The 57,671-nt window shown below is 36.1% G+C and carries 57 protein-coding genes, 3 pseudogenes, 1 riboswitch and 1 other annotated feature (2 of these 62 only partly in view); of the genes and pseudogenes, 45 read left to right on the top strand and 15 right to left on the bottom strand.

The window, feature by feature from the left end; all coding sequences use genetic code 11:
- Positions 1 to 104 carry the end of a 6-carboxytetrahydropterin synthase QueD gene (gene queD / locus ACIQLB_RS10090; protein ID WP_400724602.1) on the top strand. It extends 370 nt beyond the left edge of the window, so the window shows 104 of its 474 coding nt (coding positions 371-474); the start codon falls outside the window, past its left edge; the stop codon is at positions 102 to 104.
- Positions 97 to 825 carry a 7-carboxy-7-deazaguanine synthase QueE gene (gene queE, locus ACIQLB_RS10085; RefSeq protein ID WP_400724599.1) on the top strand — a complete coding sequence of 243 codons (729 nt, stop codon included), beginning with the start codon at positions 97 to 99 and terminating at the stop codon, positions 823 to 825. Before queD ends, queE begins: the two co-directional genes overlap by 8 nt.
- Positions 826 to 944: 119 nt before the next feature.
- Here the strand turns inward: queE and ACIQLB_RS10080 are convergent, their stop codons facing one another.
- The 3 genes from ACIQLB_RS10080 to ACIQLB_RS10070 form a co-directional block, all read right to left on the bottom strand.
- The gene (locus ACIQLB_RS10080) at positions 945 to 1,799 is read right to left on the bottom strand and encodes a transglutaminase family protein (protein WP_400724596.1); all 855 of its coding nucleotides are present in this window, start codon (positions 1,797 to 1,799) and stop codon (positions 945 to 947) included.
- A 61-nt stretch (positions 1,800 to 1,860) separates the two neighbouring features.
- Positions 1,861 to 2,826 (bottom strand): alpha-E domain-containing protein, encoded by a 966-nt coding sequence (locus tag ACIQLB_RS10075; protein ID WP_400724593.1) that lies wholly within the window; start codon positions 2,824 to 2,826, stop codon positions 1,861 to 1,863.
- Positions 2,780 to 4,270, bottom strand: a complete 1,491-nt coding sequence (locus tag ACIQLB_RS10070) for a circularly permuted type 2 ATP-grasp protein (protein ID WP_400724590.1) — start codon at positions 4,268 to 4,270, stop codon at positions 2,780 to 2,782. The genes ACIQLB_RS10075 and ACIQLB_RS10070 overlap by 47 nt, the downstream gene beginning before the upstream one ends.
- 76 nt (positions 4,271 to 4,346) lie before the next feature.
- Here ACIQLB_RS10070 and ACIQLB_RS10065 point away from each other — a divergent pair, with 76 nt between their 5' ends.
- The gene (locus ACIQLB_RS10065; protein WP_400724587.1) at positions 4,347 to 4,760 is read left to right on the top strand and encodes a hypothetical protein; all 414 of its coding nucleotides are present in this window, start codon (positions 4,347 to 4,349) and stop codon (positions 4,758 to 4,760) included.
- Here ACIQLB_RS10065 and ACIQLB_RS10060 read toward each other — a convergent pair.
- On the bottom strand, positions 4,753 to 4,896 hold the full coding sequence (locus ACIQLB_RS10060; RefSeq protein WP_400724585.1) for a hypothetical protein: 144 nt from the start codon (positions 4,894 to 4,896) through the stop codon (positions 4,753 to 4,755). The genes ACIQLB_RS10065 and ACIQLB_RS10060 overlap by 8 nt on opposite strands.
- Positions 4,897 to 5,157: 261 nt before the next feature.
- Between ACIQLB_RS10060 and ACIQLB_RS10055 the strand changes: the two genes are divergently transcribed.
- On the top strand, positions 5,158 to 6,135 hold the full coding sequence (locus ACIQLB_RS10055; protein ID WP_400724582.1) for a tyrosine recombinase XerC: 978 nt from the start codon (positions 5,158 to 5,160) through the stop codon (positions 6,133 to 6,135).
- Between the two features lie 62 nt (positions 6,136 to 6,197).
- On the opposite strand, the gene ACIQLB_RS10050 is transcribed toward ACIQLB_RS10055, so the two are convergent.
- Positions 6,198 to 7,064, bottom strand: coding sequence for a LysR family transcriptional regulator (locus ACIQLB_RS10050; RefSeq protein WP_400724579.1), 867 nt, complete (start codon positions 7,062 to 7,064; stop codon positions 6,198 to 6,200).
- A gap of 122 nt (positions 7,065 to 7,186) precedes the next feature.
- On the opposite strand from ACIQLB_RS10050, the gene ACIQLB_RS10045 reads away from it, so the two are divergent.
- From ACIQLB_RS10045 to ACIQLB_RS10030, 4 genes are all read left to right on the top strand, one after another.
- On the top strand, positions 7,187 to 8,290 hold the full coding sequence (locus tag ACIQLB_RS10045) for a Gfo/Idh/MocA family protein (RefSeq protein ID WP_400724577.1): 1,104 nt from the start codon (positions 7,187 to 7,189) through the stop codon (positions 8,288 to 8,290).
- A gap of 81 nt (positions 8,291 to 8,371) precedes the next feature.
- Positions 8,372 to 8,884 carry a DinB family protein gene (locus ACIQLB_RS10040; protein WP_400724574.1) on the top strand — a complete coding sequence of 171 codons (513 nt, stop codon included), beginning with the start codon at positions 8,372 to 8,374 and terminating at the stop codon, positions 8,882 to 8,884.
- A gap of 320 nt (positions 8,885 to 9,204) precedes the next feature.
- Positions 9,205 to 9,603 carry a YxiJ family protein gene (locus tag ACIQLB_RS10035; protein WP_400724571.1) on the top strand — a complete coding sequence of 133 codons (399 nt, stop codon included), beginning with the start codon at positions 9,205 to 9,207 and terminating at the stop codon, positions 9,601 to 9,603.
- Positions 9,604 to 9,713: 110 nt separating this feature from the next.
- Positions 9,714 to 10,247, top strand: coding sequence for a hypothetical protein (locus tag ACIQLB_RS10030; RefSeq protein WP_400724569.1), 534 nt, complete (start codon positions 9,714 to 9,716; stop codon positions 10,245 to 10,247).
- A gap of 84 nt (positions 10,248 to 10,331) precedes the next feature.
- Here the strand turns inward: ACIQLB_RS10030 and ACIQLB_RS10025 are convergent.
- Positions 10,332 to 11,439: pseudogene (locus tag ACIQLB_RS10025) on the bottom strand (transposase); the annotation flags it as partial.
- On the opposite strand from ACIQLB_RS10025, the pseudogene ACIQLB_RS10020 reads away from it, so the two are divergent.
- The 13 genes and pseudogenes from ACIQLB_RS10020 to ACIQLB_RS09960 all read left to right on the top strand — a co-directional run.
- Positions 11,428 to 11,709: pseudogene (locus tag ACIQLB_RS10020) on the top strand (helix-turn-helix domain-containing protein); the annotation flags it as partial. The pseudogenes ACIQLB_RS10025 and ACIQLB_RS10020 sit on opposite strands and share 12 nt — an antisense overlap.
- A 63-nt stretch (positions 11,710 to 11,772) precedes the next feature.
- Positions 11,773 to 12,735, top strand: coding sequence for a helix-turn-helix transcriptional regulator (locus tag ACIQLB_RS10015; RefSeq protein ID WP_400724566.1), 963 nt, complete (start codon positions 11,773 to 11,775; stop codon positions 12,733 to 12,735).
- A gap of 75 nt (positions 12,736 to 12,810) precedes the next feature.
- Positions 12,811 to 13,443, top strand: coding sequence for a type 1 glutamine amidotransferase family protein (locus ACIQLB_RS10010; protein ID WP_400724563.1), 633 nt, complete (start codon positions 12,811 to 12,813; stop codon positions 13,441 to 13,443).
- 351 nt (positions 13,444 to 13,794) lie between these two features.
- Positions 13,795 to 13,944 carry a hypothetical protein gene (locus ACIQLB_RS10005; protein ID WP_049665318.1) on the top strand — a complete coding sequence of 50 codons (150 nt, stop codon included), beginning with the start codon at positions 13,795 to 13,797 and terminating at the stop codon, positions 13,942 to 13,944.
- A gap of 259 nt (positions 13,945 to 14,203) precedes the next feature.
- The gene (locus ACIQLB_RS10000; RefSeq protein ID WP_400724558.1) at positions 14,204 to 14,374 is read left to right on the top strand and encodes a transcriptional regulator; all 171 of its coding nucleotides are present in this window, start codon (positions 14,204 to 14,206) and stop codon (positions 14,372 to 14,374) included.
- Between the two features lie 386 nt (positions 14,375 to 14,760).
- A complete protein-coding gene (locus ACIQLB_RS09995) occupies positions 14,761 to 16,464 on the top strand; it encodes a putative bifunctional diguanylate cyclase/phosphodiesterase (RefSeq protein WP_400724555.1) in 1,704 nt (567 codons plus the stop codon).
- A gap of 275 nt (positions 16,465 to 16,739) precedes the next feature.
- A complete protein-coding gene (locus ACIQLB_RS09990; RefSeq protein ID WP_400724553.1) occupies positions 16,740 to 17,045 on the top strand; it encodes a hypothetical protein in 306 nt (101 codons plus the stop codon).
- Between the two features lie 751 nt (positions 17,046 to 17,796).
- Complete coding sequence (rsgA, locus tag ACIQLB_RS09985) at positions 17,797 to 18,801, top strand: ribosome small subunit-dependent GTPase A (protein WP_400724550.1); 1,005 nt, start codon at positions 17,797 to 17,799, stop codon at positions 18,799 to 18,801.
- Between the two features lie 60 nt (positions 18,802 to 18,861).
- Entirely contained in the window at positions 18,862 to 19,878 is a 1,017-nt protein-coding gene (locus ACIQLB_RS09980) for an aminoglycoside phosphotransferase family protein (RefSeq protein ID WP_400724547.1), read from the top strand.
- A gap of 222 nt (positions 19,879 to 20,100) precedes the next feature.
- Positions 20,101 to 20,319: a binding site (T-box leader), on the top strand.
- Positions 20,320 to 20,382: 63 nt separating this feature from the next.
- Positions 20,383 to 21,819, top strand: a complete 1,437-nt coding sequence (proS, locus tag ACIQLB_RS09975; RefSeq protein ID WP_400724544.1) for a proline--tRNA ligase — start codon at positions 20,383 to 20,385, stop codon at positions 21,817 to 21,819.
- A gap of 288 nt (positions 21,820 to 22,107) precedes the next feature.
- Positions 22,108 to 22,740 carry a TetR/AcrR family transcriptional regulator gene (locus ACIQLB_RS09970; RefSeq protein WP_400724541.1) on the top strand — a complete coding sequence of 211 codons (633 nt, stop codon included), beginning with the start codon at positions 22,108 to 22,110 and terminating at the stop codon, positions 22,738 to 22,740.
- Between the two features lie 35 nt (positions 22,741 to 22,775).
- The gene (locus ACIQLB_RS09965; RefSeq protein ID WP_400724538.1) at positions 22,776 to 23,537 is read left to right on the top strand and encodes an ABC transporter ATP-binding protein; all 762 of its coding nucleotides are present in this window, start codon (positions 22,776 to 22,778) and stop codon (positions 23,535 to 23,537) included.
- Between the two features lie 59 nt (positions 23,538 to 23,596).
- The gene (locus ACIQLB_RS09960) at positions 23,597 to 25,384 is read left to right on the top strand and encodes a hypothetical protein (RefSeq protein WP_400724536.1); all 1,788 of its coding nucleotides are present in this window, start codon (positions 23,597 to 23,599) and stop codon (positions 25,382 to 25,384) included.
- 215 nt (positions 25,385 to 25,599) lie between these two features.
- On the opposite strand, the gene ACIQLB_RS09955 is transcribed toward ACIQLB_RS09960, so the two are convergent.
- Complete coding sequence (locus tag ACIQLB_RS09955) at positions 25,600 to 26,349, bottom strand: MerR family transcriptional regulator (protein ID WP_400724534.1); 750 nt, start codon at positions 26,347 to 26,349, stop codon at positions 25,600 to 25,602.
- A 371-nt stretch (positions 26,350 to 26,720) separates the two neighbouring features.
- Between ACIQLB_RS09955 and ACIQLB_RS09950 the strand changes: the two genes are divergently transcribed.
- The 4 genes from ACIQLB_RS09950 (at position 26,721) to ACIQLB_RS09935 (ending at position 31,656) form a co-directional block, all read left to right on the top strand.
- Positions 26,721 to 27,047, top strand: coding sequence for an ArsR/SmtB family transcription factor (locus tag ACIQLB_RS09950; RefSeq protein ID WP_400724531.1), 327 nt, complete (start codon positions 26,721 to 26,723; stop codon positions 27,045 to 27,047).
- Positions 27,044 to 27,454, top strand: a complete 411-nt coding sequence (locus ACIQLB_RS09945) for an SRPBCC family protein (protein WP_400724528.1) — start codon at positions 27,044 to 27,046, stop codon at positions 27,452 to 27,454. Before ACIQLB_RS09950 ends, ACIQLB_RS09945 begins: the two co-directional genes overlap by 4 nt.
- A gap of 208 nt (positions 27,455 to 27,662) precedes the next feature.
- Entirely contained in the window at positions 27,663 to 30,833 is a 3,171-nt protein-coding gene (locus tag ACIQLB_RS09940) for an ATP-binding cassette domain-containing protein (RefSeq protein WP_400724525.1), read from the top strand.
- A 133-nt stretch (positions 30,834 to 30,966) separates the two neighbouring features.
- A complete protein-coding gene (locus ACIQLB_RS09935) occupies positions 30,967 to 31,656 on the top strand; it encodes a Dph6-related ATP pyrophosphatase (protein WP_400724522.1) in 690 nt (229 codons plus the stop codon).
- A gap of 519 nt (positions 31,657 to 32,175) precedes the next feature.
- Here ACIQLB_RS09935 and ACIQLB_RS09930 read toward each other — a convergent pair.
- Positions 32,176 to 32,292 carry a YjcZ family sporulation protein gene (locus tag ACIQLB_RS09930; RefSeq protein ID WP_400724519.1) on the bottom strand — a complete coding sequence of 39 codons (117 nt, stop codon included), beginning with the start codon at positions 32,290 to 32,292 and terminating at the stop codon, positions 32,176 to 32,178.
- 242 nt (positions 32,293 to 32,534) lie between these two features.
- Positions 32,535 to 33,149 carry a hypothetical protein gene (locus ACIQLB_RS09925; RefSeq protein WP_400724516.1) on the bottom strand — a complete coding sequence of 205 codons (615 nt, stop codon included), beginning with the start codon at positions 33,147 to 33,149 and terminating at the stop codon, positions 32,535 to 32,537.
- A gap of 185 nt (positions 33,150 to 33,334) precedes the next feature.
- On the opposite strand from ACIQLB_RS09925, the gene ACIQLB_RS09920 reads away from it, so the two are divergent.
- Together ACIQLB_RS09920 and ACIQLB_RS09915 are read left to right on the top strand one after the other, a co-directional pair.
- A complete protein-coding gene (locus ACIQLB_RS09920; protein WP_400724513.1) occupies positions 33,335 to 33,751 on the top strand; it encodes a VOC family protein in 417 nt (138 codons plus the stop codon).
- A gap of 263 nt (positions 33,752 to 34,014) precedes the next feature.
- Positions 34,015 to 35,004, top strand: a complete 990-nt coding sequence (locus ACIQLB_RS09915; protein ID WP_400724510.1) for a hypothetical protein — start codon at positions 34,015 to 34,017, stop codon at positions 35,002 to 35,004.
- 91 nt (positions 35,005 to 35,095) lie between these two features.
- On the opposite strand, the gene ACIQLB_RS09910 is transcribed toward ACIQLB_RS09915, so the two are convergent.
- Positions 35,096 to 36,010 (bottom strand): C40 family peptidase, encoded by a 915-nt coding sequence (locus ACIQLB_RS09910; RefSeq protein ID WP_400724507.1) that lies wholly within the window; start codon positions 36,008 to 36,010, stop codon positions 35,096 to 35,098.
- 491 nt (positions 36,011 to 36,501) lie between these two features.
- On the opposite strand from ACIQLB_RS09910, the gene ACIQLB_RS09905 reads away from it, so the two are divergent.
- From ACIQLB_RS09905 to scpC, 6 genes are all read left to right on the top strand, one after another.
- On the top strand, positions 36,502 to 36,633 hold the full coding sequence (locus ACIQLB_RS09905) for a DUF4304 domain-containing protein (protein WP_400724504.1): 132 nt from the start codon (positions 36,502 to 36,504) through the stop codon (positions 36,631 to 36,633).
- Positions 36,634 to 36,833: 200 nt separating this feature from the next.
- Positions 36,834 to 37,199 carry a DUF2089 domain-containing protein gene (locus ACIQLB_RS09900; protein WP_400724501.1) on the top strand — a complete coding sequence of 122 codons (366 nt, stop codon included), beginning with the start codon at positions 36,834 to 36,836 and terminating at the stop codon, positions 37,197 to 37,199.
- A gap of 13 nt (positions 37,200 to 37,212) precedes the next feature.
- Positions 37,213 to 37,602: an SHOCT-like domain-containing protein gene (locus tag ACIQLB_RS09895; protein ID WP_400724498.1), complete on the top strand. Its 390-nt coding sequence runs from the start codon at positions 37,213 to 37,215 to the stop codon at positions 37,600 to 37,602.
- A gap of 10 nt (positions 37,603 to 37,612) precedes the next feature.
- Positions 37,613 to 37,894 carry a hypothetical protein gene (locus tag ACIQLB_RS09890; RefSeq protein WP_400724495.1) on the top strand — a complete coding sequence of 94 codons (282 nt, stop codon included), beginning with the start codon at positions 37,613 to 37,615 and terminating at the stop codon, positions 37,892 to 37,894.
- Positions 37,895 to 38,176: 282 nt separating this feature from the next.
- Entirely contained in the window at positions 38,177 to 38,812 is a 636-nt protein-coding gene (locus tag ACIQLB_RS09885) for an HD domain-containing protein (RefSeq protein ID WP_400724493.1), read from the top strand.
- A 32-nt stretch (positions 38,813 to 38,844) separates the two neighbouring features.
- The gene (gene scpC / locus ACIQLB_RS09880) at positions 38,845 to 40,350 is read left to right on the top strand and encodes a succinyl-CoA:acetate CoA-transferase ScpC (RefSeq protein WP_400724490.1); all 1,506 of its coding nucleotides are present in this window, start codon (positions 38,845 to 38,847) and stop codon (positions 40,348 to 40,350) included.
- A gap of 77 nt (positions 40,351 to 40,427) precedes the next feature.
- On the opposite strand, the gene ACIQLB_RS09875 is transcribed toward scpC, so the two are convergent.
- Together ACIQLB_RS09875 and ACIQLB_RS09870 are read right to left on the bottom strand one after the other, a co-directional pair.
- The gene (locus ACIQLB_RS09875; RefSeq protein ID WP_400724487.1) at positions 40,428 to 41,375 is read right to left on the bottom strand and encodes a LysR family transcriptional regulator; all 948 of its coding nucleotides are present in this window, start codon (positions 41,373 to 41,375) and stop codon (positions 40,428 to 40,430) included.
- Positions 41,376 to 41,558: 183 nt separating this feature from the next.
- Positions 41,559 to 41,762: an NUDIX hydrolase gene (locus tag ACIQLB_RS09870; protein WP_400724484.1), complete on the bottom strand. Its 204-nt coding sequence runs from the start codon at positions 41,760 to 41,762 to the stop codon at positions 41,559 to 41,561.
- Between the two features lie 156 nt (positions 41,763 to 41,918).
- Positions 41,919 to 42,113: riboswitch (cobalamin riboswitch) on the top strand.
- A gap of 192 nt (positions 42,114 to 42,305) precedes the next feature.
- Between ACIQLB_RS09870 and mmgD the strand changes: the two genes are divergently transcribed.
- From mmgD to ACIQLB_RS09835, 7 genes are all read left to right on the top strand, one after another.
- Positions 42,306 to 43,427 (top strand): citrate synthase, encoded by a 1,122-nt coding sequence (gene mmgD / locus ACIQLB_RS09865; protein WP_400724481.1) that lies wholly within the window; start codon positions 42,306 to 42,308, stop codon positions 43,425 to 43,427.
- A 98-nt stretch (positions 43,428 to 43,525) separates the two neighbouring features.
- Positions 43,526 to 44,959 carry a 2-methylcitrate dehydratase gene (gene prpD / locus ACIQLB_RS09860; RefSeq protein ID WP_400724478.1) on the top strand — a complete coding sequence of 478 codons (1,434 nt, stop codon included), beginning with the start codon at positions 43,526 to 43,528 and terminating at the stop codon, positions 44,957 to 44,959.
- Between the two features lie 12 nt (positions 44,960 to 44,971).
- Positions 44,972 to 45,886 carry a methylisocitrate lyase gene (gene prpB / locus ACIQLB_RS09855; protein WP_400724475.1) on the top strand — a complete coding sequence of 305 codons (915 nt, stop codon included), beginning with the start codon at positions 44,972 to 44,974 and terminating at the stop codon, positions 45,884 to 45,886.
- 48 nt (positions 45,887 to 45,934) lie between these two features.
- Complete coding sequence (locus tag ACIQLB_RS09850) at positions 45,935 to 47,593, top strand: acyl-CoA dehydrogenase family protein (protein ID WP_400724472.1); 1,659 nt, start codon at positions 45,935 to 45,937, stop codon at positions 47,591 to 47,593.
- A gap of 26 nt (positions 47,594 to 47,619) precedes the next feature.
- Positions 47,620 to 48,405, top strand: a complete 786-nt coding sequence (locus ACIQLB_RS09845; protein WP_400724469.1) for an enoyl-CoA hydratase-related protein — start codon at positions 47,620 to 47,622, stop codon at positions 48,403 to 48,405.
- Positions 48,406 to 48,419: 14 nt separating this feature from the next.
- Complete coding sequence (locus ACIQLB_RS09840; protein ID WP_400724466.1) at positions 48,420 to 49,484, top strand: enoyl-CoA hydratase/isomerase family protein; 1,065 nt, start codon at positions 48,420 to 48,422, stop codon at positions 49,482 to 49,484.
- A gap of 68 nt (positions 49,485 to 49,552) precedes the next feature.
- Positions 49,553 to 49,723 (top strand): hypothetical protein, encoded by a 171-nt coding sequence (locus tag ACIQLB_RS09835; RefSeq protein WP_400724463.1) that lies wholly within the window; start codon positions 49,553 to 49,555, stop codon positions 49,721 to 49,723.
- 618 nt (positions 49,724 to 50,341) lie between these two features.
- Here ACIQLB_RS09835 and ACIQLB_RS09830 read toward each other — a convergent pair.
- A pseudogene (locus tag ACIQLB_RS09830) lies at positions 50,342 to 50,576 on the bottom strand (DUF3977 family protein).
- A 500-nt stretch (positions 50,577 to 51,076) separates the two neighbouring features.
- On the opposite strand from ACIQLB_RS09830, the gene ACIQLB_RS09825 reads away from it, so the two are divergent.
- Complete coding sequence (locus ACIQLB_RS09825; RefSeq protein WP_400724460.1) at positions 51,077 to 51,970, top strand: cation diffusion facilitator family transporter; 894 nt, start codon at positions 51,077 to 51,079, stop codon at positions 51,968 to 51,970.
- A gap of 270 nt (positions 51,971 to 52,240) precedes the next feature.
- On the opposite strand, the gene ACIQLB_RS09820 is transcribed toward ACIQLB_RS09825, so the two are convergent.
- Positions 52,241 to 52,711, bottom strand: a complete 471-nt coding sequence (locus tag ACIQLB_RS09820) for a hypothetical protein (protein ID WP_400724458.1) — start codon at positions 52,709 to 52,711, stop codon at positions 52,241 to 52,243.
- A 145-nt stretch (positions 52,712 to 52,856) separates the two neighbouring features.
- On the opposite strand from ACIQLB_RS09820, the gene ACIQLB_RS09815 reads away from it, so the two are divergent.
- Genes ACIQLB_RS09815 through ACIQLB_RS09805 form a run of 3 tightly spaced genes read left to right on the top strand, consistent with a single transcriptional unit; the run spans position 52,857 to position 56,147 of the window.
- The gene (locus ACIQLB_RS09815; RefSeq protein WP_400724455.1) at positions 52,857 to 53,981 is read left to right on the top strand and encodes an ABC transporter; all 1,125 of its coding nucleotides are present in this window, start codon (positions 52,857 to 52,859) and stop codon (positions 53,979 to 53,981) included.
- Between the two features lie 16 nt (positions 53,982 to 53,997).
- On the top strand, positions 53,998 to 55,209 hold the full coding sequence (locus ACIQLB_RS09810; protein ID WP_400724452.1) for an ABC transporter permease: 1,212 nt from the start codon (positions 53,998 to 54,000) through the stop codon (positions 55,207 to 55,209).
- An 11-nt stretch (positions 55,210 to 55,220) separates the two neighbouring features.
- Positions 55,221 to 56,147, top strand: a complete 927-nt coding sequence (locus ACIQLB_RS09805) for an ABC transporter ATP-binding protein (protein WP_400724449.1) — start codon at positions 55,221 to 55,223, stop codon at positions 56,145 to 56,147.
- A gap of 627 nt (positions 56,148 to 56,774) precedes the next feature.
- On the opposite strand, the gene ACIQLB_RS09800 is transcribed toward ACIQLB_RS09805, so the two are convergent.
- Positions 56,775 to 56,882 (bottom strand): YjcZ family sporulation protein, encoded by a 108-nt coding sequence (locus ACIQLB_RS09800; RefSeq protein ID WP_370044491.1) that lies wholly within the window; start codon positions 56,880 to 56,882, stop codon positions 56,775 to 56,777.
- Between the two features lie 510 nt (positions 56,883 to 57,392).
- Here ACIQLB_RS09800 and ACIQLB_RS09795 point away from each other — a divergent pair.
- Positions 57,393 to 57,671, top strand: the start of a protein-coding gene (locus ACIQLB_RS09795) for a YhgE/Pip domain-containing protein (RefSeq protein ID WP_400724446.1). The gene runs 867 nt beyond the window's last position; the window shows 279 of its 1,146 coding nt (coding positions 1-279); its start codon is at positions 57,393 to 57,395; the stop codon falls past the right edge of the window.

The following is a 57,671-nucleotide window of genomic DNA, read 5'->3' as shown; positions in this document are numbered from 1 at the left end:
TTGATGAACAAGGATACAAAGGTGCGCGTGTAGAGTTTATCCGGCTATATGAAACTCCGACAAGCTATGCAGAAGCGAGACGGGAGTGGATGGAAGTTGAGTAAGATACCTGTTATCGAGATTTTTGGACCGACGATTCAAGGTGAGGGAAAGGTAGTTGGCCAGAAGACAATGTTTGTGAGAACTGCCGGCTGTGATTATTCCTGTTCTTGGTGTGATTCATCATTTACGTGGGATGGCAGTGGAAAGCATCTTATTGTTCAAATGACAGCGCAAGAGATTTGGTCTGAGTTGAAACTTCTTGGAGGCAGCGGCTTTTCATTTGTCACGATTTCAGGCGGCAATCCTGCACTCATTCAAAATTTGGAAGAGCTCATTGCCATTTTAAAAGAAAATGACATAAAGGTCGGGGTAGAAACACAGGGAAGTAGGTGGCAAAAATGGATGTATGAGATTGATGAGCTGACAATTTCACCAAAGCCACCTAGTTCTGGAATGACCACAGACTTTTCGGTGCTCTCTGATATCTTGGAAAAACTTGAAAATCGACAAAGTAATCACCATATATCCCTCAAAATAGTCGTTTTTAATCAAGAGGATTACGAGTATGCTAAACAAATTCACCATCGATATCCAATGATTCCTTTTTATCTCCAAGTCGGTAATGATGATCTCACGAAGACTGACAATGCACGATTAATACTACATTTATTAGATAAATATCATGCGCTGATTGATAGAGTGATGAAGGACGAAGAATTAAGAGATGTTAAAGTACTGCCACAGTTGCATGCCCTTGTTTGGGGGAATAAAAGAGGTGTATAGTGTGCCATTACCAAAATGTCTTTAATTTTTCTTGAGGAGTCATATATTTAATAAAACCCCTGATTCTTCTGCTTAGCGTAGAAAAATCAGGGGTTTAATTTAAACCATTGCACGTTTTATTACAAATGATTCAATGCTTTGACACTTACTTTAACTGATAAATCATGCTTTCCACCTGAATAAACACCCTCAACAGGGCTTATATCGGAATAATCACGACCAATGCATAAAATAATGTGATTTTCTAACACTTCTACATTATTAGTTGGATCGAGACCAATCCAGCCGATTCCCGGTATCATGACTTCTACCCAAGCATGGGTTGCAAAATCACCGATCAAGGCAGAGTTTTCATCGACGTATAAATAACCGCTAACATAACGCGCTGGAATTCCTTTAGCTCTTAGCACCGCAAGCATGACATGTGTGAAATCCTGACAAACACCTCGCTTTTGGGCGAATGCTTCACTTGCTGTTGTTGTAACATTGGTTGCACCAGGGAGATATTCAAAAGTCGAGTATAAATATTGCATTAAATTTAATGAAAATAGTACAGGATTTTCAGCATGACCAATTGCATGATAAACTTCCTCTAACTGATTTTCTGTCATATACGTAAAGTGTGTAGACTTTAAATAGGGCAAATAATGCTCATAAAATAGTTGCGAGTGAAAAATGGTCTGCATCTCTGGTGAATATTGAATGCGATGAATAAATGGTGCACGTTGAATGCTGACAATAGACGTCGTTTGAATTTCTAGCTCTTGGTGCTGCTCAGGTATATAAAAAGTGCCAACCGTATTGCCCCAAATATCTGTATGTTCACGCGTTAAAGATGACGGAGTAATGGCAATTCGATAGGATAATAAGCGCTGACGCTCATCGCCCCTAGGCTTTAAGCGGATTGTATTTAAGCTTTGATCGACTTCAGACTCATATTGGAAAATATTGGTGTGTTGAATTTCAAATTTCATTGTGTCCGCTTCCTTTGGATTACTGACTTGCTTGTTGAAAGGGAGCTGTGGTTGATTCCTTTCAAGGTTGTACGCTGGGTTCATATAAATGATAAATTGTTGCAAATGTATTGCCAAAATCAATACATTGACACAATCTTTCCTCCATTAATAAAATAATTTCCTCTAATGTAATATTCCATAAATCTACATTCATCATGGCAAATAATAAACTTTTTAATGGGGTATGAAGCTCTAAAAACTTTGCTGAAAGAGGATCGTTTTCTAAGCAAATAAATGCTTCTTCTAATTTTTGTAAGCAAAACATCACTGAACGAGGGTAATGCTTATCATGTAATAAATATTGAATAACGCAATGTAAATTGGTTTGGCGATGCTTTTGCAAATAAGACTCCGTCGCCCCTGATAAATCGAGTAAAAATGATCCGTCCGCTTCTATTAAGGAGATGGCTATTTCCTTATGTTGCTCCAGTATAATTAAAGCCATACGAATCGTCTTTTCTGCACGTTCTAACCATTTCCCAACTTGCATGAAATAAAAGGGTAAATCTCGATCCATCGAGCCTTCGATAAGCCCTGTAACCGTCAAAGAAGTCTTTCGAACATTTTGCAAAAAAGAGTTAAGTACGATAAGTGGAATTGGTCTTTCACGTCCCAACATTTCTTGCTGTAACGATAAATAAAAGGCATTTTGCAATTCCCAAAGTTCAATGGGAATGCTATCTCGAGTTACACGAGCATTTTCTCTAACCGCACGTAAAGTAGCATGAAGGGCGTTACTATTATTATTAGAAAAGAGTAGATATTCGATAAGTGGATTGACTCGAATCGACTCGTAAAAGATCAAGTACTCTTCCTTCGAGGCACAAATATCCAACACCGCTTCCCAATGATCAATGTATTCATTTTCTTTGCCAGATTGCTCCAACATATTCAACAGCTGTACTTGTAATATATGTGCATTCGTTTGTGATCGTTCACTATATCGTGCCATCCAGTATAGTGCATCGGCTACTCGACTTAGCATACTGCAATTCCTCCTTTAATATCCATGTATCTTTTGCTCCTCCGCCCTGAGAAGAATTCACGACTAATGATCCTTCTTTTAATGCTACACGCGATAAACCTCCTGGAAGCACATAAATATCCTCGCCCTTCATCACATAAACACGTAAATCGACATGACAAGGATAGAATCTCCCATCCTGGAAGGCCGGTGCTCTAGACAGACTAATCGTTGGTTGTGCAATGTATTGAGACGGGTTTTCTATAATTTTTTCTTTGAAAATAGCCATTTCTTCATCGCTCGCATGCGGACCAATTAACATATCATAGCCACCAGAGGCACTAACGTTTTTTATGACAAGCTCTTCCATATGCTTAAGGACCCAAGCTCGATGTCTATCATCAGCTAGATGATAGGTCTTCACATTACGTAAAATAGGTTCCTCTTTCAAATAGTAGCGAATCATATCCGGTACATAGGCATACATCGCTTTATCATCAGCAACACCGTTACCAACAGCATTTAAAATAGCAATATTTCCAGCCTTATAAGCATCCATAATATGAGGAACTCCAAGTAAAGAATCCTCACGAAAAACAACAGGATCTAAGAAATCATCATCAATTCGTCGATAAATAATATCAATTTGCTCTAGTCCGTAGATTGTCTTCATGTACACCTTATTGTCTCGGACAACTAAATCACGGCCTTCGACAAGCTGAATATTGAGCTGCTGTGCTAAGAAAACATGATCGTAATATGCCGAATTATACATGCCTGCTGTTAAGAGAACAGCTTTAGGTTCTACATCTGGCTTCATGCCGGGTGGTCGGTGAGCAAGGAGTGCCTTCTTCATAAAGGCCATTTGTTTATCAAGAGATTGAATCGTATGTTTAGAGAAAAATTCAGGATACACTTCCTTCATAGCAGATCGATTTTGAAAGACATAAGAAATTCCTGAAGGATTGCGTAAATTATCTTCTAACACGTAGTAAACGCCATTTTCGTCACGAATCAAATCGATACCCGCTAAAAAAATATGATTATCGATAGGTACCTTTAAACCAAGCATTTCTTTATAATAATACGGATTGTTTTCAATGAGCTGTTTCGGAATAAGCCCATCCTCAACAATAGACTGGTCATGGTAGACATCTTGTAAAAAGCAATTTAAGGCTTTCACACGCTGTTTCATACCCGCTTCAATTACTTCCCACTGTTCATGTGGAATAATAATAGGTATAAAATCAAAGGGCATTGTCCGCTCTGTTCCACCTTGTGCACCGTATACGGTAAATGTAATACCTTGTTTAAGGAATCTTGAGTGTGCCTGCTGATATTTTTCTTCTAATTGCTCATTTGTGAAAGCATTGAGCTTATGGTGGAAAGACCGATAATGAGGCTTAGGTTGATTGCCATCGAACATTTCATCAAAAAACAAACCAGATTCATAGAACTTCATCATATGGATCGCCCTCCGAATTTAAGTAGTAGAGAAAACGTGTTAAACTAAGAATGAATACATAAAAGGAGTAGAAAAAATGACAATCATTAATTTAATGCAAGCATATGAGCTAGACAAGCTTTCAAAATTAGATTTTACTGATGAGGAGATTGTACGCACATTGCAAACAGGGGATGTATCAGTTTGGCAGGAAAAAGTACCAAACTATGAATTTTCCGAAACAATGGCACTTTATCAAGAAGGGGAACAATTGTTCTTAGACGCTCTCCATGGTAACTACCGCATCAAATATGTAACTTTGCCAGGTATTCAACGTTTACTGTATATTCGTTTCCAATTAGAAGAAGATAAGGATTATCAATTATTAGAAACAGGTATCCAGCATTTAACTTGTGATGTTGAAGCTATCGCTAAGCTTCAACAGATGCTATCAACAAACTGGTCTTTAGCAAAACAAGTAGATGGGACTTATAGTATTTTTGTTAAGTAACAGTTTCGCCTTGGCCTATTTGTAGCTGTCGCTTTGCTTTCGCTACAGATAAACAATACGCCGAAATCGACAAAAACCAAATAATCCCATGCGCGTTGTGAGAAGAATCGACACGTATAGTTACCCATCTTTTCATTTTTCGAATCGTCTCAGAGCATTTAACTCACTAGATTTAAATATTCATTTTTTTTGCGTTTTATACCTAAAAAGTGAAACTTTCAAAAAACTTTTAAAAAAGGTGATTTTCTTTCTAAAAGAGAATCATCTTTTTTTATCGCCTATAAGAAGAACGTTTGTTCTAATGAATAAAAAATAGTATTTTTTTCACCATAAAGTTCCCAAATTTATATTTGGGAACGTTTTTTCGTGGTAAAATAGAGAATATAGAGGTGATTTTATGGAAAAGACGAAGTTTCCTAAAATAATGAGGGATTTCCTTGTCTATCTAACGACGATTAAAGGGAAGTCTCATCGCACAAGAAAAGAATATGAATATGATTTGACATTATTCTTCCGTTTCTACATAGCAATTCAGAATGATCATGATCTATCAGATTTAACGAAAATAGATATTTCTACTATTTCAATAGAAGAAATTCGCGAAATGACACTAGAGGATCTTTATTTATTTATGGAATATTGCGAGGTACAGCGTGGGAATTCTGCATCAGCGAGAGCTCGTAAAGTAGCAACGTTGAAATCATTTTTTAAATACCTAAAAGGGAAACGACGTCTACTAGAGGAGAATCCGGCAGATGAATTAGAAACACCAAAAATAGGACGGAAAAAACCTATCTATATGAACATCGAGGAAGCGACGCAATTTATCGATGGCATCCAGCCAAATCGTGCTTCACCAAGGAATTATTGTATGATGATGTTTTTCTTGAATTTAGGGATTCGTGTTACTGAGCTTTGTCAGCTAAATAAATCATCTATACAAGGTCGCTACTTAACGGTTGTTGGTAAAGGGAATAAAGAGCGGACAGTTTATTTGAATGATAGCTGCATCCAGGCACTTACAGACTATGAAAATAGCGGAAAGACAACATATAAAGGCGAGGAGGAAGAACCTCTTTTCGTCTCACAAAAGGGAACACGCTTTACCCGTCAAACTGTTGCTAAAATTGTTAAACAAATTAATCAGCAATCCGGACTTCAAAAAGAGCGACTGACGCCACATAAGTTACGTCATACTTCCGCTACAATGATGTATAAATCAGGGGCAGATATTAGAAGTCTTCAGCATATACTAGGCCATTCAAGTGTTGCAACGACACAAATCTATACTCATATAGAAGATGAAGAGCTACAACATGTACTCGAAAATAATCCGTTTAATATTGTTCGTACTAGAGAGCAGTTCATTGAATAACACAGTGCAACAAAAAAGCCGATTATCCTTATATCAAGGAATCGGCTTTATTCGCACTATTATCAGTTGTTAGCTTTTATTTCATCGATAGAGTTTGTTAGCTCAATAAACTGTCTTTCAATGGGTGTAAAATCGTGGTTTAAACGAGTAATTAAATATAAATCAACGAATCTAAAAGATGATGGTATATCTAAGTATTGTTGAATGTTATATCGATTTACTATACGTTTAGAAACTAAAGTAATTCCCATGCCCATCATGGCAAATTGGATTAAAGTTTCTGAATCTCCTACTTCAATAATTTCTCCATGCGTAATATTTAAACGCCTATACATATTTTGTAATATTGAAAGATACAAACAGTTATCAGAAAGCACAAGTAAGTTTTGTTCATTAGTAAAGTCCTCGAATACTGTACTCCGATCAATACCTGAACCTATGACAACCATTTCTTCAAAAGCTACTTTTTTATACTTTATATTATTATTTTTTAATGATCCAATCGTATATGCTACATCAATTTTTCCTAGGAGAATTTGATTTTCTATATACTCTGTTGAACCTGTTTTTAATGTTACCGATACATCAGGGTGTGTTTGATAAAGCTTATTTAAAGCTTGTGTTATTTGAGTTCCTCCCATTGAAATCATCGTACCAACTCGGAGTTTTTCCTCATGTTTTATCATCATATTTTCTGTTTCTTCCCAAACAAACAATATTTTCTTAAATTGATGATATAATTTTTCTCCCTCTTTCGTTAGTGTTACACCTTTAGAATTTCTAATAAATAATTCTTGGTTATAATGGTTTTCAATTTTTTTAATTTTTGCTGTCATGTTCGATTGCAAGTGATTCAATTTAGTGGCAGCAGCAGATATACTTTTTAGTTCTGCAACTGATACAAAAGCTTTCATGTTTTCAATATCCATTTCCATTCACATCCATCAAAAAAAGTGATAGCACCATCAAAAATTAACATTTAATATGATGTCTCGTTTTCATTATACTGTATAAAGTTAATAGTATTTTAAAAGTTTTGGAGGAATCGTTAATGGAAAATAGAATAATAAAAGTAGGGATAATAGGTGGATCCATGAATAACCAATGGGCAAGTCAAACACATATTCCAGCTTTGAAGAACAATCCCTTTTACAAAATAACAGCAATCGGAACTTCGAACATGGTTACTGCTAGAGAAAGTGCCAAAATCCTAAATGCTTCTCATGCTTTCACAAATTATAAGGAATTGGCTCAATCGAAAGATGTCGACTTAGTAGTTGTAAGTATCAAGGTCCCTCATCATTATGATGCTGTGATGGCAGTACTAGATGAAAATAAACATATTTATTGTGAATGGCCACTAGCTATCAATACGGAGCAAGCTGAAAAAATGGCTAAATTGGCAGACGAACGAAATATTCATCACGCAATTGGACTACAGGGAAGGCAATCTCCAGAGGTTAATTATTTAAAACAAGCAATTAAACAAGGGGATATCGGTAAGGTCATTTCCTGTACTATGCAGGTTGCTACACAAGGAAAAGGGGGAATAACAGATGAAAAAAGCCGTTATCTTTTACACGAAAATAATGGTGCAACCCTTCTTGCCATTAACGGTGGGCACTCTTTAGATGTACTCTGTTATATTTTAGGTGATTTCAAAGAATTATCAGCTACAATGAATGTCCATTTTACTGAAGCTCTCGTACAAGAAACAGGCAAGACAACAGAAAAAAACACAGCTGATCAAATATTAATACAAGGAACGCTATTTGATGGCACTTCAGCATCTGTACACATACAAGGTGGAGTTTATCCTGCTTTTCAATTAGAAATTAGGGGAGAAAAGGGAGCATTTCGCTTAACACAGAAAAATTCCTATGGTCATGTCCAATTTGGTAACCTTATCATTGAAAAAATGATACATCCTAATAATTTGCATAACTTTAAAGATGTTTTATATGAAGAAGTAAACATTCCATCAGAAATAAATAATGACGCTAAAGGCTATGTGAATCAAGCTTATACGATGCTGGCAAAAGATATATTTAAGTGCACAAAGCAAATTCCGGATTTTAATGATGCTGTCAAACTGCATCGGTTGTTAGATACAGTTCAAAAATCTGTAAAGACGGGTAAACGAATACTGATATAAACAAATTCTAAAGAATACTTCACATCGTATAAAACATATACAGAAAAGGAAATAAAAAAACATTGGTGGAGGAGATATCACATGAATCAGTTAATAAACGATCATTTATATGAAACAAGAAATAACTTAATAGAAGAAATTAAATTATTAAGCGATACTCAATTGAATGCTAAACCTGATGCAAACAGTTGGAGTATTGCCCAAGTTTGCCATCACTTAGTTTTAGTGGAGGAGTCTTCAGTAAAAGCGATTGTATGGGGTTTAAAACAAGAAGATAATAAGCAAACAGAACGTAAAAATGTTCAACTTATCGTTGATAGAACACAGAAAATTCCAGCACCAAAAATTGTTGAACCAGCAGAAGACGTTTTTACAGTTCAGCGAATTATTGACTTGCTTGACAATTCGAGAGAAAAATTAACAGCTTTCCTTGATACAATTGAAGATCCATCCATATTAGCAAAAAAATCCTTTAAGCATCCTGCCATTGGTGAATTACCCCTTGATCAATGGGTAGAACAAATATATTTTCATGAACAAAGACACATTGAACAAATAAAAGAAATCAAAGCATTAATCAAAGTTGAGAACTAATGAAATGGAATGTGAAAATTGGAAAAAGGAAATGACAGACACAGAAGTGACAGACACAGAAATGACAGACAGTATGTTAAAGACATAATAATCGAAATTAAAAATTCAATAATAATAGAAATCATCTGGAACATTTTAATTTTTATCCCAAGAATGATATTCCGTTTATTGAAAAATATATGGTGAAATAGCCCAATTTCTTGATATGTATATTGAGAAATTGGGCTTTTTATTGTGTAGATTAATAATGAAGAATCATTAAGATTTTATAGAATAGACAATATATTAAAAGAAAAGGAAAAAACATGATAAATTAATAAATGACCTACTTAAAAAGGGGAGGAATTTATATACCTATTTTAAAACAACTCACTGAAATTAAAAGCGAGTTAGAAAATCCGTTTCCATATAGAGATACGGATAAAATACAAAATGATTTTCGAACAGAATTTTTAAAATTACGAGATGAAAAAAATTGTCTACCTGGCGATTTTAATACTTACTGTATGAATATAGCTGGAACTTTAAGTTATGTATTAGCAGACAAGATAAATAGCATCCCACAAAATCAAATTGAGGTATTACATAAGTCTTTCTTTAATTTCTATAAACAATATAGGTTTTTCGAAAGCAAAGTTGAAGATTATAACGATTTCTTTCAGGAATATAAAACCTTTGAACAAACAAGAAAATTGTTATTAGATCTGTTATCTAAATAAATCAACATATAGTCATATAGAAAAGAAGGAAAGGACAAAGCGCCTTTCCTTTTTTGTCTTTTATGTTAAAATTATCATTATTAACTATTTATTTTAAGATGGGAGAAGTTATGAAGTTTTATAAATTTGCTTGTATATGTACTTTTATTATCCTCTTATCAGGGTGCAATGCATTTTCGACTAAAATTGAAGTACCATCTACTAAATTAACGTCAGAAGATGTAAAAAATGAACCTGTTGTTTCGGATAGCACTCATCAAGAGAAACACAATGAACCTGTTGTTGTAGATATCACTCATAATGAGAAAGACGGTGAAGCAATAGGAAGTTCTCACCCTATTGCTATTGAGATAAATGAAGAGGTAACGTCTCCTATAGGTGAAAGTAAATCATATTTTACTTATGATGGAGATGCACCATTTAAGATATCCGTTTCAAATACTGGTACTGAGAGCTTTATATACAAAATTCGAAATGTAGATAAAGAAACAAAAGTTGTAAATGGTGTTTTAAAAAGTAACGAAAGTTTTGAAAAGGCTTTTGAAGGATTTCCCAAAGGAGCTTATGTTATATCTTACGTTGTAGAAGAGGAAGAGCCCCCTGCAGATATAAAACTAAAGGTAAAGGTAGAGTTACTTCCATAAAGTCTTTAATGGGGTACCGTCAGGAAAATGCGGATTTACAACGCTAAGCCCATTTTCAAGCCGATTCCCCCATTTTTAACAACGTTAAGAAAGTTTCAATGGTCCTAAAGAATCTAACGAGACCATTTTTTCTGAATTAAAATGGTATTCTCCAAGTAAATTAATATGTTCCCAACCTAGAGGTGACATATGGTGCAATAATTCTTCATTAAAACTATCTGACCGTTTTTGATATTCAACTGCTTTTGTTAGATGTAAGGTATTCCAAATACTGATGGCATTGATAATTATGTTTAAAGCACTGGCTCTTTGCAATTGATGCTGTATGGTTCGTTCCCTAAGCTCTCCTTGTTTTCCAAAGAAAATAGCTCTTGCCAGTCCATTCATGGCTTCTCCTTTATTCAATCCTCTTTGTATTTTCTTCTTAGAGATTCATCCGAAATGTAATTAAGAATAAAGATCGTTTTTTCTATTCGCCCCATTTCACGTAAGGCTGTAGCTAAGCTATTTTGTCTTGAATAAGAACCTAATTTCCCCATAATAAGGGATGCTGAGACTGTTCCTTCTCTTATTGAATGGGCTAACCGCAAAACATCTTCATAATTTTCTTCAATGACCTTTGTATTTATTTGTCCACGTAAAATAGCTTCTAGTTTTGGATACTTACTAGCTTTATTTATTGTAAATAATTTTGAGTCCGATAGATCTCTTATCCTTGGAGTAAATTTAAATCCTAATAAATGAGTTAATCCGAAAATTTGGTCTGTGTAACCAGCTGTGTCTGTATAATGTTCCTCAATGTTTAGATCTGTCTCATGGTGTAATAAACCATCCAAAACATGAATTGCATCCCTTGAATTAGTATGAATAATTTTTGTGTAGTAAGAAGAGAATTGATCACTCGGGCTCCTTTTCCAGTTCCGTAATGTGGGTTTGCATCTGCATGTAGTGATGAAACACCTAGCTGCATTCTCATTCCGTCTGATGAAGAAGTTGTACCGTCTCCCCAATAGGAAGACAATTGTAATTTGTGATGAAAATTTACTAATACGGCTTTGGCTTTATTCATTGCGTCTTCATACATGCACCATTGAGATACATTGGCTAATTGCTTATATGTAAGTCGGGGTGTTGCTTCTGCCATCTTACTCAATCCAATATTTAGTCCCATTCCTAAAAGAGCAGCGATAATCCCTACAGCCAATTCTTAATTACGGTTATGGCGGGTGTAAACCAATTAGAACGTGATCTTATCTGTATGCGGCAGCGTGAAGGGATTGAACTGGCTAAGAAAGAAGGAAAGTTTAAAGGTCGGTTAAAGAAGTACCATAAAAATCATGTAGGAATGAATTAAGCAGTAAAGCTTTATAAAGAGGGAGATATGACTATAAATCAAATTTGTGAAATTACAAATGTGTCTAGGGCCTCATTATATAGAAAGCTATCGGAAAGGAACAGTTAATGAGTTATACTGAAAATTGGAAATATATAATAGAAAATAAATTTCATATAGAGGTGGAATTATATGCCTAAAATTGACAATATGTTAGCAATTCTATGGATGCTTCGTTCAGGTGAAAAAATTACTGCAAAACAAATTTCAGAAAAGTTAGAGATGAATATAAGGACTGTGTATCGTTATATTGATACAATTTCAACAAGTGGCGTACCTATAATTTCAGAACCAGGACATAACGGTGGATACACTTTATTGAACAATTTTATTGAGGCTCCTCTATTTTTTGATTTTGAGGAGCAAACTTCACTTTATCATGCTGCTGTTTTTGCAGAAGAAGCTGGATATTATGGTGGTGAAGCACTAAATAGGGCTATTTCAAAGTTAAGCAAATATTCAAATCAAGAGCAGGAAACAAAGATAAACCAACATTTGAGCAGTCTTGAAGTAATAAGTCGATTAAGTTCCCTCTCTATGGAACCTTTCTTGAAGGAGTTGGAGCAGGCCGTAGCTGACGGATACTCTTTAAAAATTCTTTACCATAAAAGTGGCGAAGATCAATCAAAGTATAGATTGGTTGATCCGTACAGAATTATTTATTGGAATAATAAGTGGTATGTGATTGGATTTTGTCATCTTAGGAATGATATCCGTAGTTTTAGAGTAGATCGAATTGAAAGTCTAATGCTAACCGAAAATAAGTTTAACCGGCCAGAAAATTTTTCAGCACGTGACTTTTTTATTAAAAATCTTCTTCCAACTATAGAAGATAAGGAAGGGATTATTTCTTTGGTTATTAATGGGGATAAAAGTGTATTGGCTGATATTTGCCAACATTGGTTTTTAGGACATTATTTACAAGAACGGACTTCAAATCAAGCAGTTTTTCTTCTTGAAAAAGATATGATACATACATATGTACCTTATTTACTTTTACCGTACAATAAATCTATTAAAGTTATTGAGCCAATAAGTCTTAAGAAAAGACTTATTGAAGTTCTGTCGGAATTAATAAAATATCATCAAGTATGATAACTTCCCTGACGTTAACTGTCAGGGAAGTTATATTATAATAGGCTATATCAATTGTGATTGGAGTGTTATTGTATGCAAACAAAAAAAGTTTATCTTTATGTATTTAATACAATGTCAGACTGGGAATATGGATATTTAATTGCTGAACTAAACTCAGGAAGATATTTCAAAAAGGATTTAGCACGTTTAAAAGTAATTACAGTGGGAGCTAATAAAGGAATGATTACTACCATGGGAGGACTGAGCATAAAACCAGATATTTCCCTTGGTGAATGTACTCTTGAGAGTAAAGATCTTTTAATTTTACCAGGAGGGACTACTTGGAGAGAAGATATTCATCAACCTATCTTGGAAAGAATTGGCCAAGCTTTAAAGATTGGCACTATTGTTGCTGCAATTTGTGGTGCAACTGAGGCCCTTGCGAATATGGGATACTTAGATTCTAGAAAACACACATGCAATGACTTAGAGTATATTAAAATGGTCTGTCCTAATTATAAAGGAGAAAAATTTTATGAGATGAGACCTGCGGTATCTGGTGAGAATTTGATTACTGCATCAGGAGTAGCACCTCTAGAATTTACGACGGAAGTACTGAAAAAATTAGATGTATTTGCACCCGACACATTACATTCATGGTATAACCTAAATAAGACTCATAAACCTGAATACTTCTTCCAGTTAATGAATTCAATAAATAGCTGAGCTAAAAAATCAACATAGCAGTTTTATATTAGTTCAAATAAAAATAATGAAGTAACTCAAAAGCTCACTTTCTCTATTTTGTTTTGCAGAGAAGTTGGGCTTTTTAATTTAGAATTTCCATATCGTTGTAAATCCGCATTTTCCTGACGCTACCCCTTAATATTCGAAAATAACGAGAGCCATTGTTTTGATCAATCTTTTTTTCAAAACAATGGCTTTTGTTATGTCGTCAAATTAAGGCTTCAAGGATATTTTTAAATTGTAATGCTTGACGAAACAAAGTATCTGTTATATATTAAATAACAATAAAAACAACTGTTATAAAACAGTTTGATTTAAGGAGGAATTCTAATGTCAAAGTATCGTGATGGTTATGAATTTTATTGTGAAATGTGTGAGCGTTATGGGTTAGAGCCAATTTCATTCCGCTATTATTTGCTACAGTTATCACAGCAACAACTTTCAGCTTATAACATGCAAGCAAAACAATTGGGAATTTAAAGGCTTTATAATTAAAGGATGTGGTTATGACGGAAGCCGACGTGAATATTTTATGAAAAGCCCAGCCATACTAAGTTACATGGACTGGGCTTTCGTATATTTGAAAGAAATATCAGAAAATTTATTGACATAGCAAACAGCTGTTATATATTATTAACAAAAATATAATTCTGTTATATAACAAGATATATCAATCAATTATCGCAAGAGCAATGAGAATATTATAACGAAGTTGCACAAATGAAAGGAAGTTATTAGGATGTCAGATTATCGTGAAGGCTATGATTTTTATCGCCAAGTGTGTGAGAAACACGGTTTAGAGCCAATAAATTTTCACTATTATATTTTAAACTTATCTCAGGAGCAACTAGATGCCTACAATGAACGCGCCAAAACATCGGGAGGACAAATAGAATATGAGGTCTCTTAGCTTATAAAATGCCTTGCTGCCTATATGTGACAGTAAGGCATTTTTTGAATATAACATAAATGAAGAAAATATTCAAGTATCGTAAAATTACAGAAAGTTCATATATTCTAAAGGAAAATAGACTAAACATAACATATAAATAGCACTAAAGTAATTAAAGTATTCAAAAACAAGCGTTATTAGTAAGTTAAAAGACCTTGTTTTCGGGGTATATTATATTGAAAACCATCAAATATAGATTTGATGGTTTTGATATTTGGGTTGAATTAACTGCTTTTCTAAGACTATAATATAATTACATAATAAAGGGCGATATCCCATAACTTTATACCTCACTTAAATATAAAGCAAAAGTACCAAACCCTTCTAATGAACGGAGAATGAAAATGACGAATATCATGCCTAGTAGTATCAATCAAATTAACTACAGTCTGAAAGAATTACAAGATATTTTTTCAGCAATGAATAGTTCAATCATTGTAGCAATTACAGACCGAACTGGGAAAATTACGTTTGTTAATGATCATTTTTGCAAAATTTCTAAATATACTCGTGAAGAATTATTAGGGCAAGATCACCGTCTACTCAATTCAGGATTCCATCCAAAATCTTTCTTTAGAGAGATGTGGAAAACTATAGGAAAGGCTGATATGTGGAATGGCGAGGTCTGTAATCGTGCGAAGGATGGTAGTCTTTACTGGGTGAAGACAACGATTATTCCTTTTCTTGATGACAATGGCAAACCGTATCAATATATTGCTATACGAGTTGATATTACTGCCCAAAAGGATATAAAAAAGATAACCCATATTGCTTATCACGATGAATTAACGGGGCTACCAAATCGTCGTAAGTTAGAACAACGTTTAGAAAATGAATTCCATCAATCTCGACGTACAGGAGAAAAGTTTGCGTTATTATTCATTGATGTAAATCGTTTTAAAAACATTAACGATGGACTTGGTCATATCATCGGGGATATGTTCTTAGTGGAAATGGCGAATCGTCTACGCAACGTTGATTATACATCCAATTCTATCTACCGTCACAACAGTGATGAATTTGTTATTATACTAAACGATGTTGACAGAATTGAGGAAAAAGCCGAGGAAATAATCAGCGTCTTTAATGAGAGTTTTATTGTTGATACGTTTGAATTTTACTCCAGTATTAGTATTGGAATTAGTATTTTCCCAGATCATGCAAACTCTGTCGAGGAATTATTGAAAAATGCAGATATTGCTATGTATGCTGCGAAATCGAAACGCGGTAATCAATATCGCTTGTATCGTCCAAATATGGAGGAAATCAATGATAAGTGGCTACTACTTGAAACAAAATTACATCAAGCGTTAAAAAAAGATATTTTGGAATTACATTATCAACCAAAAATTAATTTAAAAACGAATAAAGTGATTGGCATGGAGGCATTACTTCGCTGGCATGATCCTGGACTAGGTCATATGCCACCGGATCGCTTTATTCCATTTGCTGAGGAATGTGGGCTCATTAATGATATTGGGGTATGGGTGTTAAGAAAAGCATCTTCCCAGGCACGCACTTGGAATGAAGTACATAATTTAAACTTACGTGTGGCCGTGAACATTTCTCCGATTCATATTAGTACGACAGGCTTTGTTGAAATGGTACATGAAGTTATTGCAGAAACAAAAATAGATCCACACTTCTTAGAAATTGAAATTACAGAAATGAGTATGCTAGATTATACGGAAGACTTAATAAATACAATCAAGCAATTAAGAGCACTTGGTATTACAATTTCATTAGATGATTTCGGAACTGGTTATTCGTCGCTAAATTACTTAAAAAAATTCCCAGTAGATGTTTTAAAAATCGATCGTGCATTCGTTCGTGATATCGTGCCTGAAAAATCAGGCATTGCCATGATTTCAGCTATGATCTCTTTAGCACATGCCTTAAATCTGCAAGTAGTAGCTGAAGGTGTAGAGGAAGAAGCCGAATTAAATGTGCTGCGTGAACATGGCTGCGAGTACGTACAGGGCTATTATTTCAGTAAGCCGTTATCGGTAGAGGACTTTACGAGACTAATAGTTGATAGTAACATGTAGTTAATAATGGAGGATCTTGTCTTTAGTTTAGGACGAGATCCTCTAAGTATTTACGGTTACTTTATTACAAACCCAGTACACATAGCCAGTCCAATCTCCATTAGGTGCTCAATCCTTCGAACCTATTACAATTTTTGTTTCGCCTATAAATCTAACAGAACAATGGAAACACCCGCCTAAGTAGTTTTTTACGCGAACTAATTTTTGAAGATGGATGGAAAATTTACGCTAAAATGTTTTATAGATTATTAACGTCAATTGGGGGGAGCGGTGACTTGAAGAAAAAAGTAATAAGTATTGTTTCTTTGTTGGTTGTAATTATACTGTTGCATTCAACACCAATTATGGCATTAAGAACACATATATTTTTTATGGGTTATCCAAAAGCCGCAATTTCTTCAGGAATTATTGAAGATAAAGATCATAATGAAGTAGATAAAGATAAATTTGCTGAATTAAATGCCAAAGCTTACACCCTAACAAATCCTCCAATAGAAAAAGCTACTCAGGGCGAATTAAGAAACTTTTTGGTGAGGAAATTTGGATTTTTACATTTTGCAGAATACTTAGGTGATACTTAATAACCTTCGTCAGTCAAACGGAGGCTTCGTATTATATATAGTTCAGCCAGAACTTTCTGGTTGAACTTTTTTTAGATTAAATCTATCTGTAGCCAGGGTAGAACGTACGGGGGCGTGGGACATTGATCCCGTCGACTAAACTGCTCACCCCCTACTTGTAGAATTATGTTTGAGGCTGGTTGGGACTTAGAACTCGTATCGCTTATAGTTACTGTAATTGCATTGTCGTTTACTTTTACACAAAAAACTAAACGCAGGAAGCCACCTTCAAATCGAGAACGAAGGTGGCTTTTATCATGTTATATGCGATGGTTGGGGGATTGAGTTGTAGAGGTAGCTGACCGTTAAAATTTGCTAATAACCAAATATTCTGTTGATTTCTCACAACGGGTTATGGCACACTATAGGAGTGGAATTATATTCCAACTTTTTTCTGCGAAAGGAGATGTTTTTAATGACAACTTATATGGTATTGGTGGTTTTAACTTAACCGAATATCGGGTATAGTAAATTCCAATTTTTGATTATAACTTGGAATGAGAGCAAGCGGGAATATCACCCGTGTTTTTTGCTATGCCGTAAACAGTAACCTTTCGTGAATACTGCTGTTAGCGGGATACGATGAATGTCGTATTCCTTTTTGATTATAGTCGACTTTTGACTTTTCTCCGCGAAACAGCAGCTTCTTAGGAGGCTGCTTGTTCGCGGTATTTTTATGCCCAAAAACAACTTTTAGGAGAGGATAAGTTCAATGATTGATTTGAAACAATATGGCTATATCGAAGCCGAAACGCCGCCGATAGGTTTAATACCTGGAAGGGTTACTGAACTACAGCGAGAGCAATATACCGTCATCACCGAACAAGGAGAAGTGACGGCTGTATTGAAGGGCGCTTTCTACCACACTGCGGTGACTCGGGAAGATTTTCCGTGCGTTGGCGATTTTGTATTTCTGCAATACAACGAAAACGGTGCTTCGCGCATTACCAAATTGCTACCTCGACGCTCGAAATTTTCCCGCGCTGACTATTCGGGACACGCGGTAGGGTATGTCAAATCCATACTGGAGCAAGTCGTTGCAACGAATTTTGATTACGTATTTATCGTGTCGTCCCTAAACTGGGATTTCAAGGTCAGCCGCATCATGCGCTACCTGACACAGGCACGGCAGAGCAGCAGCCAGCCTGTCGTAATCTTAACAAAAGCTGACTTGGCCCCGGATTTCAGCGCACCGTTAGTTGAAGTTCAGAAAGCCGCTCCTGATGTGCCAGTACACGCAGTTTCCAGCCACACCGGGAGTGGTTTAGATGGGTTGAGCGAATATCTGCAACCAGGAAAAACCGTGGTATTACTCGGCATGTCCGGTGTGGGAAAATCCTCATTGCTAAACGTCTTGATGAATCAGGAAGTGATGACTGTCAAGGCTATCCGCGAGGCCGACAGCCGGGGACGGCACACAACAACGCATCGCCAGCTTTTCATGCTCCCTTCCGGTGCTATGGTTATTGATACGCCTGGTATGCGTGAACTTGGGCTGTTCGGTGCGAACGACGGGATCAGCGCGGGATTTAACGATGTGGAGGAATTATTCACACAGTGTCGCTTCAATGACTGCCGCCATCAGACGGAGCCGGGCTGTGCAGTTCTTGCCGCCCTTGCCGATGGATCATTGGCACCAGAGCATTGGGAGCGTTACCTTGTACAGAAGCGGGAAAACAAGTTTGTGGATGATAAATCGGGGGGATCGCGTGGATAAACAGGCGTGGCAAAAGTCGATTGTCTTGCGTCATAAGGGTAAAAAGGGAGGATACAAGAAATGAACAACCATGATGAAAAGTTTATAAAGCCCGAAATACTGGCGCTTGTTTTAAGTAAAATGCTCGACAAGACGATAATTCGCGCAGATTATCAACTTAAAGAGTTGCAAGGCGGGACAATAGGAGTTGTTCGGCTTGTAACAGGCATGGTTGAAACTTCTGATGGCGAAAATCTGCCGTATAAGATAGTTTGGAAAACACAGAAAAAATTTGAGCGTTATGGTGATCCGGATTCATGGCGTAGGGAATACGACCTCTATGTATCGGATTTCAAAAAGGTTTTCTCCGACTCGTTCAGGTGGCCGGAGTGTTATCACGTCGAAATAAATGGCGATGAGATTCAACTGTGGATGGAATATATTGATGGTGTGTCAGGCTTGAATCTAACCTCGGAAATGTATGAACGTATAGCCGAGGAATTGGGGCAATTTCAAGGTAAGTTGTACACTGAGCGACCAAAAGCATTGCAGAATTTGTCCAATTTAAGCAAGGTTGAGTTTATGAAAAACCACTATCTGCGTTATCAGTCATGGAATGTTTTGTATGATTATATACGCTCCGATGACTGTGAAATCCCGAAGCACCTGTGTAAAATGCTCATAGACTTAGATAACAATGCGGACGAAATATTCAGTCGAATTGAAAAGCTACCAATAGTGCTTTGCCACAGAGATTTTTGGGTGGCAAATATATTCTATTCGGACAGTAAAATCGTACTTATCGATTGGGATACCGCAGGATGGGGGTACATGGGCGAGGATATCGCGAGTTTAATAACTGATGAAGCGGACGTCTGTCATATGATGGAATACTACCAAAAATGCATTCCGGCATATTACAGGGGTTTTTCGGAAAATGCGGATGTGTCCCATGTATCCGAACATTGTATCTATGAACTAATTCTTGCTATGTTCGGATACAGGCTTGTGGAGTGGTATAAATTCGCTAAGTCGCCCGAAGATAAATCAAATCACCTTGATACCTTGCAAAAAATCCATGAGATGAGAAATATGTAGATCAATAACTTTTTTTATTTTAATTTAATCTATCAGTAGCCAGGGTAGAACGTACAGGGGCGTGGGATGTTTCACTTGCTCAGAAATATTTATGAATTTTGGCTAGTTAGAAGCAATTTGGTCACCGGTAAGTAAAGTCAATTTTCTGATATTTCCCGAAAAATAATCGTTTTTAATTAAATATTTGAAATTATTTAACTGTTTTGCTAAAGTTATATAAAATATGAATTGATGATGTGGCCAAGTAAGGTAGAATCGTGAAACAGAGAATATAGCAATTGCTGAGAGCTATATCACCGCTTCTTATCTGAAACCTACCACGGAGATGTTATGCAAACATAACCGAGTCGTTTTCGTTACAAAACGTTTGAGGGTTTTAAGATTTCTTAAAACTAAATTCAAGGTGGTACCACGTTTAGTCGGCACAAAGACGTCCTTATTTGAAGGACGCTTTGTGCTTTTTATTTTTTCAGTGGGTAAAGTTGCAGAAATGGAGGAGAGAATATGACAACACAACAAAGCGATTTTTCAAAATGGTACATTGAGACAATCCAAAAGGCAGATTTAATGGATTATACACCAGTGCGTGGCTGTATCGCATTTAAACCAGACGGCTATGAAATTTGGGAACATATTCAGGCAGAAATGGACCGTCGTTTTAAAGAAAGTGGCCATCGCAACGCTTATTTCCCTATGCTAATCCCTGAATCCTTCTTTCAAAAAGAAAAAGATCATATCGAAGGTTTCTCACCTGAGCTTCCTTGGGTGACAGAGGCTGCAGGTGAGAAATTAGAAGAACGTCTAGCGCTTCGTCCAACTTCTGAAACGCTGATTGGCCATCTCTATTCGAATTGGATTAAAAGCTACCGTGATTTGCCGGTCTTGATTAATCAATGGGCAAATGTTTTTCGTTGGGAAAAGAAAACACTTCCGTTCATTCGAACATCTGAATTTTTGTGGCAGGAGCGCCATACAGCACATATCGATGAAGACGATGCACGAAAAGAAACAATGCAAATGTTAGCTATCTATAAGGAGGTAGTAGAAGGTTTACTTGCAATTCCTGTCTATGATGGACAAAAAACACCTTCTGAACGTTTTGCAGGCGCAGTTGATACATTTTCTATCGAAGCAATGATGAAAAATGGAAAGGCCGTACAAGCTGGTACCTCTCACTATTTAGGGACAAAGTTCGCTGAAGCCTTTGATATTAAATATTTAAATAAAGCCAATCAGCATGACTATGTACACACTACGTCTTGGGGAACTTCCACACGTTTAATTGGTTCAGTGATTATGGTTCATGGTGATGAACAGGGGCTTATTTTACCGCCACGAATTGCACCAACTCAAGTTGTCTTAATACCTGTAGGTCCATGGAAAAAGACCCCTGAAGTGATGGAGAAGCTAGATGATATTTATGCGGCCCTTAAGAACAAGGGAATTCGAGTACGTCTTGATGACTCCGACCAATCACCAGGCTTCAAATTTAATGAATGGGAATTAAAAGGCGTACCAGTTCGAATTGAATTAGGACCTCGTGACTTAGAGAAAAACCAGGCATTGTTAAAAGCACGAGATGAAGATGACAAGCAATCCATTGACCTGAATGACCTTGTTTCAGCAATTGAAGAAGAACTGACAACAATGCAAAGTCGTTTATTTGAAAAAGCACGCAAATTCCGTGATGAAAACGCACATACAACGATCGATACACTTAAAGATTTACAGCAGCATATTAACATTTCCAAGGAAAATGGATCTATTCCTGGTTGGGTTCTTGCTGGATGGTGTGGAGCTGATGCCTGCGAGGAAAAAGTGAAAGAAGAGACAAAATATACTTCTCGTAACATTCCATTTAACCCACCAACTACGAAAACTACATGTATTTGCTGTGGAAATGAAGCAAAACATACAGTTTGGTTTGCTCAAGCATATTAATAATTGAAAAAATGATACAGCATTAAGCTTGCTTCTCTAATTTAGAGAAGCGGGCTTTTTTCTGTTTCATAAAAAAATAGTAGCTCTATGGAAAGGTCAGACTCGCCATCAATAAGTTCTTGGTTCTTCAATATCAGTTAGAACCATTCATAGAAATTTGCGCATCTATATCGATTATTAATCCTAAAAATACAATCTAACCTTGACCTAGATTCACCATCTCTAGAAATTCCAAAAAAGACCAAAATAACAATTGAATTTTTTGAACGGTCATGCTAATTTTAAAATATGAATATAAATAATAATGCAAACAATCAAAAAAAGCGAAGTTTTATAGAAGCTGCCAGACAAACGCAAATTGTGGAGTGCGCAATCGAGACGATTGCCAGTTTGGGATTTGCACAAGCATCCTTAGCTCAAATTGCCAAACGTGCAGGTATTAGTACGGGCGTGATATCCTATCACTTCAAAAGCAAAGAAGCGTTGATCGGGCAGGTCATTGAAAAGGTGTACACTTCCGGCGACTCTTATATGCACCCGCTTGTACAATCTGCCACTAGTGCAAGGGACATGTTAAGCGTATACATTGAAAGCAACATTGCCTTTATGTCTGCACATAAGACGTATATGTTAGCTCTATTAGAAATTTGGTCAGGAATTCGGCCTAAGGAAGGAAAGGAGTCGTTTGTTTTTAGTCTTCAAGAGGCAGCTATTCACGACTTAGAGCAGATTTTCCAATTTGGGCAAATGAACGGAGAATTTCGAACATTTTCTCCCAGAGTTATGGCAATAACAATTAGACAGGCGATCGACGGAGTGCCGCCGCAAATAATGACGAATCCCGAACTGGATCTTGATGCTTATGCAAAAGAATTAATCACTTTGTTTCAATTGGCAACCGATCAGAACGTAACTTTGTGAGCATAATCAGAAGGCAACTTAAGGAGGAAAATGTTATGACAGACGGGGATTCGGCCCTTCAACTGCTCGGGTTGAGTAAAAAATTTGGAGAAAACACTGTTGTTAACAGTGTCAATTTGACTGTGCCTTGCGGTTCATTTTTCGGTTTGGTAGGCCCGAACGGTGCAGGAAAAACGACTCTATTATCTATGGCAATAGGTTTGCTACGCCCAGACAGTGGAGTGTCTAGAATATTCGGTGTTGATGTTTGGTCAAATCCTTTACAAGCAAAGACGTTAGTCGGGGTTCTGCCGGATGGCATGTCATTGCCAGAAAGGTTAACCGGGCGTGAACTTTTGACTTATATGGGATTGCTGCGTGGACTTGATGCGAAGACTGTTGCCGAGCGTACAGAAGAATTGCTTGCGATCTTGGATTTCCGTGACGATGAGCATACGCTTGTTATCAACTACTCCACTGGAATGAGAAAGAAGATTGGTCTTGCCACGGCCCTTCTACATTCCCCAAAGCTTCTTGTGCTTGACGAGCCGTTCGAGGCGGTTGATCCTATCTCCGCGTCAACAATAAGAACCATCTTGCAGCATTTTGTTGCCAGTGGCGGTTCTGTCATCTTATCTAGCCATGTCATGGCGTTAGTCGAGCAGTTGTGTGATCATGTTGCTGTTATTGCGAAGGGGAGTGTGGCGGCTACTGGTCCATTGGAAATAGTCCGTAATGGTAAAAGTCTGGAAGAGGCTTTCGTTCACTTAGTTGGGAATCACTCTGGAGAAGGAAAGAGACTATCATGGTTAATGTAATGATTCGAATGAAGATATCCTTGCTTCGCCACTCGATGAGCGGAGGACGAGCGACTCTTATGATTATAGGCGGTGTAATCGGTCTATTGCTAGCAGTTAGTACGATTCTACTTGGTGTACTATATAATCATGAAACATCGGCAGATCTAATCTGCATCGCTTTTGGATTTTGGATGATTGGTTGGATCATAGGGCCTATGTTAGTTGGCGGAGAAGGGGCATTGAAAACGGAATACTTTACCTTGCTACCTATCGCCCAACGAAAATTGGCTATAGGGTTGCTCGGTGCCTCTTTCATCGGTATCGGACCCACCGTTAGCTTAGTCGCCTGTTTCTCTCTCATTGTTTATGCAGCAAGACTTGGAATTTGGCCTGTTATCGTTGCCGTACCTTCAATGTTGTTGCAACTGGCAATCATCATGCTGTTGTCCAAAGTGGTGATGGGGGTGATTGGGGAGGCATCGAAATCCAGATTAGGTTTGGAATTCGGGGCGTTGATCATAGGAGCCGTTATAGCTTTTCTTAACGTCGGTTGGTATTTATTTCCCTCAGTTAGCCTGTTCGTAGAGGAACCGTCGCCAGCAATTTCCTTAGCGGCTCGAATATTGCCATCAGGTTGGGCTATGGTAGCGATCGAAGCCGTAAGTCGATCCCATTACTTTTTAGCTGTGGGTGTTCTCTGTGGTTTGGCTTTATTGTGTGGATTACTATTGATTACATGGGCAAAGCTACTGTCAGTAAGCACAAAAAATGAGGTTCAAATTAATAGATATAGCAGAAATAAATCAATGTTCCTTACTTGTGCCAGCGTGCTAGCGCCAAAGACTTCAAAAATTGGGGTAGTTGTTCTTAAGGAACTGAAGACTTGGATGCGTGATCCGCAGCGAGGGCGATTGTTGCGTATGGGGCTGTGGACGGGATTATTCTACGGCTTATTTGTATCGTTGAGTGGTGTTACTTTATTAATGCCCTGGATCGGCGTAGTCCTTGTGATGTTCACTTGCATATTCTCGAACAATCTTTATGGGTTTGATGGCGGTGCTCTTTGGATATCAATTACTATACCGGGTTCAGAACGAAACGATGTGAGGGGCAGACAGTTTGCATGGATAATGGTTGTAGCACCCGTATCGATCGTAATTTCTCTTATATTCCTTTATTTCAGTAAGTTGGAATGGGCGTGGGCATGGGTTTTGGCTTTGCTTCCATCACTTTTAGGTGGAGGAGCGGGACTTATCTTGTTCCTCTCAGTTTACAAGCTCGTACCTGTGACAGATCCGCATCGACGCGGACGCGGAACAATTGTCTCTGGTGATGACATGAACGGAGGTGAATTATTTTTAACCAATTTATTGATATTGATATTACTGTTTTTTGCATCGATACCTACATTATTCATATTGACTTTAGGGACGTTGCTACATCAAAACTTGCTGAAATGGACCGGTGTACCTGTAGGATTGTGTACCGGCCTATTCATCGCTTGGTATTTCGGACGCTTATCATACCGTCGTTTAGAAGCTCATGGTCCAGATATTCTCTCTTTTATGCAGTGCGGTGGAATAGCTCAATCCGTGGATAACAAAGTAGCTGAAAAAGAGGAGACATTCTCTAATCTATCTTTAGGAAAGTCCGTTTTGGTAGGACTACTCGTTACGATGGGGATTATCTTCACGTTGCCACAGGGGATTGTGCCCATTATTCTCAAGCTTCTAGATGTAAATGTACGAAGTTGGTTTATTGCCCTATATCTTCAAGAGAACGCCCAATTACCTGTATGCCTCTTCTTCATTCTAGTTGGTGTGAGTGCCTTGATTATAACTAGAATAATAATTCGGAAACAGTGAAAAAGAAAAAGAAGAGACAAAATATACTTCTCGTAACATTTTAACCCGCCAACTACGAAAACTACTTGTATTTGCTGTGGAAATGAAGCGAAATACAGTTTGGCTTTGCTCAAGGATACTAAAAATTTTTTCATAACATGTATGATTAGGGAAGAACATATTTTAACCTTCCCTAATCATTTTAGATGGTATCACCAGGGCGGGAATTTTATATTTTATACGGAAAATTTAGCTAGCAAACTAGATAATACTTTATTGAAATTTGCTCCAAACTTTGAGACTTGGGCTATTGCATTTTCGTCGCTTTCATATAGATGAGAAGTAATCTTTGCGAAAGCTTTAGGGTTATTAATATTGAACGTAGCTACATGCAATTCGATCCAACTACTAATAATGTGCATTTGCTTTAACTCATCAGTTTCTTGGGCTAGAGCTTTTAATAGAATATCGCTTTGCTCCATAAACTCATCAAATTCATCCTTCGAAATAGTTGGTAGATTAAGAAACTCCTTCTCCCCCCAAACATCTTTTATAGAGGTGAAATTTTCAACGCTAAGTTGGTTTGCTAGTTGCTCTTTGTCTTTAACTATAGAAGGCATTTTATTGCCCAATACTTTTTTAAATACTTCAAAATCCATATCTTTCTCTCCTTTGAGAATAGAATCTATCAAGGAAATTATACTTTCAAGTCCTTCTTTCTTTTGCGCCATGAGCGAACGTTGCCTTGATAGTTTAGTTTGATAATCAGAAGTAGGATCGTTTAGCAATAACTCAATTTCTTTTAAAGAGAATCCCAGCTCTTTATAGAATAAAATTTGCTGCAGCTTAATTAATGAATCTGAATCATATTGTCGATATCCGGATTGCGTATAATTTGAAGGCTTCAATAAATCAATTTTGTCATAATATTGCAAGGTTCTAACTGAAACACCCGTTAAATGCGAAATTTCTTTAATTGTTTTCACTAAGAATCACCCCTGATATCTAGAATATAAAGTATTACGTTACGTAGTAGTCAACTACAGAGATTAAATTTTTATGGATTTAATAAGGCAAACCGAATAATCTAATTTCGGTTTGTTTTTTTATTGAAAGCAAAAAATCGAGTGATCAAATAGGCTTAGACTGTTAGTGATACTACAAGTACACGGGGAATCCAAACCTAACACAAATTCCAATGCATTTTCTAAAATGATTATATAGCAAAATGTATTTTAATTAATGATTAGAGAATAAAACTATTGCCATTATCCCAAAATAAATTTGACTAGACACTAATTAGTGTCATATAATTAAGACACCAATCAGTGTCCAATTCATAAGGGGGGGGTCGATTTTGAGCGACAAGACTCAAGAGCGTGATGTTTATGCTGCTATTGCTGACCCCACAAGACGTCAATTAATACGCTTGTTGGCAGATGCGAAAGAATTACCTCTTCACGAATTAACGTCTCAATTTCAAATGGGTCGCACAGCAGTTTCTAAGCATTTGGCTATCCTTAAAGATGCTGATCTCGTAATTGCTCGAAGGGTTGGTAGAGAAACGAGGTATCGGTTGAATGCCGGTCCTTTGAAAGAAATTCAAGATTGGGTATCATATTACGAAGGATTCTGGAAAGAAAGAATGGCTATATTAAATCTTTTATTGGAGGAAGAAAAATGACAGCAGATGTATCTTTAGATTATCAATTTACAAGTTCAATCGAGAAAGTTTGGAACGCATTAACGGATTCAGACACTCTAGAAAAATGGATTTGGAAAAATGACTTTAAACCAATCGTAGGACATAAATTTCAATTCCGAGCTGAGCCAAATGAATGGTGGGATGGAATTGTCAATTGCGAGGTACTTAAAGTGGAAGAGCCTCATACATTATCTTACACTTGGGCAAGTGCCGGAGAAATCACTACTGTGACATGGACGTTGACAGAAGGTTCAGATGGAACTACACATTTACATCTTGATCAAAGCGGATTCAGTGAAGCAACGAAAGCTCGCGAAGGAGCAATCGAGGGTGCTAAATATGCTTGGGTTAACATGGGGAATCAGCTTGAAAAAGTGTTAGCATAAAATGATTTCTTCTTCTCCCATGATACCTGCTTTTCAAGATCAACCTTTTAAGCAGGTATCAAAAAGGTAAGGAGAATAATCCATATTAATCGTTTGGCGCTTTTCAGGACACGAAAAGCGTCATTTTTAATGTTGATTCATAAACATAACAAATACAGTTGAAGTTGTGCTAACATGACTGTACTAGATGGAATGGAGAGAATATCGGATGAAAATAAATCAATTAATTGCTAACAATATAAACCGCTTAGATGTCGACTTGCCGGAAGATCAATCTTTAGGAATTGCTGGTTTGTCCGGATCTGGTAAAACTACATTTTGTCAAACAATTGGTGAAGAATCCAAGAAGCGACTCGTTTCTTTATTGCCAAAGGCTGAATATCAGTATTTATTTCCTAATATAATGGAAACGAATTTCAGTGCCATCAAGATGGAAGAAATGCCTTTAGTCCTTTTTCTAGGAAAATCATCCATTTCTACCAATCCACGTTCAACGGTCGGTACTCATACAGGCGTTTTTAAAGAGATTCGTGAAAGACTTGCGGATAAGTTTGATCTTTCGCCAGAGGTTTTTTCCTTTAATAATGCATTAGGCTGGTGCCCTGCATGTAAAGGACGTGGGACGACCAAAAATGTCGAATGTAAAAAGTGTGAGGGCAAGCGTTACAATCCAGAAGTTGAGCAATATAAGCTAGAGTTATGGAATCAACCACACAGTATTTCCGATATGAACAATTTAAGTATTGAGGCGATTTATTCCCTTTCAGAGGAATTAAATATAAGCGAAGAGAGACAACATATTCTTGAAAATATTATCAATATGAATATTGGTTACTTAACAATAAATCGGATCATGGGTACCTTATCTGGCGGGGAATTAACACGACTCTACTTGGCAGAATTTATGGCCGCTAGTGAAAATACCGTGATTATTATTGATGAAATTTCTGTTGGTCTTGATCACCAAACCCTTTTGAAGATTTTAGACCAGATTAAACAATTGGGCTATAAAAACCAAATTTGGCTTATTGATCATTCTGATACGGTACTAGACACAGCAGATGGGCAACTGTACTTCGGGCCAGGCAGCGGGAAGTACGGCGGTAGAATCGTTGAAGAATCACCACGTCCAGAACCAATCCAATGTGAACGAAATCAGGCAATGCCTACAGACTATTATCAGTTTCATGGTCTTTACTGTCGTAATATTGAAGTGGCTGACATTCAGATTCCTAAAAATAGACTTGTAACCGTTACAGGTGAGTCTGGCTGTGGGAAATCAACCCTTGTCAATGAGTGTATCTCCAAAGATTTCCTAAAACGATATCCAAAAGATAAACTGGTCATGGTAGGACAAGACCGAAACCAATCGATAACTAGCCGATCAACTGTTGCAACGTTTCTTGATATCAAACGAAAAATGACGAAATACAGTGACGACATAGACGATATATTTCAACGCTCCATTGAAGACATTATTGAGGAGCTTCCAAATGAAGACATCGCTCATAAACGCTTAAGTTTACTAATCAAACTTGGGCTCGGTTATTTGACGCTGGAAAGAAAAACACAATCCTTATCGACAGGTGAATTTCAATGTGTTCATTTAGTTTCTGAGCTGTTTTCGAACGCTAGAAACCCTCATACACTGTTTATTTTTGACGAACCTTCAAAAGGGTTATCGCAAAATATTTTAAACCAATTCATAGATAGTGTCAGGGACATTCTACAAGATGAATCGGTCTCGATTATGATGATTGAACATAATGCTTATATGATAGATAGCTCTGATTTTATCGTTGATTTTGGAAAAAGACAGCAGGAGCCTGTTCGACATCTTGATGTTGTCAGTCATGATGATTATTTTAGTCAACTTAACAGTAAAAGTGCTAATGCTTCATTGCATATAACTTCTACACTAGCTTCAAAAAATGACATTCATTACTTAGAAGAACATCATATTAGCTATTATAAAAATGCTGAAAACATCTATAAAGGCGGTATTTTAAAAAGCTTATCATCCATGGCACGTTTAATTTATGGTGAGTACGAATCTGCAACAATTGCACCAGTCATCGCCATTGACCTGGAAAGACACTTATATAGTCAATATAGTTTTTTATATGAAATTGGTGGCCTGATTAACCATATTGTGGCTGCACATCCGAACAATAAAGATACGAGAAGCTTCGATTTCTTTAGTCAAGAAAATCATTGTCCAAGCTGTTCTGGCCGCCTGGAAATTGAAAAATTTGATTTCGATATCGTCATACAAGACAAAACAGTGCCATTTTGGGATGGCTTATTACATCCAGACGTGATGGAAGTATTAACATATTATCAATATCCGAAATTGCAATTCCTGTTTGATGAGATCAAAAATGAACTAGGTCAAGATATTAGTAAAAGCTACAATGAGATGACAGAAGAAGAAAGACATACCTTCCTATATGGTTATTGGGAAAAGGCATTTTATGATAAAGCAACTAAGTCCTCAAAAAAATGGGAAGGTTTTAATTTTATCCTTGGACGTTATATCGTTATTTCGAAATCAATTATTAAAGAGCAAATGAAAGAATCTAAAGAAATGATTGCCTGCCCAATTTGTCAAGGAGCGGTGCTAAACCATAAGAAAAAACTAACGTTTGGGAACACTGATATTCGTAAACTTATTCACCAACCGATCGATCAGGTCATAAAAACTGTAGGGAACTTACCAGAGCTTGGAAAACTAAAAGCAATTGTAGGTGGCGATATGACTCTTACGGAAGATGTCTCCTTACTTCCTAGAGAAACACAAGTATCGTTGAAAATGCTTGAATTAGATCTAGCAAGCTTTGCCGGTTATGAAATAGTACTAAATAATGTTTTACCATTCTGGGACAAAATTAAAGATAATATCGAAGCAATAAGCAGCAAAAATCTAATAACAATCTGTGATTTTGCCAACATTGATGAAACGAGAGAAACCATCATTGATAAGTATTTCACTAATGGAAAATACAAAAAACTAACGTACGTCTATGAAGCATTTGGCTACAAAAAAATTGTGACACAAATTAATAAAATTAAAGCAAGTCATAAATGTCCATTCTGTCATGGGAAGAAAGTCATTTCAGAAGATAATCTCCATGAAGGCGTCTATAAATTATCAGTACCATGTGTAAGTTGCTATGAAAGTGGCATCAATGATGAAGGGCGAAAGGAAATCGTCGATGGTGTCGATGTGCAAACATGGCTAACTGGCAAAGTAAGTGATGTTGTGGCTGAAAGTTTACGAACGGAGGCTGTTGTAGATATTCCAATTTTCAACCGTATTCGTGAGTTGAATAAACGAGATATGATGGCGATTTACCAATGCCTTGAGCAAAATAATTAAATCAAGCCATATTTATTTTTTATTTTATCGACAAGCTAAACTCATGTGCAAAAATAAAAATTGCACATGAGTTTTTATGTTATTCTGAAGAAGTATTTTGAAAAGTCATTAGAATTAAAGGAGAAAGATAACAATGACAGAATTGGATTGGAAAAATAATGCTAGCGGGCATAAATTCATTGCTTCTTTTAGTGGTGGAAAAGATAGTGTCTTAGCTTTATATAAAGCAATGAAGGTTGGAGAAGCGCTTGGATTAATCGTCATGTTGGAGGAAGAAGGAGAACGTTCTAGATCCCATGGAATGCCACCGGAACTCATACGTGCTCAAGCTAACTCTATAGGTTTACCTGTTTATACTGCTGCAGCAAGCTGGACAGCATATGAAAAAGTATTTATGCACCTTTTAGAAAAAGCTAAAAATCAAGGTGCAGAAGTTTTAGTAACAGGAGACATAGATATGCCTGAACATGGCTGCTGGCATGACAAGGTTTCGAAGAATGCTGGATTAAAACTTGGCATGCCTTTATGGGAAATGGATCATCGTGAAGCCGTCGATGAGTTCATAAATCTAGGATTTGTTACGATCATTGTAACAGTTAATTTATCATTGGGAATGCGAGAGGACGATTTAGGTCGAACGTTAACTCATGAATATATAAAGGAGCTCGAAGCTCGTGGTATTGACCCTTGTGGAGAAGGTGGAGAGTTCCATACGACAGTATTAGATGGGCCAATTTTCAAACATCCTATTCGAGTTCGTGAATGTTCGGTTATTAAAAACGTGGAATATGCTTTTTTGCCTTTAGAGCTAGACCAAAACTAAATCTTAGAGGTACGCACAGAAGAGAATAATTGTATATTGCGGAATGATTCTGTATTTCCTTTAAACACAGAGAATAACGTGGAACATTGTCAATCTATTTGAGGCGTGTTCCATGTTATTTTTTTGCCTGCAGTAAAGAATGTTTGAATGTAGGACTATATGTATTTAGTATCAATAAAGGCATTTTAATTTTAACGAACATTCCAACGTAATCCAACCTGAATATTTGTGTTTAAGTTCTTGAAATGCGATTTCTCCATTGGCTGAACGCTTTATTAATGGAATAAAACACGAACATTTTAGTTATCAGTAATATCTTCAACTGACTGTGTAATCGTGTGTTTTCTTACTATCTCCAAGAGGGGATGAAAAATACTATTACGTAAATAATGGATACTTTTATTAGGAAAATATTTACTAAGGGTCACCGGAGGAAAGTGACCCTTAGTAAATATTTGAAGGGAAAGGATAAGTTTATATTATCCTATTAATTATGGGTATTGGAGGCGGTATTGGGTATTAATAGAATCCGATGAAGCTAGTGCCGACAATAATCAATAGAATGAATAGAACAACGATTAGCGCAAATGCTGAACCAGTACCATAACCGCCGCCATTTCCGCAGTAATCAGACATAGTAATTACCTCCTTTCTACAATCTATAATATGAATAGTTGTAAAATGGAATTGCGATATTTAACTACTCATTAGATTAAAATTTAAAAAAATTTTATAAATAAAAAAGATCACTCATGTAAAAGTGACCCTGAAATATGGTGATAAAAAGCTAAAGGTCGGCGAATAATATAAGAAAGATTGATTATGTTGATCCTCCTTATTTCACAAAAGCCCCACCTTAGCTTCATAATGAATGAAATTTAACTAGGTTTAATGTATTCTCCTGTTGAAGCATTAAAGCCCGCTGCTTCCATTTTTGTTTGGTTACTATTCCAACCTATTACTAATAAAAGGGTAACATTTCTCTCTATATCTTTTCTAAGCATAAAATTATACCCTTTAGCCCAATCTTTTCCTGGATAAATACCGCCAATTTTTAGAGCTTTTTGAAGCAATTCAGGTGAATCATACTTAATATCTTTCATTTGTATAAACTCTTTTTCAGGGTAAGGAGAAGCACCATCGCTCGTTAAATCATTTGTATCATCTATTTTTCCGTCATGAATGGTTACTAAAAAAGCCTTATTAGTTTCTGGCACTCCAAATAAAATATTCCAGTGCTTTCTTTTGCCGTTACTTCCAATTGACTTCCCAGGCTTATCTAAATCAATATTTATTGCATCTATTAATTGAGCATTTTTATTCCATTTCGATGCAGGCGGATAGGCTAATTCAATCGCTTCCTTTATTGATAATTCTTGCTGTTCAGCGACTTCTAATGGATCTTCAGTTGATTGTAGTGTTCGAGCAGATACTTTCTCAACAGCACCAACTGAAATTAATAAAAGTAAGACAACAAACACTATTTTTTTCATTTTCTCGCCCCCTTTTTAGGGATATTGTTTACAAACTTTGTTCATTTATTCTGCGTCGTTATTAAAACAACAAAATCAATAAGCTATTACTTGTCGAACAATTATTCCAATGGTAAAAAGGGATATACTGGATTTTATAGAATACTAGTAACCAACCTATAAAATTTTTATCAGGGGTGATGAAATTGGAAATTACTCAAGAACAAAAGTCGTTATTCAGTAAAATTGGCTATCTCTATTTACCAGCTAACAATATTGATGAAGCAATTGAATGGTACCAAAATAAGCTTGGATTCAAGCTGAAAACACCGAAGTTTCAAGATGATATTGGTTATGTAGCAGTATTAACACCGCAAGAAGGATATGTTGTATTACTCCTTGTAGAAACAAGGGATCATACAACAGCAGATTTTTTACGCGACGGTCGCACGTATCAAACGTTTACTTTAAATTGCCCAGACCTTGAATATACACATTCATCATTAAAAAATAGTGGTGTAGAAGTTACCGAAATTGTTATGCGAGGGGAAAATGCTAAATACTTTGTCTTTACCGACCCATCAGGTAATCATATTGAGGCTGCTTGGTCTGTATGGGACTAGGTGTAATCAAAAAGAAACCGTTATTTTCAACATGGAGGTTTCAAATTAATGTTGATTTATAACTTTAACATTGCGATGTTTGTTCTATAAGAATACTTTTCAGCAAAACAGAAGCTAATATTGAGTAATGGCGCATATAATTATTAGATAAAAATCACCTCGTTAGTAAGGGGTGATTTTTTATTGGATATTTAAGAGTGTACTTAAGTTATTGATTTTAGTTAGATCAAAAATCATCGTTCAAGTAAGGTGGAGTTGAAATTATGAATGCGAAACAAAATGAGCGAATTCTCTATGCGGTTTTCGAAAATGAAATTCAATTACCTATCCTAGATATAACTCATCCACTTTTTAACGCAAGTATTGATGAACAGGCGTATCATTTGAACTGTCGCAAGTCAGCCCGGAGCATTGAATCACTAAAGAAGATGCCTGGATTTATCCGGAACATTTTTGTGAAAATGTCGAATGTCGACAATTCCTATCTTAGCGGCATGCGTACTTTGCTGTACAAACTTGGCCCCGACTTAAGCCGAGGGATAAAATTAGGCTTCCGGGATAAGTGGGCGGTGAAGCAAACCTCTTTTATGGGACTCCGAATCAGGCTGAGGGATCTTTGCCGGCGCCAGTCGAAAATTTTACTAGCCCAACTTAAGCAATTCCCTGAACGGAACCTTTGTTTCTTCAATATCGCTGGTGGGGCCGCTACTGACAGTATCAACACCCTGATTCTAATGCAAGAAGCGGACCCGGAATTACTGAAGGGACAGAAGATTGAGATCAACATTTTAGATATCGATACTTACGGTCCCAATTTCGCCAAACGGTGCATCGATGTTTTGAAGCAGCCTGGGGAACGCTTTCATGGCCTGGACATTACCCTCAATATTATTCATTATGACTGGAGCCAACCAGAGTCATTACTAAAGATGAGTTTAGAACGTTCCGACTGGATTCAACTCTGTTCATCGGAGGGAGGTCTTTTTGAGTACGGTTCGGATTCAGACATCATTGAAAATCTAAACCATTTCTTTACCAACTCCCCGGCGGACGCTCGGGTCACGGGTTCGTTAATTTTCGACCGGGCGAATGTAAATCCGGGATACCTTGGTTTTACAGAGTTTATTGGCGTGCAAATCCGGTATCTTGGGCTGGAGGGGTTGCAGCGAATTTTAACCCAAACCTCGTGGGTTTTGGAAGAATCCTATGAAATTGATACGATTTATATTTTGTTTTCATTGAAGAAAGCGTGACAGGTAGGGGGGAGTGTGAAATGATATTGCCTAGAAGCAAAAGAACGAAAAAAAGGCATCTCATCTATAGATGAAACACCTTTTCTTGAAATTATTGAGCTAATCGTTGGAGAAAGGTATCTAATTGTACTAGTGTGACATTATCGTTCACCCCGAAAGTATTGTTACCTTTACCAATCGTAATTTTATTGGAAGAGAGAATGGCTACATAATTGTAAGCCCAGTGCGTACTTGAAACATCATCAAATTGTAATGGTGTTCCTTGTTGTTTTAAATGGAATGCTTCCACTAAAACTTTCGCTAATTGACCACGTGTTATTGGAGAACCTGCATTGAATTTTCCATTTACATCACCCGTAAAAACGCCGAGTTTTTTTAGTGCTTCCGCAGCACCTGCATATTTAGACGTTGGGCTTACATCAGGAAAACTTGAATTGGTATTACTAGTATCTAAATGTAATTGATTAGCCAGTTTAAGAGCTACCTCTCCACGCGATGCATAAACGCTAAAGTCGACTTCAGTGCCTTTTACTTCTCCCAAATCATTTTCAGTGAAGTTTGCAATGCGTTTTGCCCCTACGTAACGAGATCCCCAGTAATAGGGATCATTGATTTTATCGATTTTAACCCCAGAACTTGTAGTCGCTGAAATAAAATTGCTGTCACCTATGTATATGCCAACATGGGAAACACCGCTTCCCGAAGTATTAAAAAATACAAGATCACCAGTCTTCAACTGATCTTTAGCAATAGCAGTACCTTGCTGATATTGAGCTGTAGATGTACGTTGTAGTGAAATCCCTACCTTAGAAAAAACGATTTGTGTATATGCTGAGCAATCTACACCTGTCTTAATATCTGTTCCTCCATATTGATATGGAACACCTATATATGCTTTTGCTGTATTTGTTATATCTGCTATTGTTGCCGCTTTCGCATCATGAACACTCATGCCTGTGAAGAACATAAACGATGCGAAAATGGGTAGTAACCATTTTTTCTTCAATTTAACCTTGCTCCTTTCAAAAAGCTTTCGACTTTGACTAAAGTAAGGATAGCATGAAACAGGCATGAGTTATTTTTCAATAATATTACCGATTCCCTTTAAACAGCAAAATTGAAACCTTAATTTTAACTGTGTAAAACTTCTGCAATAATTATGGTCAATTTTACTAAAAATAGTTGAAAAAATTGGATAGAAAGGGGTTTGAGTGATAATTTAGATGTTTCACCCTTTCACCTAACTGAAAAACCGTTATTTATTTTTAAGTGACTCCCTTGTTATTTCACCGAGGATGGAGACAATTTTTATAAATTTTTCGAAATCATCTATTGTTTAATACATTATCAGTCAAAGCATACGGTAAAATCGAATTTTGGCTGTCACTGGCTCTATTACAATTATAGTGTCGCTATTTGATTGGAATGAAATTGATGAGCATGGAAAATCAAGTGTAGTCTACCAAATAAGAGGGGTCCTATAGCAGCTAATTTTTAATGAGCTTAATGAAACAGGACATTAAGCCTTTCCTTGCTAAGCTTGGCTACAACAAGAAAAGTTTGAATTTCTATAAAACTTCCGAAAACCTTATCTATCTATTCAATTTTCAAAAATGCTATGAAAAATAAAAGATTTGAGTTGGAATTTAGACTCCATTTTGATCATTCTGTTTAAAATGGAGTTTTTCTATTTAGAGAAAACTTGAATTAATAATGTTAAATGATGAGTTAATATTATTGATTTTTTTTATTATAAACATTAATTTTATTATTAACATTTTAAAATACTTGTTGTATAATCAAATTAACTAAAAGGAAAGGACTTAACTATGGCTTATAAAGTAATTACAAATTGTCCTGTCTGCAGTAAAACATTAAAAATTACAAAGTTACAGTGCACTCATTGTCACACGACGATTGAAAATGAGTTTGAATTATCTAAGCTGGCATCCTTATCAAAGGATCAGCTTCATTTTGTTGAAGTATTTTTAACATGCAGAGGGAATATCAAAGAAGTTGAAAAGGAACTGGGGATTTCGTATCCAACGGTTCGAGGCAAGCTAACAGACATCATTTCATCCCTTGGCTATGTGCAGAAGAAGAAAAACGAAGTAGACGAGAAAAAAGTAGTCACTATGCTGGAAAATGGAGAGATCACAGCAGAAGAAGCCATTAAACTTTTAAAAGAGGATTAAGGAGGAATATATTATGAAAGAGGAAATCTCAAGAGTGTTAACAATGATTCAAGAAGGCAAGATTGATGCAGATAAGGCATCAGAACTGATTCAAATATTAAAAGAGAAAGAAGAAACAGATAATAACCTTTTAGAAAAACCGACTAAATACTTAGATAAAACTTTAAAAATTCGTGTTGTATCAGCCGAAAATGATAACGTCACGGTCAATTTGCCTTTAAAGCTTGTCAAGGTTGTATTAATGGCTGGACACAGCATCGCAGCAAGTATTCCTCAATCGGAAAAATACGTTAAAGATATAGACATAAACCTTATTATTGAAGCAATCGAAAACGAATTAGATGGCCAAATTGTTGATATTAAATCGGCAAACGGGGATACCGTTTCGGTCATTATTGAATAGAGATTTACTTATGATGCATGTAAAAGTGAAAGCAAAAGACGTTCGTTTTACCATCCCAGTTCCATATGCTATGTTAAACATTGTTATTTCAATTTTGTCTTCAAAATTTTTTCAACAAAAAGCAAGCATATGGACAAAAGAGCACTTTGAAAGAAAAAAACTGGACTTTACCTTTCCATTGATAGACAAAGGAGCGCTAAAGCCTATCGTCCAGGAACTGAAGAATTATAAGGGGATCGTGCTAGTTGATGTCAAAGCTAAGGACGGTACTGAGGTTAAGGTTAGACTATAATTACTTTAGTTTACACCGAGCAGAAAAAGGCCTAACTATCTCGCATACAATGCAGAGAAAACTAGGCTTTTATTTTTTATAAAGGATTCCTTTGATGGCATTCGTACCCCAAGAATGTGCATCAAAGGAATCTTTTTATTTTCACATAATCGGTCTTATTCTACTGAATCATAGAAAAAATCTATGGTTATTATAGAAATTATAGAATTGATATATAGAAATTCGCTTCTTATAATTCTTTATAAGCAATAGTTGCTACTTTAAATAAGGGAGGTACTACGGATGACAAATATTGCTGGTATTAAAATACCTGACAGCCGTTTGGCATTTGAAGCTCAGGATATTTTAAAAGAACATGGTTCTGAATTGCTTTGGAATCACTCAAATCGAGTTTATTTGTTTGGGGCACTACAAGGTAAAAAAGCTCAGAGAAAATTTGATGAAGAACTGCTATATGTAAGTGCTCTGTTTCATGATTTAGGTTTAACAAAACAATTTAGTAGCTTAGATAAACGCTTTGAGGTGGATGGTGCAAATGCAGCCCGTCAATTTCTAGCACACCATCATATCGATGATGATTCAATACAACTTGTTTGGGATGCCATTGCCCTACATACTACGATCGGTGTAGCAGAGCATAAAGAAAATGAAGTCGCATTACTGTATGCCGGGGTAGGTCTTGATGTAATGGGAGACGGTTATCATGATTTGACGAGTGAAGAACGAAATGAAATTATCCATGCTTTCCCACGTAACCAATTTAAACAAAAAATTTTGCCAGCATTTTTTGAAGGATTCAAGCATAAACCCGAAACAACATTTGGCAATATTAAATCTGATGTTTGTGCATTGTACATTCCAAATTACAAATCTAAGAACTTTTGTGACTGCGTCTTGTACTCACCTTGGTCTGAATAAAAATTGATAGTTGATAAGGGGAATCATATATTATGTTAAAACTAACACATAAGAAAATTCGACATGTTGCCTTACAAGATAAAATTGTAACAGCTCAAGAAGCGGCATCTTGGATAAAAGATGGAATGTTATTAGGAATGAGTGGCTTTACGAGGGCAGGAGATGCAAAAATAGTACCACTGGCGCTTGTAGAAAAAGCAAAAGGGGAAAAATTCCAAGTTGATGTTTATACAGGAGCCTCACTTGGTCCAGAAGTTGATCAACAGATGGCTGAAGCTGGTATTATTCGTAAACGAGCTCCTTATCAAGGTGATCCAGCAATTCGTCGAATGATAAATAATGGAGAAGTACTGTACACGGATGCGCATGTTTCACATAATGCAGAGTTAATTCGTCAAAGAATTGTAGGACCTATTGACTTTGCTATAATTGAAGCTAATGCAATTACCGAAGATGGCTTGCTGATACCAACAACTTCTGTAGGAAATTCTCCAATTATCATGCAAATGGCTAATGAAATTATTATTGAACTAAATGTTTCGCATCCTGACTCTTTAGAGGGAATTCATGATATTTATATTCCTGATGTACAAGGGAAACGCAGTCCTATTCCTTTAAATAGTGCAGGGGAGCGAATTGGAACTTTGGGTATTCCATTAGATATTACTAAGGTACGAGGCATCGTGCTATCTGAAAAAACGGATGCTCCATCAACAATTGTACAGCCAGATGAGGAAACAGCTAAAATGGCAGAGCATTTACTCAATTTTTTACGTGATGAAGTTAAGGCTGGTCGTTTAACGGAAACATTAGCACCTATCCAATCAGGCGTAGGATCCATAGCAAATGCGGTTTTAAATGGTTTTCTAGAATCAGAGTTTGAGGATTTAGAAATATATTCAGAGGTATTACAGGACGCCGTATTTGAATTAATAGATGCAGGAAAGGTGAAATCCGCTTCTGGTACGTCCATTACATTATCACAGGAACGTGGTGAGCAGGTTTATAGTCAGCTAGAAAAGTATAGAGATTGTTTAATTTTACGACCTCAAGAAATATCCAATCATCCAGAAATTATTCGACGTTTAGGATTAATTTCCGTCAATACAGCACTTGAGGTTGATATTTATGGAAATGTAAACTCAACACATGTTTCTGGTTCAAAAATGATGAATGGCATTGGAGGATCCGGTGATTTCGCCCGTAATGCACGTTTAGGAATATTCGTCACAAAATCCTATGCAAAGGGTGGTAATATCTCAAGTATTGTCCCAATGGTATCTCATGTGGACCATACAGAGCATGATGTGGACGTCATTGTTACAGAGTTCGGGGTAGCCGATTTACGTGGTTTAGCACCAAAAGAACGGGTACCTCTATTAATTAATAATTGTGCACACCCTGATTACCGTCAGCAATTGTGGGCATATTACAATGCTGCGGTAGAGAGGACTGGTAATCATCACACACCTCATTTATTAGAAGATGCGCTGTCTTGGCATGTTCATCTAGAGAAAGCTAAGACAATGAAAAAATAAGAATGATGACTAGTCATAATGCTTAGTCATTAGAAAAATAGAATCCACTAATCAACTTGCTGTGATTAGTGGATTTCTTATTGTTTTATTAATGATTGAATCAATTGTCGGCTCTTTTCTGAAATTGAAAAGCCCGCTTCTTCAAGCCCCTCAACCATTAAACGAATAAAAGCTTTCGCAGCAAAATTAATGAATTTATCTTTTCTATAAAGAAGTACAATTTCTCGCGTTAATGGTGGATTATATATCGTTTGCTCGCAAATAGTATTTGTTTTATATAGATTGCAAAGTGTTTTCGATATAATTGTTGCCCCGACATTTTGTTCAACTAGTTTAAAAATAGCTTGAATACTAGCTGTCTCTATTTTAGGTTTCACATGAAGCTTTTCTTTGCGAGCTATACTATCAATTACTTTTCTGCATTGATGGATAGTTGGAAATAATATAAGTGGAAGCTCTAAAACATCTTGAAATGCTATTTTTTCAGATGCTAATAGTGGATGATCGCTATGAGCAACGAATAGTAGTTCTTCAGTAAACAAAGGAATTATTTGAAGCTGCTCATCCTCATAATCGAAGTACTCTTGTTTATAGGAAATAGCAAAATCTATTTTATTGTCTTTAAATTGTTTTAATAAATCATCCGAGCTATTTATGCAAATTTGTAAATCTGGATATTCAAGATGATAGTCTAACAAATAGTCTGACACTAAATTTGTTAATTCACCAGGTAAAGTGCCAATAACTAATTTCCCCGCTTTTAATTCTTTAAGTTCAATTATCTGATTGCTTGTATTATCTATTGCACGGAATATATAGGTACATTGCTCAAGTAATATCTTACCAGCATCTGTAATCGCTATTTTTTTCCCTAGTCGATCGAATAGTGGAATGCCCAGTTCATTTTCCAATACTTTAATTTGATGGCTAAGCGTTGGTTGAGTAATATTCAATTTTTCGGCAGCCTTTGTAAAATGAAGTTCATTACACAGTACTAAGAAGTATTCAAGCTGTCGTATTTCCATATTCGTACCTTCTTTAATAAAATTATTTCTTATATTATATCATTATTTATATAGAGTACCGTATAATTCATCGAGATTTGATATCAAATTTAGTGATATGTAAGAGTCCTGTTTACATTTTTAGCAATATAAAGATAAATGACAATATAGACTTCATCCTCATTTCGAAATTGGAAGTAATAATCAGGTCTCTGAAAAAATGCCAATCAAGGTAATTTCATTGGCCAAGAGTCCTGTTTCTTCATGAAGTTCACGGCAAGCAACATCTTTTAAAGTCTCAGTTATTTCATAGTGCCCCCTGCTAATCCCCACCAAAGTATCGAACATATTCGTTTTTCCATAAAATGAATCCTCTATTCTACTTACAAGTTTTAAAAATAGCTTCATTAGTTTTGATCAACAATCTTTTTTGTGCAAAATAGTGCTAAAAAATATAGAATAGTTCTTCAAAAATGGAAAATAGCTTTTTATAATCAAGCTTTTCTAAATTTCAACTATATTGATTGTTTTGAAAGCTCTATGTTAAGGTAAAAAGACAAATTGAATATGCTAAATTTTGGTGGTTCAAATGGATTTGATTCTATTTGATTAAAAGGGAAGTTGGTGAGAGTCCAACACTGTCCCGCAACTGTATTTAGGAGTTCGATAACAAGACCACTGTTTTGTTTGTCAAAATGGGAAGGTGTTATTGTAGCGTTGATCATAAGTCAGGAGACCTGCCACTAAATAAGCATCAATTGACCTACGAGGATAGGGAGGTGTTAGCTACTGCATGATTTTTGTGAATTCATGTAAATTCACTGTTTTTTTGTTCTGTCATGCTTTTGTAGATTAACAACTTCACAAAGGGGTAGAAGTTGTTTTTTTGTTGTTCTTTTGTGTTTGATTGGTAGCGCTTACAAGAATAATTAAACAAAGGGGTTGTAATGAATGGAGTTAAATTATTCGCCTGGTCTTGATGGCATCATTGCCGCTGAAACAAAATTATCTTTTTTAGACACTGTAGGAAGTCAAATTGTCATTAGAGGCTATGATTTGATTGAATTATCACAGAGATATTCATATTTAGACATTGTCTACTTATTATTGCATGGGGAAATACCAACTACCGAGCAACAAGTTGATTTACAGGACCAGTTGAAATCAAATTATCAAGTTCCACAAGAGATTTTTCAAATTTTCAAGTTATTACCTAATGGAACACATGCTATGGATGGGCTTAGAACAGGAATTTCTGTTTTAGCAGGCTATGATCAGCACATCAATGATCGTTCTACTGAAAAGAATTTGACGCGAGCATATGGACTTTTAGGTGGTATGCCCAACATCGTAGCGAATAGCTATCGTGTATTAAATGGTCAAGATGTCGTGGAGCCTGATAGCCGGCTTTCCTATAGTGCAAATTTTTATTACATGATTACTGGCAGAAAACCAACTGCGTTAGAAGAAGAAATCTTTGATCAGTCACTCGTTTTATATAGTGAACACGAGATGCCAAATTCGACGTTTACAGCTCGTGTAATTGCCTCTACACAATCTGATTTGTATGGTGCTTTAACTGGAGCTGTCGCATCATTGAAAGGTAATTTACATGGTGGGGCAAACGAGGCAGTGATGTATATGCTTCTTGAAGCCAAAACAGTTGAAGGCTTTGAAACATTGCTGGAAAACAAACTACAAAATAAAGAAAAGATTATGGGCTTTGGTCACCGTGTATATATGAAAAAGATGGACCCAAGAGCACAAATTATGAAAGAGGCTTTGCAAAAATTATGTTTGGAGCAAGGGGATCACCGCTTATATCACATGTGTGAAGCTGGTGAAAAAGTGATGATACAGAAAAAAGGGTTGTACCCAAATTTAGATTATTATGCAGCACCAGTGTACTACATGCTTGGTTTGCCGATTGAAATATATACGCCAATCTTCTTTGGCTCACGAACGATCGGCTTATGTGCTCATGTGATAGAGCAGCATGACAATAATAGATTATTTAGACCTCGTGTCAATTATATTGGCGAGCGTCATAACCTTGAAGAATTATCGGTATAATCAAGTTTTAACAACTCGCCATAGAGCTGATGGGCATTCTGACCAATGTCCATCAGTATACCAGTATATCAAATTCATGCCTTGAGAGGAAGATATAGATGATTAAAACAAATGACATATCTAAGACAGATCAATTACTAACTGATATTGCCGATTACGTATTAAATACAACGATTACAAGTGAAGAGGCATACGAAACAGCACGTTATGTTTTATTGGATACTTTGGGTTGTGGCATTTTAGCCTTACAGTATCCTGAATGTACGAAACTTCTTGGTCCAGTAGTACCAGGTACAGTCGTCCCTAATGGTACACGTGTTCCGGGAACTTCCTATGTTCTTGATCCAGTTAGAGGCGCCTTCAATATCGGTTGTATGATTCGTTGGTTGGATTATAACGATACTTGGCTTGCGGCTGAATGGGGACATCCTTCAGATAATTTAGGTGGCATATTAGCTGTTGCGGATTATTTGAGTCGCGTACGTATTGCAGAGGGTAAAGAGCCACTAAAAATGAAAGACGTTTTAGAAATGATGATACAAGCCCATGAAATACAAGGCATTCTAGCACTAGAAAATAGCTTAAATCGTGTAGGTTTAGATCATGTTCTGTTTGTCAAAATTGCGACAACAGCTGTTGTGACAAAGGCATTAGGTGGCTCTCATCAAGAAATTATCAATGCATTGTCAAATGCTTGGATTGATAATTCAAGCCTACGAACATATCGACATGCACCTAATACAGGTTCTAGAAAATCATGGGCAGCTGGAGATGCAACAAGTAGGGCAGTGCAATTAGCTATGATGGCCGTGAAAGGTGAAATGGGTTATGCAACTGCCCTTTCAGCACCTGGCTGGGGATTCCAAGACGTTCTCTTTAATAAACAAGAATTAAAACTTGCAAGACCACCTGCATCTTATGTCATGGAAAATGTTCTATTCAAAGTTTCTTATCCGGCTGAATTTCATGCACAGACCGCTGCTGAATGCGCCGTACATTTACATCATGAAGTGAAAAATCGATTAAACGATATTGAAAAAATTGAAATTACTACACATGAATCTGCCATTCGCATCATCGATAAAGAGGGACCTCTCAATAATCCGGCTGATCGTGATCATTGTATTCAATACATTACAGCTATTGGTCTCATCTATGGTGACATTACAGCAGACCACTATGAAGATGATGTGGCCGTAGATCCACGTATCGATGACTTGAGAAATAAAATGGTGGTCATTGAAAAAACACAATATACAATCGATTACTTAGACCCTGAAAAACGCTCGATTGCCAATGCTGTTCAAGTTTATTACAAAGATGGCTCATCATCAGAGCTAGTTGAGTGTGAATATCCTTTAGGACACCGTTTCCGTCGTGAGGAGGCATTCCCTCAAATCATTGATAAATTCCAGCAAAATATGAGTACACATTATTCCAAAAAACAATTAAGTAACATTAATCAAATTTGTGCTGAAAAAGAGCTTCTTGAAAATAGTTATGTTCATGAATTTGTAGATTTATTTATTTAGGAGGTTTTATAGATGGCGTGGATTGTAAATGAAGCAGTTTCGCAAAAACAATTGGCTGAACAATTTCGAGCTTTAATCACTCGTTCTACTATTTTTCAAATACCAGGAGCGCATGATGCAATGGCAGGCTTAATGGCTAAAAAAGTTGGCTTTGAGACATTGTATCTTTCTGGAGCTGCTTACACAGCGAGCAGGGGCTTACCTGATTTAGGAATGATTTATTCAAATGAAGTTGCTGAGCGTGCTAGCGATATTATTCGAGCTACTAATTTACCAATACTAGTAGATATTGATACAGGCTTTGGTGGTGTATTAAACGTTGCACGAACAGCTCGTGAAATGGTAGAGGCAGGAGTGGCTGCTGTACAGCTTGAGGATCAAAATCTTCCCAAAAAATGTGGTCATTTGAATGGTAAAGCACTCGTTTCCCAAGAGGAAATGATACAAAAAATAAAAATGATTAAACAAGTAGCACCTACTTTAGTTATTGTAGCCCGTACAGATGCAAGGGCTGTAGAAGGTTTAGCACAGGCTATCATGAGAGCTAAAGCCTATGTAGCAGCCGGGGCGGATGCTATTTTTCCAGAGGCTCTACAATCGGAAAAAGAGTTTAGACAATTTGCAAGTGAGCTAGATGCTCCTTTATTAGCCAATATGACTGAATTTGGTCAAACTCCTTATTATACAGCTAAGGAGTTTGAAAAAATGGGCTATGCGATGGTTATTTATCCCGTTACATCCATGAGAATAGCAGCAAAAGCATATGAACGAGTGTTTGACTTAATAAAAAATACAGGGACTCAAAAAGAAGCTATTGAGGATATGCAAACTAGAAGTGATTTATATGAAACAATTTCTTATTATAAATTCGAAGATTTAGATAGTGAGTTGGCGAAAACCATCTTACCTAAAGAGGAAATAAAGTAGGAGAAAAGGAATCTGCTTTTCTCCTCTTTCTTTCAAGGGGGGCCTAGTATGGATAAACTAGAAGACAAAATGACGATCTTTACACCTGAGGACTTTCAGGATGAGGAAAAGCTCATAGCAAAAACTGCAGAGCTGTTCATTAAACAGGATGTCTCACCTAATATTTCATCAATAGAGCTTCATCAATATGATGTCACTCGTCAATTATTTCAAAAAGCAGGTGACCTTGGATTACTTGCCATTGAGATACCCGAAGCCTGTGGGGGACTTGAGCTCAACAAAAAAATCTCAGGGCTAGTTGCAGAAAGAATGGGCTATGGTGGCTCATTTAGTGTATCTTACAATATTCATGCAGGAGTCGGCACATTACCCTATGTCTATTTTGGAAATGAGTCACAAAAGTTAAGGTACTTACCAAAGCTGGCTTCAGGTGAATGGATTGGAGCCTATGCCCTGACAGAACCAGACGCAGGTTCAGATGCATTACGTCCCAAAACAAATGCGATTTTGAATGAGAATGGCACAGCATGGGTATTAAACGGTGAAAAGCAATGGATAACCAATGCTCAGCTAGCAGATATCTTTGTTGTTTTTGCGAAAACAAACGAAGGAATGACTGCTTTCATTGTAGAACGTTCCTTTGCAGGAGTATCTGTGGGGCAAGAAGAAGAGAAGATGGGCATTAAAGGGTCTTCGACGGCTACCCTTATTTTGGAGGACGTTGCAGTACCTAGTGAAAATGTTCTTGGCGAAGTTGAAAAAGGCCATAAGGTTGCTATGAATATATTGAATATGGCGCGACTAAAGCTAGCTTTCTCAAACATCGGAACGTCCAAACAGGCACTTCAATTAGCTGTGAATTATGGTAAGGAACGAAAACAATTTCAAAAACCAATCGTTGATTTTACAATGATACAGGAAAAACTTGCTGACATGGCAGTTTTGATTTATGGGGCAGAAAGTGCTGCATACCGAACAGCTGGAGAAATGGATGATGTCATGGAGTTAGCTAGTAAAGAGTCAATGGTTCATAAAATTGCAGATTTCGCTATGGAATGCGCACTCAATAAAGTCAATTGCTCAGAAACACTAGGGAAAATTGTAGATGAAGCCGTTCAAATACATGGCGGATATGGTTATATGCAAGATTATGAAGTAGAACGTTTGTATCGTGACGCAAGAATTAGCCGTATTTTTGAAGGAACGAATGAAATCAATCGCCTAACAATTGCTAAAATATTATATAAAAAGCATGCGCAAACAGCTTCTACAGATAATGTTTCAGTAGCATATCAACCATCAGAAAGTAATCATCAATACATCCAGCTTTCCAAGTATTTAATGCAAATAGCCATTTCTGTCATTGCAAATGCACAAATTAATTTGGAAAAAGAGCAGGAGTACATGCGTCTGTTGGCTGATATGGCAAAGGATGTTTATGTTATGGAATCTTCTTTGCTAAGAACGGAAAAGGCTGCATATGAAAAAACGAAACACTTGATGACTGATATATTGTGCCAGGAGGGCTACCGTAAAATAGTAGAAAGTACAATTGACATTATTTCTTCTGCTGAAACAAATGAGCCAATACGAAAAACACGGTTGGATGATATTCAACATTTAAACACCCCGCTACATCAGAATCTCTTTATGAAAAAGCGAGAGATTGCGAGAAGTATCATCGACAATCCAAAATCTATTAGTTAATTTTCATAAACAGGAGGGAAACGATTATGGTCTATACATTTGCAAATGTAAGCAAAGAAGGTTCCATGACGATTATTCATTTAGATCATCCACCAGCAAATACCTTGTCATCAGCATCTATTGAAAATCTTCGTCTCATTTTCCAAGAGCTAGCGGTGGACGAAGAAACGAACGCCATCATTATTACAGGCTCTGGACGGTTTTTTGCCGCTGGTGCGGATATTAAGGAATTTGTTTTTGCCTTTGGAAAACAGGAAAGAGCATTGCAAATGGCTGAGGCAGGACAAGCTCTTTGTGATGAAATTGAAGCCATGAAAAAGCCTGTTATTGCTGCCATTAATGGTCCAGCCCTTGGAGGGGGACTAGAGCTAGCATTAGGCTGCCATTTCAGAATCGCTTCTAGTAATGCCATTATTGGTTTACCAGAATTAAAACTGGGGCTACTTCCAACATTCGGCGGCACACAACGACTTAGCAGAATGACGAGTCAAGCAAAGGCCTTACAATTAATTTTAACAAGCAAACAATTAAGTGCTGACGCGGCACAACAACTAGGCATTATTCAACTTGTGACGGAACCTGAGGACCTTCTGCCAACTGCAAAAGTTATTGCTCAGTCTTTTGTTGATGGTAAAAGTATGACAAGTGTATCCCGTACAATTGAGTGTGTAATTCAGGGCGGGAAAGATCATCTCCAAAAAGGACTGGAACTTGAACGAACACGTTTTGCTGAGCTATTTTTAACAGAGGATGCTAAAGAAGGCGTTCAGGCATTTATTGAAAAAAGACAGCCACACTTTAAACATTTTTAAGGGAGAGATCTAATATGGAGAACGAAGTAACATTTTCGGTCAGTGACGGTGGAGCAGCAATCATTACACTGAATCGACCACAAGCTTTAAACTCACTTTCCACTGAAATGCTAAAGCCCATCGGAGAGAAATTGAAAGAATGGGAAGCAAATGATCAAATCCACTTAATCATCCTAAGGGGTGCTGGTGAAAAGGGATTTTGTGCTGGGGGTGATATTAAAACTCTTTATAAAGCTCGCTCCAGTCAGGAAGCTTTCAAAAATGCCGAAGTCTTTTTTGAAGAAGAATATCAAGTAGATATAGCTATCTATCACTATCCTAAACCGATTATTGCCTGCCTTGATGGCATTGTCATGGGAGGTGGGATCGGTTTAACATATGGGGCTAGCCATCGAATCGTTACTGAACGGACAAAATGGGCGATGCCGGAAATGAACATCGGCTTCTTTCCAGATGTTGGAGCTGCCTATTTCTTAAATAAAGCACCAGGCTTTATAGGATACTACTTAGCATTAACCGCTTCTGTCATCCAAGCTGAGGACGTACTCTTTGCCAATGGCGCTGAAAGCTATATGACGAGCGATAATCTACAAAAATTCCTTGAACGCGTTGAACAGACTGACTGGCATGCACAGGAAACAAAAACAACTTTAAACCAATTCATAGAGACATATTCAAGTAAAACTTTAGGAAACAGTGAACTCGCCAGCCTTCAGAATGAAATAGATCAACATTTCTCAAAATATACAGTGGAAGAGATAGTAGAGTCCTTAGACAATGACCCAAGCAAGTTTTCACATGAAACAAAGCAGTTGCTTCTGTCTAAATCTCCATCTTCGTTAAAAATTACGGTAAAGCAGCTTATAGATGCGCGAGATAAAACATTAGAAGAATGTTTTGCGACAGATTTAATCTTGGCTAAAAACTTTTTAAAACACGATGATTTCTTTGAAGGTGTACGCTCTGTCGTCATTGATAAGGATCGAAATCCACAGTATACCTATAAAACATTAGCTGAATTTACAGATGACGATATGGAGAAGTTCTTTCAAGATAACAGTGAGACAGTAACGAAGTAAGAACGAATAGATTTATTATCATTAAATACGGTAACCATCTACTATTTAATAAGTAGGTGGTTTCTTGCTTGAAGTTATTTCTTTCAAAAAGACGAGTAATTTGCTATCTTACTAGCCGAAAATGTGCATCAAAGGAATTTTTCTTTAAACTAGCACATAAGAAAATTCGTCATGTTCCCTTACAAGATAAAAATGTAGCAGCACAAGAAGCGGCCTCGTGGGCTGGCGATTCAAAATAGAACCTCTAGCTCTTGTAGAAAAAGCAAAGAGGAAAAATTCCGAATTTATGTTCATACAGGAGCTTCACTTGGTCCAGAGGTAGATCAACAGATGTCCGTTATTCGTAAACGAGCTCCGTATCAAGGTGATCCAGCTATTCGTCGTATGATTAATGGACAAGTACTGTATACAGATGCGCATGTTCCGCATAATGCAGAGTTTTAAAATCCTCGAAGAATTTATATCAAATTTAAGCTAGTTATTAAAGAACCAGATCTTCTATTTCAATGTTACAAAGAAAACTTAGAAATTATCACGATTCAGTAGATTAGTTGATACTTTGGAAGAGCTAGGAGTTGTTTCTCCAACTGATGATAGTAAACCTCTAGATGTATTTGTTAATGATCTTGAAGATGCCCAAAATACCGTAGTGGAATTAGATTTCACAAAAGTAATGACTATGGGATATTTTCTACAAATAAGTGATAGCAGCACATGAAGTGGGTAATACTTAACAACTAATAAAGACTGTTTTCTCAAAGATCGGTGCTTCTGCACGATACTGATTAATTTCAGAGAATGAGATTAGCGCCATTGATTAATAAAAGATGAACTATATTTTATCATTAATACTATGTTCAGAGACTTACGATCCCCAAAATAATCTTAAAATCACTACGGTTTTTCTTGTTTTTTTATGCCTTACTTAGAATCAAAGGTAAGTACTGTTTTTCTTATCCAAATTCTAATGTATACCGATTGAAATTTTATAGGGAAGGAGATTCCTTTTTCTTCGATTTCGCTACCATCACTAAGCTCTGTTTCTGTTCGTAAAAACCACTTATTTCCTATACCGATCTCTATAAATTTCAATTGTGCCTCCTGACTATTACATAATGAAATGATGCTAGGCGCCATTAGAAAAAATGGCTCCGTTTTATTTCTTTTTTACCAACCAAAGGTCGCATATGATGTCCAGGGTTGCTGACCGCTACTTACAAAGGTTGGTAAGTCATCAGTTTTTATAATTGTTGATATTTCTATTAACACCACTCCCGATTTCGAAAAATACAATATATACCAATTTCAAAACCTCACGTAAAAATTTGCAATTACACTTTAATGAAGAATTCATTTGAAGGATATTCTGAATGAGAAAATCACGGTTAATCCGAGTTACTAATTTGGTCTGAGGAAACTTATTTTTACGCTCTAAATTTATTTAGTAATGGTAAAAAAGGTTGTTGTAGACCCACTCGATATTCGTCTGATATCATAGTTGAGTATTAATTGTAGGAAGCAGATTAAGGGTATTTGAGGAGTATTTCCTCCCTCATTTTTAGTTATAAAACTCTTAATCGGAGGAGAAATAAATGGTTAGTGAGAGAGAACAAATTAGCAAAAAAGTTGCATGGATTGCACTTGCATCCAACCTAATTCTAATGATAGGTAAAATATTCTTTGGCCTTTTTGGAGGTAGTGAGGCTGTATTTGCAGACGGAATTCACTCTGGTGCAGATGTAGTAGCTTCGATTGCTGTGCTAGCAGTTGTAGGTATCTCTAATAAACCACCTGATAAGGATCATCCCTTTGGGCATGGTAAAGCAGAGGTTATTAGTGAAGCGATCGTTGGAATTATATTAATATTAGTTTCACTATATATATTCGTAGAAGCAATTTTAGCATTTTTTGAAAAGCCCGGTGTACCTCAATACAGTGCATTAATAGTAGCCATAATTTCTTACATAGCGAAAGAAATATTATATAGATACTCCATAAAACAGGGGGAAAAGTGGAATAGTAAAGCTATAATAGCGATTGCTTATGATCATAAAGGTGATATTGTTGCTTCCCTTGCAGCATTTATAGGAGTCCTCTTAGCGATTATAGGAAATGCAATTGGATGGCCATTTTTGTTATACGCGGATGCTATCGCAAGTGCTTTAGTAGCTTATTTTATTTTTAGAATCGCAATGGAATTAATTAAACCTTCTGTTGATATTTTAATGGAAAAAAGCGTGGATCAGTATCTTTTAGACGGATATGAATCCACTATTCATGAATTTAATCAAGTAAAACGAATAGACAAAATCCGTGCAAGAGAACACGGTCACTATAAGATTTTAGACGTCCGTCTTTCAATTAATCATGATTTAACAATTAAACAAGGCCATGATATAGCTCGTGATATAAAAAATGAAATATTAAATAAATATCCAGATGTAGGGGAAGTCCTTATTCATATGAATCCTTACTATATGGAATAGAACCTGATTAAAAGTAACTTACAAAAGAGTGCAGCTTAAAGTGTTGGTAATAAATCGCACGGGGTAAATCTGATTGCTCTCGATGTAACAACTGAGGAGCCCACTGACTGAATCCAATAAAACTAAATTTAATAAAAGACGTAAATAAGACTTCTATTATATAAATTGAATAATTACTTAAAGAGCATGTTTTTTACTACATAAAGTAAAGACCAATGCTCTTTTTTCATTCTAACAGAAAGATTGCCTTGATCATTTTTTAGAAGTAATTTATTTTTGTTCTTGATAATTAATGACCATTTTAAATTCGTCGGTAGCTAGGATATTGTAAAACATATTTCTACTATTTACGTTTGCTATTGTCCCTGTAATAGTATTGTCAATCCATAAATAGTATTCATCATCGTTTAGTTTGATCTTATATTGCGGAACTATTTTGTTATCTACTTCATCGAATTCTCTAGCTTTTTTAAATGTTTTCTCTATAACTTTAATATCCTTCGCATCAGATATTAATTGTAATGTGTCGGGTTTTACTTCTTCGAAATTAATTAATTCTTGAATTTCTATAGTTTTCGTTGTTACTTTATTACTGTTACAAGCTACTAACCCTATAGAACAAATAAATAAAAACAAAATTGTTTTTATTTTCACCTTATCATCACCCCTTTTTATTCTATCTCTTCTTCCATAATCGTTAATCGTTGAATTGATCATATCCCCATATAAGTACTTCTTCACTTTGTAAAAAACACCTGCTTTAATCAAACAATTGAATATTCTACATATACAAACTTTATATTAAACCTTTAAAATCTAAAAATTGAAAAAATATCCACAATACCGTATCATGTAATGTAAATGCTTTCATTAAAAAGTGAGGAGGATGCCGGTGTTAAGAGCATTAAAAATAGGTCTAGTCATTGAGCGAGCGAATAAGAAAAATTTAGTCGCACTAGTCGCTGTTATCATTATCGTTTTTGGCTTTATGTTTTATATAAATGCACAAGCCCTTGGTAATCAACTTGTCGAGAAAAAGGGTGATTATTATTCAGCACAAGCTATACTCTCAAAGTTTCAAGTAAAAGATGCTTCAGTAACGGGTGACGGAAGCGATTTATATAAAAATTTAACTAAACAAAAAAGGAATATTGCTTTACAAATAGCAACATTAACGTTGGACAAACAATCTATGTATTATGAGACTTCACTTCAACTCGCAAAATTAAGACAAGAGGCATTCGAATTAGAAGGATATGAAAATATTGCAGAATTATTGCCTTCTAAATTGCAAAATTCTATGGACTACCTTTATTTTAAGAGGATGATTGATGAGGGAAAGGATACAATATCCGATTTATTTCAATACATGCCGTTTTTATTATTTTTCTTTCTTCACGTTGGGGCAGGCTGGTACATATTTATTAGCTTCCATACAAGTTCTATTTTACTAGATGACTTTGAGCATTCTAGTATAATTCAGGGCTTTCCTGTTCGATTTGATCACTATATTTTATCTAAATGTATTATTGCTTTTTTATCCATAGTTACAAGCATTTTGCTCATTTTTATTTGTGCAATTCCATTGTGGATCATAAATGGACTTGGTAACCCATTAGAGCCTGTAGGGATATATGTAGGAAATGCCACATTAATATCTACGATTCAATATATTGCAATGAGCGTTGGTTATATGATAGTAATTTCAATTTTTGTCATGCTGTTGTCAATTATTTTAAATGTGTTACTGAAAAATATGTATTTAACATTATTTGTACACTTTATTGTATTCTTCTTACCGATGATTTTTCCATCTCTTATTAGTTTAATACCCTATAATCCTTTTAATTTTATGAACTTCAATGATATTTTACGAGGCGTACCAGTGGATCTAGCGAAGCCTGTTGATATTACTATGAATTTAGGCTTAATCATCATCTGTATAAGTATCATTTTAATGTTATTCGTTATTAAAACATTTTTCTCAACAGGAAAAATCAATAGGGCATAGGGGAGGTATTATAAGCATGTGGAGTTATTTTAAATTTGAATTCAAGCAGTTTTTTACGAATAAGAAAAACTTAGCAATCTATTTTTTGCTTGCTTTTGCAACCTTTTTTTATGTATTTAAAATAGCGCCAACTTACAATCCGATTGAAAGTGTTGACTATGATGAAATTGAGGCGCGCTATTTAACACGTCAAGAATTTTTACATCATATGGAAGGACAAGATTTAACTGATGTTCATCCTTCCGTTATTTATGCTATTGAAATATTTAAGGAAATTAACCCTATAGATAAAAAAAGATTAGATGCATTGGATGAGGGAAATTTAAAAAAATATGCAGATTTAACTCGCGATTGGTACTACTTTACGAATTCAGTTACATATAGAAATGAGGCATTTTCATATAACTCAAAGTATTTTATAAAAAATAACAAGTATGCAGAAGATGATGCCTTTTATGCCTATTTAGAGCAGGCTGTCCGTTATGATACTTATTCGAAAGCAGATTATGAGTTATCATTGGAAATTTTCGAGCAACGCACAGCGCTTCAAACGTTCGAACGCTTATTAAAGGGAGTACTTCCAATTATATTAATCGTCTGTGTACTTCTTTTATCAATTGATATTGTTAAAAAAGATCGACGTCATCCATCTATTTTAAAGGGATTTCCAATTAGTGATTGGAAAAAGCTACTTGTGAAAATGGTCGTTGCACTACTAGGTAGCATGGTATTATTTGTACCGCTTATAGTTGGCATCTTTATCCTAGGCTTACAATTCGGTTTTGGGAATTTCAATTTACCATCTCCTGTGTATGCAGCGCATCTCGATTGGCGTGTGGATGGTAAATTTGAAAAGATGACATTAGGTACGTTTTTAGGACAATCCTTAACTTTGCTTGTTACCTGGTTTTTCGTCATTATCAATGTTGTGCTATTAAGCAGTATTATTTTCCGCAGCGAGATGGTGAATTTCGCTGTTGGTTTGCTCCTTATTTTTGGCGAGAATTTTTATTCCAGCCGTTACGTCGGCTATTTTTGGGACGTTCAAAACTATCCGACATCTTACATTCAAGTCGGACAAATTATTTCAAAAAGGCGAAATTTTTATTATTTGAACAATCAATTAGATTTAACTTTAGGATTACAGTTGTTACTCGGACTAGCGGGGATAGTAATTTTTTTAATGATACTTATTGCATTGAATAGGCGATATAAGCTAATTAAATAGGAGGGGTAAAGGTGATTGAAATTCAAAATATTACCGTGCAATTTGGGAAAATTAATGTGTTAAATGATATTTCAATGACATTTGAGCAAGGAGAAATGATCGGCCTTGTTGCACCAAATGGAACGGGAAAATCCACATTTATGAATGTGTTAATGAATTATGTGAAACCTCTGAAAGGAAAGGTAGTATTTAAAGAAGGCCTAAGTTACTCGAATAAATCAAATGAAGTGAAAATTCATAAATTCGTGTCGATGATGCCAGACCAAAGTGACTTGTATAATCACTTAAGTGGGCGTGAGCATTTAAAAATGTTTGCAACAATGTGGCAATCCGATTTAAAACTGATTGATGAGACAATCGAAGCATTAAATATGGGGCATTATGTGAATAAAAAAACAGGCACGTATTCCCTTGGTATGCGCCAGCGTTTATGTTTTGCAATGCAAATTGTAACAAATACGGAAATTATGATGATGGACGAAGTAATGAACGGACTTGATCCAAATAATGTAGAAATTATTTCGAAAATATTATTAAAGAAAAAGGCGGAAGGTAAGATTATTATTATTGCCTCCCACCTACTTGATAATTTAGAGAAATACGCAGACCGAATTTTCTTATTTAACGAAGGAAAGCTAGTTGATACCAATCAAGTAATAGAAGGTTTTAGTCAAGCGCATATTAAAACTATTCGAGTGAAAAATATGGAGAATGATACCAAAAAACAACTTCACGAGCTATTTCCAAACATAAAACTTCAAACACTTACAAGTGGAATGTCACTAATTCATTTACCAAGTTCTGAAGCAAGTTTATTAAGTTCGCTTACATCTTTTTTAGTTGAGAGAAATGTGGTGGATTTTGCATTTGGGAAAGTTACATTAAATGATTTGTATTCAATGTATTATCATGAAGATAGAAATGGGACAGCCAGTTAAAAAAGAACAACCACTTTAATTACTATGATTAACATTCAAGAACTTGCAGGTATAGAAGTACATTAAAAAGTGAGGACTAAAGATTAGCTTAAAATATTTTTAAAAAAGAAGTCCTAACTTTTATGTCCTTGTATTTGGACAATAAAGTTAGGACTTTCTTTACTTCGAGACATAAAGCTTAAAACCATCTGAAATTGAAGTTTTACAGTGAGTAAGACGAAAGGGAACATTCAGTTGTACTTATTGCAAAGCTGCTTCTCATACAGCATGGAGCTACTTATTTCTCCCATCAGGAAGGGTGTGAATCATACAAAGTCGTAACAGTTAGCTTTTTCAATTTCCATTGCCCTAGTCCCATTTTCTTCATTTGATCTGAATGTATAAAGCATTTTCCGTTAAATGGTGGTGATTTTACTTCAATTTAGGAAGAGTATTAAACGCGATACCCATACTTAATGAAGCAGATACTTCATACGCTAAAGAACTAGGTATTAACACAAAGGCTAAGTTGGAAGGAGGAAAAAATAAAAAGGTCACCGGAGGATAGTGACCCTTAGTAATGAATAGAAGGGCAAGGATAAATTTGTATTATCCTTTAGTTATGAGCATTAGTGGCGGTGTTAGGTATTAATAACCTCTATTCATGAAAGTAGCGCCGACAATAATTAAAAGAATGAATAGAACAACAATTAGCGCAAATGCTGATCCAGTACCACTACCATAGTATTCAGACATAGTAATTTCCCTCCCTTCTATAATTTTATAATATGTAAAGTTTTCAATAGGGATTGCGATATTTATCTACTTTCTAAATTTAATTAAGTGACCCTCAAAAAAGGTGATGCAAAGGGATTATAGTGTAGAGAAGTAATAAAAAACAATCATTATACTATTCAAAAGAGATAGTTCATTTTTGTTTTACCTATTTTAACGATCTCTCGGTTACTCTGTTTTCAAATTAAAATGATGTAATAAGTAAAGGTTTTTTCTAAAAGATTGCTACTTTCAACAAACGGCCTAGTTTAATTTAAAGCAAGCTTAATAAAACAAATGATATGGTGATTGTCTCAATCTATGTCCAACGTTTTCAAGTTAATCTAAACTACTCACCATTTAATGAACATATCCCCTAAAGATGTTTATTACCCAACGTATCGTTATCTTTTGTTGGTAGCGTTTAATCATCTTTTCATTTATATTGAATATTGTTAAACAACACAATGTTCGTTAATTGGAGGGGAAATGATGAAAAACAAATTTTTGGTATTACCATTTATTGCGGTCATGGTGTTAGGAATTATTTTTATATCAACACAAATTCCAACTGTTAAAATGAGCCCAAAAGATTTACCTGTTGCTCTTGTGTCCGAAGATGCTGGAAAAATGGGAGATACCTTATTACAGAACTTGCAAAGTCAATTAGCATCAAAGGGAATGAAAACGATTAAGTTCAAAGTTTACGACTCAGTTAAATCGATGGAAGAGGCGATGAAAGAACAAGAGGTGTATGGGGGATTAGTGGTA

Source organism: Lysinibacillus sp. NPDC092081 (assembly GCF_044755845.1).
Classification (GTDB): domain Bacteria; phylum Bacillota; class Bacilli; order Bacillales_A; family Planococcaceae; genus Lysinibacillus.
This window is presented reverse-complemented; position numbering and strand designations above follow the sequence as displayed.

Excerpts from the sequence above, each read along its gene's own strand:
- ACIQLB_RS10080 (WP_400724596.1), bottom strand. The coding sequence starts at position 1,799 with ATGAAATTTGAAATTCAACACACCAATATTTTCCAATATGAGTCTGAA.
- ACIQLB_RS10075 (WP_400724593.1), bottom strand. The coding sequence starts at position 2,826 with ATGCTAAGTCGAGTAGCCGATGCACTATACTGGATGGCACGATATAGT.
- ACIQLB_RS10070 (WP_400724590.1), bottom strand. The coding sequence starts at position 4,270 with ATGATGAAGTTCTATGAATCTGGTTTGTTTTTTGATGAAATGTTCGAT.
- ACIQLB_RS10065 (WP_400724587.1), top strand. The coding sequence starts at position 4,347 with ATGACAATCATTAATTTAATGCAAGCATATGAGCTAGACAAGCTTTCA.
- ACIQLB_RS10060 (WP_400724585.1), bottom strand. The coding sequence starts at position 4,896 with ATGAAAAGATGGGTAACTATACGTGTCGATTCTTCTCACAACGCGCAT.
- ACIQLB_RS10055 (WP_400724582.1), top strand. The coding sequence starts at position 5,158 with ATGGAAAAGACGAAGTTTCCTAAAATAATGAGGGATTTCCTTGTCTAT.
- ACIQLB_RS10050 (WP_400724579.1), bottom strand. The coding sequence starts at position 7,064 with ATGGATATTGAAAACATGAAAGCTTTTGTATCAGTTGCAGAACTAAAA.
- ACIQLB_RS10045 (WP_400724577.1), top strand. The coding sequence starts at position 7,187 with ATGGAAAATAGAATAATAAAAGTAGGGATAATAGGTGGATCCATGAAT.
- ACIQLB_RS10040 (WP_400724574.1), top strand. The coding sequence starts at position 8,372 with ATGAATCAGTTAATAAACGATCATTTATATGAAACAAGAAATAACTTA.
- ACIQLB_RS10035 (WP_400724571.1), top strand. The coding sequence starts at position 9,205 with ATGACCTACTTAAAAAGGGGAGGAATTTATATACCTATTTTAAAACAA.
- ACIQLB_RS10030 (WP_400724569.1), top strand. The coding sequence starts at position 9,714 with ATGAAGTTTTATAAATTTGCTTGTATATGTACTTTTATTATCCTCTTA.
- ACIQLB_RS10015 (WP_400724566.1), top strand. The coding sequence starts at position 11,773 with ATGCCTAAAATTGACAATATGTTAGCAATTCTATGGATGCTTCGTTCA.
- ACIQLB_RS10010 (WP_400724563.1), top strand. The coding sequence starts at position 12,811 with ATGCAAACAAAAAAAGTTTATCTTTATGTATTTAATACAATGTCAGAC.
- ACIQLB_RS10005 (WP_049665318.1), top strand. The coding sequence starts at position 13,795 with ATGTCAAAGTATCGTGATGGTTATGAATTTTATTGTGAAATGTGTGAG.
- ACIQLB_RS10000 (WP_400724558.1), top strand. The coding sequence starts at position 14,204 with ATGTCAGATTATCGTGAAGGCTATGATTTTTATCGCCAAGTGTGTGAG.
- ACIQLB_RS09995 (WP_400724555.1), top strand. The coding sequence starts at position 14,761 with ATGACGAATATCATGCCTAGTAGTATCAATCAAATTAACTACAGTCTG.
- rsgA (WP_400724550.1), top strand. The coding sequence starts at position 17,797 with ATGATTGATTTGAAACAATATGGCTATATCGAAGCCGAAACGCCGCCG.
- ACIQLB_RS09980 (WP_400724547.1), top strand. The coding sequence starts at position 18,862 with ATGAACAACCATGATGAAAAGTTTATAAAGCCCGAAATACTGGCGCTT.
- proS (WP_400724544.1), top strand. The coding sequence starts at position 20,383 with ATGACAACACAACAAAGCGATTTTTCAAAATGGTACATTGAGACAATC.
- ACIQLB_RS09970 (WP_400724541.1), top strand. The coding sequence starts at position 22,108 with ATGAATATAAATAATAATGCAAACAATCAAAAAAAGCGAAGTTTTATA.
- ACIQLB_RS09965 (WP_400724538.1), top strand. The coding sequence starts at position 22,776 with ATGACAGACGGGGATTCGGCCCTTCAACTGCTCGGGTTGAGTAAAAAA.
- ACIQLB_RS09960 (WP_400724536.1), top strand. The coding sequence starts at position 23,597 with ATGATTATAGGCGGTGTAATCGGTCTATTGCTAGCAGTTAGTACGATT.
- ACIQLB_RS09945 (WP_400724528.1), top strand. The coding sequence starts at position 27,044 with ATGACAGCAGATGTATCTTTAGATTATCAATTTACAAGTTCAATCGAG.
- ACIQLB_RS09940 (WP_400724525.1), top strand. The coding sequence starts at position 27,663 with ATGAAAATAAATCAATTAATTGCTAACAATATAAACCGCTTAGATGTC.
- ACIQLB_RS09935 (WP_400724522.1), top strand. The coding sequence starts at position 30,967 with ATGACAGAATTGGATTGGAAAAATAATGCTAGCGGGCATAAATTCATT.
- ACIQLB_RS09930 (WP_400724519.1), bottom strand. The coding sequence starts at position 32,292 with ATGTCTGATTACTGCGGAAATGGCGGCGGTTATGGTACTGGTTCAGCA.
- ACIQLB_RS09925 (WP_400724516.1), bottom strand. The coding sequence starts at position 33,149 with ATGAAAAAAATAGTGTTTGTTGTCTTACTTTTATTAATTTCAGTTGGT.
- ACIQLB_RS09915 (WP_400724510.1), top strand. The coding sequence starts at position 34,015 with ATGAATGCGAAACAAAATGAGCGAATTCTCTATGCGGTTTTCGAAAAT.
- ACIQLB_RS09905 (WP_400724504.1), top strand. The coding sequence starts at position 36,502 with ATGAGCTTAATGAAACAGGACATTAAGCCTTTCCTTGCTAAGCTTGGC.
- ACIQLB_RS09900 (WP_400724501.1), top strand. The coding sequence starts at position 36,834 with ATGGCTTATAAAGTAATTACAAATTGTCCTGTCTGCAGTAAAACATTA.
- ACIQLB_RS09895 (WP_400724498.1), top strand. The coding sequence starts at position 37,213 with ATGAAAGAGGAAATCTCAAGAGTGTTAACAATGATTCAAGAAGGCAAG.
- ACIQLB_RS09890 (WP_400724495.1), top strand. The coding sequence starts at position 37,613 with ATGATGCATGTAAAAGTGAAAGCAAAAGACGTTCGTTTTACCATCCCA.
- ACIQLB_RS09885 (WP_400724493.1), top strand. The coding sequence starts at position 38,177 with ATGACAAATATTGCTGGTATTAAAATACCTGACAGCCGTTTGGCATTT.
- scpC (WP_400724490.1), top strand. The coding sequence starts at position 38,845 with ATGTTAAAACTAACACATAAGAAAATTCGACATGTTGCCTTACAAGAT.
- ACIQLB_RS09875 (WP_400724487.1), bottom strand. The coding sequence starts at position 41,375 with ATGGAAATACGACAGCTTGAATACTTCTTAGTACTGTGTAATGAACTT.
- ACIQLB_RS09870 (WP_400724484.1), bottom strand. The coding sequence starts at position 41,762 with ATGAAGCTATTTTTAAAACTTGTAAGTAGAATAGAGGATTCATTTTAT.
- mmgD (WP_400724481.1), top strand. The coding sequence starts at position 42,306 with ATGGAGTTAAATTATTCGCCTGGTCTTGATGGCATCATTGCCGCTGAA.
- prpD (WP_400724478.1), top strand. The coding sequence starts at position 43,526 with ATGATTAAAACAAATGACATATCTAAGACAGATCAATTACTAACTGAT.
- prpB (WP_400724475.1), top strand. The coding sequence starts at position 44,972 with ATGGCGTGGATTGTAAATGAAGCAGTTTCGCAAAAACAATTGGCTGAA.
- ACIQLB_RS09850 (WP_400724472.1), top strand. The coding sequence starts at position 45,935 with ATGGATAAACTAGAAGACAAAATGACGATCTTTACACCTGAGGACTTT.
- ACIQLB_RS09845 (WP_400724469.1), top strand. The coding sequence starts at position 47,620 with ATGGTCTATACATTTGCAAATGTAAGCAAAGAAGGTTCCATGACGATT.
- ACIQLB_RS09840 (WP_400724466.1), top strand. The coding sequence starts at position 48,420 with ATGGAGAACGAAGTAACATTTTCGGTCAGTGACGGTGGAGCAGCAATC.
- ACIQLB_RS09825 (WP_400724460.1), top strand. The coding sequence starts at position 51,077 with ATGGTTAGTGAGAGAGAACAAATTAGCAAAAAAGTTGCATGGATTGCA.
- ACIQLB_RS09815 (WP_400724455.1), top strand. The coding sequence starts at position 52,857 with ATGCCGGTGTTAAGAGCATTAAAAATAGGTCTAGTCATTGAGCGAGCG.
- ACIQLB_RS09810 (WP_400724452.1), top strand. The coding sequence starts at position 53,998 with ATGTGGAGTTATTTTAAATTTGAATTCAAGCAGTTTTTTACGAATAAG.
- ACIQLB_RS09800 (WP_370044491.1), bottom strand. The coding sequence starts at position 56,882 with ATGTCTGAATACTATGGTAGTGGTACTGGATCAGCATTTGCGCTAATT.